Genomic DNA, 54,507 nt, shown 5'->3' with positions numbered 1-54,507 from the left:
CCATCCCGACGGTCTTGCGGATCACCTCGTCGTCCTCGACGAGCAGCACGGTCACCGGAGCCGACACCCTGCCTCCGACCTCCGAAACCGACATTTCTCCCCAAGAGCTTTGGCGCAACAGACGATACAAGCCGCGGACATCCGTGATGCCTCAGCCATGTATCAGCCACGAATCAACCCTCATACGGAGGAGGGGTATAGTCCCCCTTCTAGAACCCGTACATGGATGTACGAGATAGGAGGAATGCGGATGTCATCCATTCAGCTGCGGCTGTCGGTGAACGGCCGCGAACACGAGCTGGAGCTGGACTCCCGGGTCAGCCTGCTCGACTGCCTGCGCGAGCACCTCGGCCTGACCGGCACCAAGAAGGGCTGCGACCAGGGGGCCTGCGGCGCCTGCACGGTGCTGCTGGACGGTGAGCGGGTCAACTCCTGCCTCGTGCTCGCCGCGCAGTGCGCGGACGCGGAGGTCACCACCATCGAGGGGCTGGCGTCATCAGAGGCCGGCCGGGCGATGCAGAAGGCGTTCGTCCGCAACGACGGCCTGCAGTGCGGCTACTGCACCCCGGGCCAGGTCTGCTCGGCCGTGGCCATGCTCGCCGAGTACGAGGCCGAGGTACCGAGCGCTGTGGGCGAGGCCGGTCTGACGGACGCTGAGATCAGGGAACGGCTGGCGGGCAACCTGTGCCGGTGCGGCGCGTACAACGGGATCCTGGCGGCGGTGCGGGAGGTCGCACGGTGAACCCGTTCTCCTACGTACCGGCCACCGACACCTCCTCGGCCGTCGCCCTCGCCGCAGGAGGGGCGAAGTACCTGGCGGGCGGCACCAATCTCGTCGACCTGATGCGCCAGGGCATCGAGACGCCGCGCGAGCTCGTGGACATCACCCGGCTGCCGCTGGCCGACATCGAGGAGCAGCCGGGCGGCGGCCTGCGGATCGGGGCCTTGGTCCGCAACACGCGGGTGGCCACCGACGAGCGGATCCGCGATCGCTATCCGGTCCTGGCCCAGGCCATCCTGAACGGCGCCTCCCCCCAGCTGCGCAACCGCGCGACCGTGGGCGGCAACTTGATGCAGCGCACCCGCTGCGGCTACTTCTACGACCGGCACTCGGCCTGCGGCAAACGTGATCCGGGCGCCGGCTGCGCCGCTCTCGACGGGTTCAACCGCACGCACGCCATCCTCGGCACGAGCGAGAGCTGCGTCTCCGTACATCCGTCGGACATGTGCGTGGCCCTGGCCGCCCTGGACGCCGTGGTCAACATCGCGGGCCGCGACCCCGTACCGCTGGTGGACTTCCACCGCTTGCCCGGAGACACGCCGCACGTGGAGACGATGCTCGCGCCGGGGGAGCTGGTCACGTCCATCGACCTGCCGCCGGCTCAGCCGGGCCGCTCGGTGTACCTCAAGGTGCGCGATCGGGCCAGTTACGCCTTCGCGCTGGTCAGCGTGGCCGCCGTCGTCCGCATGGAAGCGGGCCGCGCGACCCGCGTACGCATCGCGCTGGGTGGGGTGGCCGCCAAGCCGTGGCGCGCGTACGAAGCCGAAGAACTGCTGACCGGCACCTCTCTCGACGACGAGCTCATCCACCAGGCGGCCGGACAGGCGCTGGCCGGCTCCCGCCAGCGCGCGCACAACGCGCACAACGCGTTCAAGGCCGAGCTGGCCCGGCGCCTGATCCGGCGAGCGTTGCAAGGAGTCAGGTCATGAATCTCGCCGCACGCGGCTTCACCCTCGCCGGCAAGGCGCTGACCAGGCTGGCCAGACTCCTGCCCGACGGCAGGCCCGATCCCCTGGCCCACCGCCGCGCCGAGCTCGGCAGGCCGACCGACCGGCTGGACGGCCGGGCCAAGGCCACCGGCGCCGTCCGCTACACGGCCGAGCGGCAACTCCCCGGCCTCGCCTACGCGGTCGTGGTGGGCAGCACCATCGCCAGGGGCCGGGTCACCGCCGTCCACGTTCCGCCGGCGCCCGGCGTGCTGCTCGTGATGACGCACGAGAACGCGCCCGCGATGAAGCGCACCCCTGCCTACGCCACCATGAAGGGCCCGCTCGGCGCCGCCGCGATGAGCCTGCCGGTGCTCAACACCGACGAGATCTTCTGGTACGGCCAGCCCATCGCGGTCGTCGTGGCCGAGTCCCTGGAACAGGCCCGGTACGCGGCGTCGCTGATTCATGCCGACTACGAGCCGTGGCCCGCCAGGCTGTCGATGGCCGACGGGAAACCGTACACTCCCGCGCACGCCGTGCTGGAGGAGCCCGTGACCAGGCGCGGCGATGTCCGTACGGCGCTCGGCGCGGCGACGGCCACGGTCGAGGCCGAGTACACCACGCCGCTCGAACACCACAACGCCATGGAACCGCACGCCACCGTGGCCCATTGGGAGGGCGACCGGCTCACGGTCCACGACACCGCGCAGTACCCCTACGGCGTCAAGGAGATGCTGGCCAAGAAGTTCTCGCTCGCCGAGGAGAACGTCCGCGTGCTGGCGCCGTTCATCGGTGGCGGCTTCGGCGGCAAGACGCCGGCCTGGCCGCACGTTTGGCTCACCGTGGCGGCGGCCAAGCTCTCCGGCCGTCCCGTCAAGCTCGTGCTGTCGCGGGCCGACGTGTTCGCCATGACCGGCGGCCGGGCCCCGACCAGCAGCCGCGTCGCGCTCGGCGCCGATGCCACGGGGCGGCTCACCGCGCTCGAACACCACGCCTTGGCCCCGTGCACGACCGACGAGTTCGCCGAGGCCGCCGTCGCCGCCTCCCGCCACCTGTACACCTGCCCCAACGTCCACGTCGCCCAGCAGGTCGTCCGCCTGGACCGCATCCAGAACGCCTTCTTCCGCGGCCCCGGCGTCGCCCCAGGATCCTTCGCGCTGGAATCCGCCATGGACGAGCTGGCCTGGCGGCTCGGCCTCGACCCGCTTGAGCTGCGCCTGCGCAACGAACCGGAGCGGGACCCGATGAGCGGCATCAGGTTCACCAGCCGCCACCTGCGCGAGGCGTACGCTCTGGGCGCCGAGGCGTTCGGCTGGTCCCGGCGCCCACCCGCACCCCGCGCGACGCGGGACGGCCGCTGGCTCATCGGGCATGGGATGGCCGCGGCGATCAACCCCGACGCCGTGCTCATCGCCGGAGTGCAGCTGCGCCTGGCCGCCGACGGCACCGTCACCATCCGCAGCAGCACCAACGAGCTGGGCGCCGGCACCTCGACCGCGCAGAGCCAGGCCACGGCCGACCGTCTTGGGCTGCCTCTTGACCGGATCCGCTTCGAGCAGGGCGACTCCGACGTGGCCAGGACCCGCATCCCCGGCGCCTCGGCCGCGACCACGACGCTGGCCTCGGCCATCTGGTCCGCCCGCGACAACCTCGTCCGCGAGCTGCTGAAGCTGGTGCGCGACACCGGCTCACCGCTGGCGGGACGGTCGTTCGAGGAGGTGGACACCCGCGCCGGTGGCCTGTTCGGGCCCAGCGGGGGTCAGAGCTACGAGCGCATTCTGGCCAGAGCCGGGGTGGAGGCCGTGGAGGTGACGGGGAAGTCGGCGCTGCCGTACCAGACCGTCAAGCGGGGCACCTACTCCTACGGCGCGCACTTCTGCGAGGTGCGGGTCGACGAGGAGACCGGCGAGGCGCGCGTCACGCGCTGGGTCGGGGCGTTCGACGGCGGCAGGATCGTCAATCCCAAGCAGGCCACCAGCCAGATGCGCGGCGGCATCATCATGGGCATCGGCATGGCACTGACCGAGGAGACGCTGCTCGACGAGCGCACCGGCCTCATCGTCAACCGCAGCCTGGCCGACTATCACCTGCCCACGCACGCCGACGTGCCCGCCATCGACATCCACTTCGTCGACCAGCCCGACCCGCAGACCCCGCTGGGCGCCAAGGGCATCGGCGAGCTCGGCATCGTGGGCGTGGCGGCCGCCATCGCGAACGCCGTCTATCACGCGACCGGCGAACGCGTCCGCTCCCTCCCCATCACTCCGGACAAACTCATGTAGCGGGTGGGAATACGGTGGGGGGGTATAGTATGTTGAAGGAGTCGAAAGCGTTCCTGACGACCGAGGAGGCGGTATGACATGAACACCGCGAGCAAACTAGGTGCCTACGCCGTGGGGCTGGCCGTCGTCTTCGGTGGCGCCCTGGGCGTCGGGAGCGCGGTCGGGGAGAGTACCCCCGCACCGGCGCGGCCGAGCCATGGGAGCGCCCACGCCGAGGTCGTCGCAGAACCGCAGGCCGATACCCCCGGAGGGCTGCAGGTGTCCGAGAACGGCTACACCCTCAATCCGTTGACCACCGTCAAGGCCGGCGAGCCCACCGATTTCCGGTTCACCGTGACAGGGCCCGATGGCAAGCCGGTGACCGACTACCAGGTGAAACACGATAAAAAGCTCCATTTCATTCTGGTCTCACGTGACCTGGCGGCGTTCCAGCACCTGCACCCCGAACAGGCCGGTGACGGGGTGTGGTCGGTGAAGCTGACGCTGGCCGATCCTGGCGCCTACCGGGCCTTCGCCGACTTCGCTCCCGCGGGTGGGAGCGGTCTGACACTTGGTACGGATGTGCCGGTCGCGGGCGACTACCAGCCGCGAGCCCTGCCCGCGGTCACTCGTACGGCGGAGGTGGACGGTTACACGGTTTCCCTGACGGGCGACCTGGTTCCCGGCCAGGCCAGCAAGCTCACGCTGAGCGTGAGCAAGGACGGCAAGCCGGTAACGGATCTGCAGCCATACCTGGGGGCGTACGGCCACCTGGTGGCGCTGCGGGCCGGGGATTTGGCCTATCTACACGTACATCCGGAAGAAAGCGACAAGGCCGGGCCCGAGATCACCTTCTATGCCGAAGTGCCCAGCGGCGGCGACTACCGGCTGTTCCTGGACTTCCAGCACGCCGGCAAGGTACGCACCGCCGACTTCACCGCCCGCGCGGCGGCCGGACAGCCCAAGCCCGCGGCGGAGCCGAGTGTCAGCCCGTCCCACGGCGACAACACGCACTGAGCAGAAAGGGGGAGTGATGTCTTCCCTCATTGAAGGCAGAGCTGTCGAACTCACCATCGGCGGCATGACGTGCGCCTCCTGCGCCAACCGCATCGAGCGCAAACTGAACAAGCTCGACGGCGTGACCGCGACCGTCAACTACGCGACGGAGAAGGCGAAGATCACCTTCCCCGAGGACATCGACCCGCAGCAGTTGATCAGCGAGGTGGAGAAGGTGGGTTACACCGCAGCTCTGCCCGCCCCGCCCAAGACGGAGGCGCAGCGACAGGAGGAGCCGGAGGACGAGCTGCGGCCGCTGCGCCAGCGCCTGCGCACCGCGTTGGTGCTGAGCGTGCCGGTGGTGGCGATGGCGATGATCCCGGCGCTGCAGTTCACCAACTGGCAATGGCTGTCGCTGGTGCTGGCCGCGCCGGTGGTGGTGTACGCGGGCTGGCCCTTCCACAAGGCCGCCTGGACCAACCTCCGGCACGGCGCGGCCACCATGGACACGCTGATCTCGCTGGGCACGCTGGCCGCGCTCGGATGGTCGCTGTGGGCCCTGTTCTTCGGCACGGCGGGTACGCCCGGCATGACGCATCCCTTCTCGTTCACCATCGAGCGCTCCGACGGGTCGGGCAACATCTACCTCGAGACGGCGGCGGCGGTGACCGCGTTCATCCTGGCCGGTCGCTATTTCGAGGCCCGCGCCAAACGCCGCGCCGGCGCGGCCCTGAAGGCGCTGCTGGAACTGGGCGCCAAAGAGGTCGAACTGGCCGACGGCCGCCGCATCCCCACCGAGCAACTGCAGGTCGGCGACACCTTCGTCGTCCGGCCGGGCGAGAAGATCGCCACGGACGGCGTGATCACCGAGGGCAGCTCCGCCGTGGACGCCTCGATGCTGACCGGCGAATCCGTACCCGTCGAGGTGAAGCCCGGCGACGCGGTCACCGGCGCCACGGTGAACGCGGGCGGCCGCCTGATCGTCAAGGCCACCCGAGTGGGCGCGGACACCCAGCTCGCGCAGATGGCCAGGCTGGTCGAGGAGGCGCAGACCGGCAAGGCGCAGGTGCAACGGCTGGCCGACCGCATCTCGGGGATCTTCGTACCGATCGTGATCGCGTTGGCGGTCGGGACGCTCGGATACTGGCTCGGCACGGGCAACGGCGCGGCGGCGGCTTTCACCGCGGCGGTCGCCGTGCTGATCATCGCCTGCCCCTGCGCGCTGGGCCTGGCCACGCCGACCGCGCTGCTGGTCGGCACCGGGCGGGGCGCCCAGCTGGGCATCCTGATCAAGGGCCCGGAAGTGCTGGAGTCGACCCGCAAGGTCGACACGATCGTGCTGGACAAGACCGGCACGGTCACCGAGGGCAAGATGACCCTGGTCGCCGTCCACCTCGCCGAGGGTGAGGACCGCGAAGAGGTCCTGAGGTTGGCGGGCGCGCTGGAGCACGCCTCCGAGCACCCGATCGCCCAGGCCATCGCCCGTGAGGCCCGCTCCGACGCCACGGTGGAGGACTTCGCCAACGTGGAAGGGCTCGGCGTACAGGGCATCGTCGACGGCCACGCGGTGCTGGTCGGCCGTCCCCGGCTGCTGGCGGAGTGGTCCCAGCGCCTGCCCGTCGATCTGGAACGCAAGCTGGCCGACGAGCAGGCCAAGGGCCGCACCGCGGTGGCGGTCGGCTGGGACGGCCAGGCCCGCGCGGTGCTGGTGGTGGCCGACGTGGTCAAGCCGACCAGCAAGCAGGCCATCACCGACCTGCGGGCGCTCGGCCTGACACCGGTTCTGCTGACCGGCGACAACGAGGCCGTGGCCCGTACGGTGGCGGCCGAGGTGGGCATCGACGACGTCATAGCCGAGGTGCTGCCCGCCGACAAGGTCGATGCCGTCAAGAAGCTGCAGGCCGAGGGCAAGGTCGTGGCCATGGTGGGTGACGGGGTCAACGACGCCGCCGCGCTCGCCCAGGCCGACCTGGGGCTGGCGATGGGCACCGGCACCGACGCCGCCATCGAGGCCTCCGACCTGACCCTGGTCAGGGGCGATCTGCGGGTGGCGGCCGACGCGCTGCGCCTGTCCCGCCGCACGCTGTCCACCATCAAGGGCAACCTGTTCTGGGCATTCGCCTACAACGTGGCCGCCCTGCCACTGGCCGCGCTCGGCCTGCTCAACCCGATGATCGCAGGGGCCGCGATGGCGTTCTCCAGCGTGTTCGTGGTGAGCAACAGCCTGCGCCTGCGCCGCTTCAAGTAATCCATTCGCGTGGCCGAAGGCGGCTCACCGCCTTCGGCCACTCAGTGGTGGTACTGGTGCACCACCGCATGGCCCTTGCCCCGGGAGATCAGCCACTTGTTCACCGGCGTCGTCACCACGAAGGCCACCACCAGCGACCCGGCCAGCGATGCCCAGAACAGCCAGCTGGTCAGCCCCGCGTCCATGGCACCGGGCACGACCACGACCACCGCGTTGTCCATGACCTCCATCACCGCGATGGAGACGGTGTCCGCGGCAAGCGCCACCTTCAACGCGTCGCGAAAACCGACTCCGGCCCGCAGTACGCCCCGCATGGTCAGCCCGTAGCCGAACACGAAGGCCAGCACCACCGACAGCACGACGGTGGTGAAGTTGGACAGGCCGGCGGCGGTGCCGATGACCATGCCCAGCACCTCGCCGATAGCGCATCCGGTCAGGCAGTGCAGGGTCGCCTGCGCGGCTGTCGCCCACGTGGCCGCGGGCGAGGCGGGGTGCTCATGTTCGCTGTGTTCTCCCATGCCGCATGAGCATACGCGTAGGGGGTATCTCTTCGGCAAGGCGGTGTGGAGCTGGGGAATGGGGACGGCTCTACGAGATCTGGCGCACAGCCGTCGAAGGGCGGGTCGTAGGGTGGCCGTATGGTGAAGACCGCGGCACGGCAGCCGGCACCCACCCGGCGGGCGGACGCCGAGCGCAACATCGCCGCGATCCTCGCGGCCGGGACCCGGCTGCTCAGCGCCGACCTCACGGCCAGCGTGGCCGACATCGCCAAGGCCGCCGGGGTGGGCAGGGTCACCCTTTACGGTCACTTCCCGTCGCGGGAAGCGCTGGTGGACGCGGTGCTCGACCACGCGGTCGGCGTGGCGGAGACGGTGCTGGCGGACGATTCGATCGACACGGCGCCCGCGCCCGAGGCCATGGCCAAGCTGCTGCGGTCGTCCTGGGAGATCCTCGACCGGCACCGCCGCCTGTTCCTGGCCGCCGACCGGACACTGGCCACGGAGCAGATCAGGAAGCACCACGACCGGCCGCTGCAGCGGGTGGAGCGGCTCATCGAGCGGGGTCAGCGCGCGGGCGACTTCCGTACCGACCTGCCGCTGGCCTGGCTGGTGACGACGTTCTTCTCGATCATCCACAGCGCGGCCCAGGAGCGCGAGGCCGGGCGGCTGGCGGCCGAAGAGGTCGAGCCGGTGCTGATCAAGACGATGCTGGCGCTGCTCGCCGAGCCCGCCTGACCGCGATCTCCACAGACCCTTCCCAGGAGCTCATCCCGAATGAACCCTACCCGCGTATGGTTCATGGGTGCTAACTTGAACATCAGTGTTCGAGTTAAGGAGACTTCGGATGAGTCTTGGCATGCCTTCCGCCCAGACACGCACGAGCGGGTGGGGCCTGCTCGTGCTGCTGTGCCTGGCCCAGTTCATGCTGATCGTCGACATCACCGTGGTGCAGGTGGCGCTGCCCACCATCGGCACGGACCTCGCGCTCGACCGCGAGTCGCTGACCTGGGTGGTCACCACGTACACGCTGTGCTTCGGCGGCCTCATGGTGCTCGGCGGGCGGCTCGCCGACGCGTGGGGCGCCCGCCGCACGCTCATGACGGGGCTGGCACTGTTCACGGCGGCCTCGCTGCTGTGCGGGCTGGCCGGGAGCGGCGTGATGCTCATCGCCGGACGGGCGCTCCAGGGCGTCGGAGCGGCGCTGCTCTCCCCCGCGGCCCTGGCCGTCATCACCACCACCTACCAGGGCGAACGGCGCGGCCGGGCGCTCGGCGTCTGGGCGGCCATCGGCGGTACGGGGGCGGCCCTGGGCGTGCTGCTCGGCGGCGTGCTGACCGCCGGGCCGGGTTGGACGTGGGTGTTCATCGTCAACGTCCCGATCGGGCTGGTGGTGCTCGCCACCGTGCCCGCCGTCGTGCCGTCCACGCCCGGGCGCAGCGAGCGGGTCGACGTACCTGGCGCCCTGGTCGTCACGCTGGCGACGGCCCTGCTGATCTACGGGCTGGTAACGGCGGGCGACGCCGGCTGGGGCGCGCTGGGCACGGTGCTGCCGCTGGTGGGGGCCGTGCTGCTGTACGCGCTGTTCGTGGTCGTCGAGCGGTCCGTACGCTCACCGCTCATGCGCGCCGAGACCCTGGCCAGACGGCCGGTGATCTCGGGGACGTTCGTCATGCTGATGGCCACCGGGCTGATGCTGGGGTTGTTCTTTCTCAGCTCCCTCTACCTCCAGAACGTGCTGCGGTTCAGCGCGCTGGAGACCGGGCTGCTGTTCCTGCCCGTGGCCATCGCGATCACGGTCGGCGCGCAGCTCGGCGGCCACCTCATCGGCCGGATCGGCGGACGGCCGGTGGCGGTGGCCTCCTTCGTGGTGACCGCGGCCGGAGCGGCGCTGATGACCCGCATCTCGCCCGACGCGAGCGCGTACACCACGCTGCTGCCCGGCTTCGTGCTGGCCGCCTTGGGAATCGGGCCGGCGTTCGTGACGGCCACCACCACGACCATGGCGAACATCCCGCCCGGCGAGAACGGCGTCGCCTCCGGCGTCATCAACACCTTCCATGAACTCGGCGGCTCGATCGGCGTGGCCGTCGTCTCCACGGTCGCCGCGTCGAGCCTCGTGCCCGGCTCGGCGGCGGGCATCGGCGGCTTCGTCTCGGGGCTCACGCTGTGCGCCGTCGCCGCGGGCGCCGCGGCAGCCATCGCGCTGTGGCTGGTGCCACCGGGCAGGCCCGCGGCGGCGTTCGTCGGCCACGGGCACGGGCACGGACATTGACGTGCACGACGCACACGAGCCGGGCGACCGGCGCCCCGCATGCGCGGCACCGGCCGACTACGTGATGACGCCGGTTCGGTAGAGGCGCTGCGGTCGCCCGACCGGGCTCATGCCTCGGTCTGGCCGAAGCCCGGCATGGCCTGGCTGCGCCGGCGCTGCATCTCAGCGACCTCCTCGTCGCTGAGTCCACGCATGCTCTCCTCGCGCTTGCGGGACAGCTGCGCGAGCTCTTCCGCGCTGAGCGCCCCCATCTCCTGCTCACGCTCCTCGGCCATGCGCTGACCGCCGATCCGCCGCTCCTGCTCCTCCCGCACCTGCGTCATGCCCCTCCTTCCACTTGTAGGCGTTGGTGCTGCCGTCGTCGTTGCTTGGCGGCTTGTACAGCGTGCATCCGGCTCCGCCGCCGTACGATGTCCCGGGCTTTAGGTGCCCGCCGGATATCCGAACTTGGCCGAGAGCTGGTCGGCGTACGCCGTGGCCTGTCCGGTGCCGCGCACCTGCTGCACGATCAGGAGATCGGGAACCTGCACGCCGGAGGTGCCCGTCTTGCCGTTGTCGTCGACCAGCATCGACGTGAGGTGGTCGGGGCCGGAGATCCGGGTGCAGGAGCCGTCGGCGTTGTTCCGCACCAGGTTCTCGATGTTGTTGTCGTAGACGCGCAGCACCCGGCCCGCCGCGGTCGTGGGCGCTGCTTGCGCCTGCGCGATCGAGGTCGTGCCGGTGGCCAGTGCGGTGGCGGCCGCGAGCGCGATCGCGCCGGACGATCGATAGATGAACGTCATGGTCGCAGGGTAACGATCAACGCTGAGAGCGCCCTGCGACCATGACGAAACGAACGGTCCCATCGGGCGAGCCCGATCTTGCCCGCCTGGTCACTCCATGCCGGGGAGATCGATAGGTGGGCCGAGTGGGGGATCGTTGGCCAGGTCGAACGCGGCGGCGAGGATGCTGAGGACCTGAGGCATGGCCTGAGGCGCCAGCTCGTACTCGCCGCGCCGCCGTTGCGTGATCAGCCTGGCACTCTGGAGCGCGCGTAGGTGGTGATAGAGCTGGCCGCTGGTGGTCTGCTCGCCGTCTCCGGCAAGGGACTCTTGGAGGTCGTTGCTGGTGCGCCGGCCCTGCCGGAGAAGTGCGGCGAGCAGCGCCAGCCGCGGCCTGCTGCCAAGGGTCTCGAGGATGTGGGCCACCGGCGTCCAATCAGCCGACAGCAACTCGGCAAGGGAGAGCTGCCTGTCCCAGAGGCTTTCGCCGGCGGCCAGCCGTGATGCTCCGATGTAGCCCACTGACCCGAGCTTGTCCTCTTTCTTCGCCTGGCGCAGCATGCCGGTGGCCGCTGCGCCGAGAGACGGCGACTCCGGTGGGCTGACGGTGTGCAGCCGACTCTCCAGGCGGGCGATCCGGCGTTCGAGTGCGGCGAGTCTGTCCTCGCTCATCGGGGCTCTCCTACGTTATTCCGTTATTACGAAATAGCGTAGGGGATGGGCGCGAGCCTGGCAACGGTGGTGGTCGCCGGTTGTCGGACGGCGGCTCTCGCACAAGGGCATGGTCTCCCGCGAGCGCATCGGACGAGCACACCTGTACAGGGCCACCGCGGACAAGGACGGGCTGCGCGCTGTCACACGGTCGTGGTGATGGCTTGGGGGCTCGCCATCGGCGGGCTCATTCTGCAAGTCCAGCCGTGCTCCGGGCACGTGATCTCCCTTTCCGGCCAGGCGGCGTTCGGCCTGGGACCGGCAACCCCCAACACTTACCCTTTTCTCGAACAGATCCCGCCGCATCGCCGGCTGCCGGTTTACTTCGCGCATGAGATCCATCCGGCAGGGGGCCGTACTGGCCGCGCTCACGGTCATGACGGCGGTGGTCACCCCAGCGGCGGCGACGGCCGCGCAGAGCTCGTGCGAGGCGCCGCCACGGAGCAGCTCGGCCTACAACGACTTCGTGCTCACGTACAAGTCCCCATGCGCCACGAAGAAGAACTACGACCGGACGTTCCAGGACGTCACAGCGTCCGTCCTGGTCGACAAGCGCAACAGGCTGGCAGTCACGACGTCGACGGCGCTGGCTGGCGCGATCGCGTCAGTCAAGGTCAACAACAAGGAGTTCATCTCCAGCGGCGGCCACGGCGCCGCCTTCCAGTACGCCTTCCACGCCTGGCAGGAGGGCGAGGCGGCGACCGAGTGCTACAACCCCACACAGGCCGGCACCCGCCTGGACGACGCGGGCCAGCCGCCTCCCTACCACGGTCCCAGCACGAGCGCCCTCTACACCATGGCCAGGTCCGGCAGCTCCATCCGTACGGCGGGCAGGCCCGCGATGTTCGTGACCCTCGCGGACACGAAACCGGGCTGGGGCAACTGCCGCAGCGCCGACCACCAGGACAAGCGCTCCCCCTTCACCATGGGCCTGTCGCCGTACTGGCTGCAGACCGAGATCGAGCTCGCCCCCGATCACGACGCGCCCGCGCTGGAGAACGTCTTCCGCGCTGCCGCCACGATCACCTCGGACGACGAACGACATGACCGCTTCAACGGCGTCTTCGTCGCCTACCTGCAGCCGGATTTCACGAAGGTCTTCTCCTACAGCCCCGCCACCGGCCGCCTGTCGCCCAAGCCCGTGGACTCCCACACGAGCAAGGACCCCATGGTCCGCTGCACGGACGACGGCGCCTACTGCCTCGGCATGTACGTCAAGCCCGAAGTCCTCGGCAGCAAGGCCTACTACTACACGATGACCCGCTCGCCCATGGACTACAACGGTTACTTCGGCGAGAACACCATCCAAGTCACCAGCCCCAGTGGAACCATGGACAGAAAAGACAAGGTCAACTACGAGACCTACGTGGTCGTCGGCGACAAGAGCCGCGTCGAGAACACCATGACCCAGCTCCACCGCGCGTTCGGGTAGCCGGCGCTCACCGTGACCCGTACAAGGTGCTGGAGGGCGGTTGGCCGTAGGTCTCCCTGTAGCTGCAGGCAAAGCGGCCCAGATGCATGAAACCCAACGCGTGGCCACTTCCGTGACAGTGGTCTGAGCGCCCGTCTGGGCTATGCGCACCAGGTCGGCATGGGCGTGCGCCAGCCGTACTTTGCGCAGGTAGGCGAGCGGTGTGGTGTGCAGGTGATGGCGAAAGTCGTATTGCAGGGTGCGGACGCTGACTCTGGCCGCGGCGGCGATGTCCCGCAGGGAGATACATTCACCCGCGTGTTCCTCGCAGTAGCGCTGCGCTCGGCGCAATGCCGCTGGACCGGACGAGGCGTCAGGCTCGCCGCGGGTGGCGGAGTAGTCGTGCGGCTGCGAGTCCAGAAGGGTGTGCAGCAGAAATTGCTCGAAATGGTGCCCGGCCAAGGGCGAGGCCATGAACGGTAGCCTGCCGTCGGCACTCGCCAGCGACAACATGGTCAGCGCTCCGGTGAGAGCGCTGTCTCTGGTGATGTCCGGCCTGAAACGCGGGGCTTGCTTCGGAGGATCGCCCAGATAGTCGGCAAGTGTCCGCTCGATCAGCGCCGAGGGAATGTGGATGATCAGCACCTCGTGGTCGATGCTCCACCACATGTCGGACCTCTCTTGCGGGCCGACGATGATCGAGGGCGCGTCGATATACTCGCCCTCGATTTTCACCTTTCCGGCGCCTCTCAGCGAAGGTAGATCTTGTAGGAGTCCGGGCACCGCGGGACGGTGACACGGACTTCGGCTCCGTACGACAGGATGCGCATGCCGATGTTGCCCTCGTACAGCTCTTTGCAGCGGCCGCCTGCCGGATGCCCCTTGATGACCTCGACGGTGTGCGGCCATGAGATGCGCGATACGCAGTCTCGAGCCTTTTGAAAATCTCCGGGGAAATTTCCTTCGGACGTCAATGACACCCATTCTCCTGACGTGTCTCCATGCCAAGTGTTCACGGAAGGTCAGCTCATCTCTTCGCATCAGAGGTGCGACTGATCGCTGTAGGTCCATGGGTGACTCACATTTCTGCACGCCGTTGTCGTCCTGGCGTCGTTTCGTCGTCGCCTGGTCGGCTCTGGACGCGGTGTCCAGATCGCGCCGCAGGCCGCTCACTTGCCGGATAGTCCGGCGTTCCAGCTCTGCGTACGATCCACCGCAGGAGACCGAGTACACGAGCATCAGGAGGAAGAAGTGCGCAAGACCGTTCTCGCCCTGGCCGCGACTTTGGCGTTCACCGGGGCCGGACTCGCGTTCGCCGCCGCCCCGGCGAGCGCGGAGAACCGCGACTTCTCAGCTGACAACCGCGACTTCTCAGCCGACAACCGCGAATTCTCGATGGAGAACCGCGATTATTCGATGCTCGACGACCCTGACTCGCGCTATTGGGTGGACGGCGGAGGTGTTTCCACGTCATCCATGAATGGGGGATGAGCCGCAGCAACCGCTGATGAGGGAGCTGACCTCGGCGGCTTCCGGGCTGCCGATCGCGGCGAACAGTGAGAGCGCTTCCCGCCAGTACGGCAGCGCGGTGTCGGCTCCCTCCTCTTCGTACAGAGCCTCACCGATCACGCGCAGAGCTCTTGCTTCGCCGAGGCGGTGTCCGGTGTCGCGGTGCAGTACGAGAGCCTGACGGGCCTGAGTGACGGCTTCAGCCGGCGCGTCCCTTGCGATGCTGATCTCTGCGAGCGCGGTCAGTGCGAGGCCCTCGAGCACGCGGAAGGACCGGTCGCGGGCGATCGCGCAGGCCTGTTCGGCGTGTGCGGCGGCGTCGGAATGGCGGCCAAGGCCTCTGGCGGCGTCGGCCAGGCCGATCAGGCTGACGACTTCGGGATGGCGGTTTCCGCCCTGTTTGGTGGCATCGAGCGCCTGCTGGTGGAGTTTCAGCGCCTCGCCGTGTCGGCCAAGGTCGCAATGGAGCATCGCCACGACATTCAGGGTGGCCGCCTGGATGAGATGGTCGTCCAGGTCGTGGCTCATTGCCAGAGCCGTGTCGCTTAGTTCGAGCGCCTCCGCGTGGTGTCCGAGGTCCCGGCGCAACGCTGCCAGCGCGACCAGGCACTCCAGCTCGACGGCGTGGTCACCTAGCCGGCGGCTGAGGGAGATGCCGTCGTTGAGATACTGGGCCGCCTCATCGAGCCGCCCCAGGCTGTGGCAGACCGCTCCCATCGTGCAGATCAAGGCTGCGGAACGGTCTGTGGCAAGCTCTAGGGCCTGACCGAGTTGATCGAGGGCCAGCTCCAGCCGTCCGAGCTGGTGGTGGGCGTTCGCCAGGTTATTGAGGTATGCCTGTTGTCCGCGCTTGCGATCGGTCTGCCGGGACAGTTCGAGAGCCCTGTCGAGATGTTCGACAGCCTCCAGCAGATGTCCCAGGCGCAGGTAGGCGTTGGACAGCCCGCCGAGGGCGGAAGCCTGGCAGTCCAGCCATCCGACCTCCTCGGTGAGCGACAGGGCGCGGGCGTACAACTCCATCGCCGCCGCGGGCCGGTCCTGATGCGTGTGGGCGTCGGCCAGGCTCAACTGGATCACGGCCTGGGCGGCACGGCTACCTTCGGCCTCGGCGACGGTGAGGGCGGCTTGGGCGCAGGTGAGCCAGTCGTCCAGATGCCTGCTCACCCAGAAATGGCCACGTAGCGCGTCCGTCAGCCGCCATACCAGCTCGCCGGGACCGTGCTGATGCGCGTGGCGAATCATGGCGACGAGGTTGGCGTGTTCGGCCTCCAGCCAGGCGGCGGCGGATTCCTGGCTGTCGAAGGCCTCCGGAAGTGCGGTGCTGGTGAGGGGTGGCTGCGGCAGCCGTACCCAATGGGGGTGAAGCAGTTGGGCGGCGGCGAGCACGCTGTGCAGGTGCCAATCGTGCAGGCGCCGACTGACCTCCAGCAGCTCTCCGGGGGTTTCGTCGGAGTGGGCGTGCTCGGCGGCGAACAGGCGTAGCAGGTCATGGAAGGCGTAGCGGCCGCGGCCGTGCGCGCGGATCAGATGGTAGGCGGCGAGCCTGTCCAGCCCTTGCCTCGCCTCGGCTGTCGAGCAGCCGGCCAGCGCGGCCGTGGCGGCCGCGGTGAAGTCCGCGCCGGGCAGCAGCCCGAGCAGACGGAACAACCTGCGCTGTGGCTCGGGCAGGGCGGTGTAGGACAGGTCGAAGGTGGCGTGCACCGCGGCTGCTTGATCATTCCCGGTTTCCAGAGCGGCCAGCCGGTTGCCTTCGCGCAGCTCGCTCACGTAGTCGGTCAGGCTCAGGTGTGGGTTGGCGTCGAGGTTGGCAGCCGCGATGCTCAGCGCCAAGGGGAGTCGGGAGCATAATTCGCCGAGTTCCGTCTCCGCCTGCGGAGCGGCACTCAGGCGGTCTTCGTCCAGGAGCGAGAGCAGGAGGGAATGGCTTTCTTGCGGTGAGAAGACGTCGAGGGTGACGCGGAACGCGCCTTCTCGGGCGGCCAGTCCGCGCAGCTGGTTGCGGCTGGTGATCAGCACCGTCGACTGCGCGCCGGGGAGCAGGGGGCGTACCTGCGCCTCGTCGCGGGCGTTGTCGAGGAGTATCAGCATGCGGCGCCCGGCCAGCATGCTGCGCAGCAGCGCCGAGCGCGCCTCCAGCTCGGCCGGGAGCCGCTCGGGCGCGACATCCAGCGCCCGCAGCAGCATCTCCAGAGCGGCGGCGGGCTCAACCGGCGCGCCGGGCCCGAAACCACGTAGATCGAGGTAGAGCTGGCCGTCAGGGAACCGGTCCTGGACCATGTGCGCCCAATGGACGGCCAGCGCGGTTTTTCCCACCCCGCCGGTGCCGCCGATGATGATCGGCCGCTGGGCCTGGCCCTCGGACGCGGGCAGCATTTCTTCCAGGGTCGCCAGCTGGGCGAGGCGGCCGGTGAAGTGCGCGGTGTCAGCGGGCAACTGCCGGGGAGGGGCGGCCGCGGCTGCTCGTGGCGGCTGCGCGGTCACGACTTCCAGCCGCTCCTGAGCACCGGCCACGCTGTTCGGGACGGCGGGAATCAGCAGGGCGGGATTGCCGGTGAGGATGTCGTGATGCAGCTTCCGCAGCTCGTCACCGGGATCGACGCCCAGCTCCTGGCGGAGCAGGTCGCCGACGGTGCGGTAGACCTGGAGCGCTTCGGCCTGATGACCGGATCGATACAGTGCGAGCATGAGCTGAGCCCACAACCGCTCACGCAGCGGGTGCGCCGTGGTGGCCGCTCTGAGCTCCACGACCAGCTCATCATGGCGGCCTGACCGCAGCCTGAGGCCGAACCAGCGCTCCAGCGCCTGCACCCGCTGCTCGGTCAGCACGAGCACGTGATCGCGATACAACGACTCCGACGGCACGTCGACCAGGGCAGGACCACGCCACAATGCCAGCGACCGCTGGAGGAGGTCGGTCTCGCGCCTCTCGTCACCGGCCTGACCGGCTCTCTTGGCACGGGCGACGAGATCAAGGAAGACAGCGACGTCGAGGTCCTCCACCGCGAGCTTGAGGACATACCCCTCCCCCCGGGTGCGGATCAGCTGCCGCTCGTCACTGCGGTCGCGCAAGGTACGCCGCAATCTGCCGATATGCGTTTGTACGGCCCCGCGCGTATCCTCCGGAGCCTCGCGACCGTCCCACATCCGTTCGGCGAGCTGATCGAGCGATACGTGCTGATTCGCCTGAAGGAGCAACGTGGCCAGCGCAATCCGCTACTTGAGCGCCGACACGGCTACCGGCACCCCATCGCGCACCACCTCAAGGGCCCCCAGAACACCGAACCGTGTCCCCATAGCGAAACGATTTCACGTTTTCACCGCAGGGCCGCAAAGTTCAAAATACTTGAAAGCCACACGGGCTCGGCGGCGCGGCGATCAGGATCGCGAAGAGCGACGGCCGACGTCTTGGCCCCGCCCCTTCACCCAGTCCGGATGCCGAGGAATCCGCGCAGCATCTCGGCCTCGGGCTCCACGGCGTCGCGCTCGGCCGGCGACAGCGGCGTGAACGGCTCGACGTGAATCTGGCCGGCACGCCGGCTCCAGACACCACGCCAGAATCCGTCCACCAGCAGGGTGCCGGCGCGAGTACGCGGCTTGTCATCCAGGATGGTTCGGGCATGCCCCAGTAATTCCGCCTGATCCACTCCATTGAGACGGCCACCGAAGTGGGCGGCGAAGTCCCTTGAGTGCACCGACTCGAACAGCTGCTACCAGTTCAGGCAGTCGCGGGCGCTGAACAGGTGCACGGTGTTGCGCATCAACTGCGCGCGTACGGCGGCCCGCTCCACGGTCAGCGTGGACAACTCGACCGTGCGAAAGCCGGCCAGTCGCGTCCACAGGCCGACGTACGGCGCGAGCGGCGCCTGCGACTGCATCCCCGCCAGGTGCTCGATCGCCTCCAGCGCCGGCAGCTCAACACGCTCCAGCAGGAACTGGCGCGCCGGCGTGGCCCGGTTCAGGCCCCGCCGGCTCAACGTCGAGCACGTCGCCTGGCTGCGAGAGTTCTTCGGTCAAGGTCCGCCCGGCCGCTTTCATCGCGGATTCCGGGGCGGCTCCCCCTCGCTGGCCCGCCTGCCGGACGCCGAGCAAGGGACGAGACCACCGCCCTGATCTCAGCCGTGGCGGTTCCTGATTCTGAAGGCCTGGACGTCGAGCGTCATAAGTCCATCGAGATGGGCCTGGCGGGGCCCGCACGGCGCTGTTACCGTCAAAGGCGGAGCGCCGGGAAGTCTGGTCGGCAACGTCATATCCGACCGGCTTCATGGAGGCGCACCGTGCCGGACATTCCTGCCATCCTGATCAGCGGCCTGACCAAGCGTTTCGGTGCCGTACGGGCGTTGGACGGCCTGGAACTGGTCGTCAGTGCGGGCGAGGTGCACGGATTCCTCGGCCCGAACGGCGCGGGAAAGACCACCACTCTGCGGGTCCTGCTGGGCCTGCTGCGGGCTGATGCCGGCCATGCCGAGCTGCTCGGCGGCGATCCCTGGCGGGACGCGGTCGAGCTGCACAGGCGGCTGGCGTACGTGCCGGGCGACGTGACGCTGTGGCCGACGCTGTCCGGCGGCGAGGCCATCGACCTGATCGGACGCCTGCGCGGCGGGCTGGACCCGCGGCGACGCGCGATGCTGCTGGAGCGCTTCGCCCTGGACCCGACCAAGAAGGGCCGAACCTACTCCAAGGGCAACCGCCAGAAGGTCGCCCTGATCGCGGCGCTCGCCTCCGACGTCGAGCTCCTGCTGCTCGACGAGCCGACCGCCGGGCTGGACCCGCTGATGGAGGCGGTCTTTCGCGACTGCGTCAATGAGGAACGCCGCAACGGCCGTACCGTGCTGCTGTCCAGCCACATCCTGTCCGAGGTCGAGGCGCTGTGCGACCGGGTGACCATCATCCGCGACGGACGCGCGGTGGAGAGCGGGACGCTGGCCGAGCTGCGCCACCTGACCCGCACCTCGATCAGCGCCGAACTCGAACACGTGCCCGCCGACCTGCCCGGTGCGCACAACCTGGTGGTCAACGGCTCCCAGATCCATTTCGAGGCGGACGCCGACCGGCTGCAGGACGTGTTGCGAACCCTGGTCGGGTGCGGGGTGCGCGGCCTGACCTGCCGGCCGCCCACGCTGGAGGAGCTGTTCCTGCGGCACTACCAGGTGATGGCGTCATGACCGCCTTCGCCGGCACCGGCCTGCTGGTTCGGCTTGTGCTGCGCCGTGATCGCCTGCTACTTCCGGTCTGGGTCGTGGCGATCGGCGGGGTGGTTTCCGCCATCGCTTCGGCGATCACGTCGGTGTACGCCGATCCAGCGCAGCGCCTCGCACTGGGAGCCATGATCAGCGGCAATCCGGCGATGCGCGCCCTGACCGGGCCGGTGTTCGACCCCACGTCTGTGGGCGGCCTGATTGCCTGGCGAGCGACCACCATCGCCGCCGTCCTGACCGCCTTGATGAGCATCCTGCTGGTCACCCGGCACACCCGGGCGGAGGAGGAGAGCGGGAGAGCGGAGCTCATCGGCGCGGGGGCGGTCGGCCGCCATGCGCTGCCCGCCGCCGCGGTGCTCGTCGCGAGCCTGGCGAACCTCGCCACCGGCCTGCTCATCGGCCTCGGCCTATCCGCGCAGGGGCTCCCCGCTGCTGGTTCGCTCGCTCTCGGTCTGGCGATCGCCGGGGTGGGCTGGGTGTTCACCGGCCTGTCCGTGCTGGCCGCGCAGTTGACGGAGGGCGCACGGACCGCCAACGCCATCGCGTGCTCCGCCCTGGCACTGTGCTTCCTGGTACGGGCGGCAGGTGACGCCGCCGACGTCGAGGCGGTGTCATGGCTGTCCCCGCTGGGGTGGGCGCAGCGCCTGCGCCCGTTCGCCGGGGAGCGCTGGTGGGTGCCGGCTTTGATCGCGGTCGCCGGCCTCCTCCTGCTGGGCGCGTCCGGCCTGCTGGCACGGCGGCGCGACCTCGGAGCCGGGATGATGGCGCCACGAAGCGGCCCCGCGAACGCCGCCCACTCCCTGCGCAGCCCCCTCGCCCTGGCCTGGCGGCTGCACCGCGGCGCGCTGCTCGCCTGGACGATCGGCTTCGCCGTGGCCGGTGCCGTGTTCGGGACACTGGCCGAAAGCATGCGCGACATCGTGAGCGACAACCCGCGGATCGCCGAACTGATCTCCATGGTGGGCGGCGGGGACACGCTGGTGGACACCTTCTTCGCCACCGAACTGGGCCTGTGTGGAGTGGTCGCCGGAGGCTACGCCGTGCAGGCCGCGCTGCGGTCGCGGACCGAGGAGGCCGCGGCGCGCGCCGAACCGGTGCTGTCCACCGCCGTGCCGCGATGGCGGTGGCTGGCCGGCCACCTGGCGTTCGCGCTGCTCGGCAGCGCCGTGATCCTCGCCGTCACCGGTTTCGCCGCGGGGCTCACGCATGGGCTGCGGACCGGGCAACCCCTCACCGAAGCGGTACGCATCCTGGGTGCGGCCCTGGTCCAGGTGCCGGCGGTGTGGGTGCTGGCGGGGCTGGCGGTGCTGCTGTTCGGCGCGCTGCCCAAGCTCACAGCGCTCACGTGGGCGGCGCTGGTGACCTTCGTGCTCCTCGGACAGCTGGGCCAGCTGCTGCAGATCGACGAACGCGTCCGCGCCATCTCGCCCTACTTCCACCTCCCGCAGGTCCCCGGTGGCCAGTTCAGCGCCGTGCCGCTCGTCTGGCTGGCCGGAGTCGCGGCGCTGCTCGCCCTGGCCGGGATCGCCGCGTTCGGCCGCCGCGACCTGAGCGGCGACTGACGGGGGCCTGCGGTGCTGACTCTGGCGATTCTCAGCGTGGCCGGCCTGGCGGTGCTCGCCCTGGCCGCCGACCGTCTGGTCGTGGGCTCCGGACGGCCGGCCGAGCGGCTCGGCATCCCACCCGTCATCGTCGTCGTCATCGTCATCGCCCTGCTGTACGGTCTCGGCCCGCCGACAGGTATCGCCCTGAGCGCGGCACTGCTCGGAGCGGCGATCCTGCTCGTACGGTTCGCCCGCACCGCTCCACGCGACGCACTGCCCTCGGAGACCGACGACTACCTGGAGGCGACGGTACGGCCTCGCCTCGCGCTGGAGACAGTCCGGACGTTCCTCGGCCTGGGCGGAACACTCCTGGGCGCGCAACTACTCGTGGCCAACGCCTCCGAGCGCAAGAGAACCGACGTCCAGATGGGGCTCTCCCGTCCGGGAAGGTCATCGCTACACAGTTCTCGCGCAGTCCTCGTTGGGGACGCTGGATCAAGAACGCGGCCGTAGAGCCGTAGATCGGTCCCTTCATGTGTAGATCACAAAGGTTACCGTTCGGTCTGAGGCTGCGGTGCGGGGGATGACGCTTCGTGCCCGGCGAACAAGATCGCCCAGCCCGGAGCTGCCTACAATTCGCCGGATCGTCGGGAGGACGACATGAGCTCCTCGGCCGTGATGCGTTCGAGTTGCTTGTGCCGGGTTTCCGGGCCGAAGGCGATGAGGGCGATCATGGCCAGGGCCATCGGGATGACGCCGACAGCGGCGGTCACTCGTACGGAAGGGATCGCGACGGCGGTGACCACCAGGGCCAGGATCAGCACGCCACCGGCCTTGGTCGCTCCAGCGGACAGACCGCTGGTGCGGGCGCGGATCACGGTCGGATAGATCTCCGCGGTGTAGGCGGCGAGCACGGCGTTCAGGATGCTGATTCCCCATACCGGCACAACGAGCAGGACGTACAGCAGAGTGCGGTTGGCGGCCACCTGATCGCCCAGCAACGCGAAGGTGGCGAGGGAGCCGCCCATCACCGCGGTCACGAGGATGATGGTCTTCTTGCTGCTCCAGAATCCGTACAGCAGCGCGATCGGCAGGCTGAACGGGAATCCGATGATCGCGGCGTTACGGAGGATCTCGCTGGCGTTCACCTCGGAGAAGCCGAGCCGCTGGAGGTTGGACGGCATCCACTGCTGGAAGCCGTACTGGGTGGTGCCGATGCTCAGGGCCAGCAGGACGACGACGACGGTCAGGCCGAGGAACGGCTTGCTGAACGCCAGCCGGGAGCCGCGTTCCAGGTTCTGCTCGACGGCGAGCTCGGACGGCGTCTCGACGATGGTGGCGCCGTATTTGCGCATGACGGACTGGGCCTCCTCATCGCGGCCCTGCTTGATCAGGAAGCGCGGCGACTCCGGGATCCAGCGGTTCAGCAGCAGCAGGATGAGACCGGTGGGAAGGCCGATCAGCCACAGCAGGCGCCAGCCGAGCTGGTCCGGCGCGGCCCAGGTGGAGGCCAGCCAGCTCACGATGATGTAGGCGCCGGCGATGTCGCTGCCGATGAGCACGATCATCCAGCCGCGATGTCTCCTCGGTACCGTCTCCGAGAGCAGCACGAAGGTGAGGGGCAGCATGCCGCCGACGCCGAGACCCATGACGAAGCATGTGATCAGGTTCATCCAGAACTCGGGCATGGTGCCGCACGTCGACGTCGCGATGAAGATGATCGCCGCCAGCAGGATGGACGCCCGTCGGCCGATGCGATCGCCCAGCCATCCCCAGATGAACGAGCCGATCATGGTTCCGGAGATGCCGGCCAGCGGGTAGAGGCCGATCGGCAGCGCGTCCGCCGTCGGGTTCAGCGGTCCGCGCAGCCCGTACTCCGCCGCGGCGCCGGGCGCGAGGAACGCGAAGGCGGTCGGTTTCATCACGTCGATCGTGATGGCGGCCGCCATGACCAGGAGCAGCCCGATGTGGGCGGGCCTGATCGGCGCGTCGTCGAGAGGGGTGATGCTCACCTTGCTCAGCTCGGGCCGGCTGCCTCGGGACTTCGGGAACAGGCTGTAGGTGGTGATGCCGACGCCGATGAACAGCAGGACCATGCCGACGGCCATCTCGGTCGTCACGGGCATGCCGGCAAGGTGATAGCGCATGTCATGGGCCATGAAGTAGCTCGGCAGCTGTAACAGCACGCCGACCGTGGTGATCGTTACGCCGGACCAGAACGCCAAAGGATGTTCGTACGAGGCAGATCTCACGTCAGTACCCGCTCCTCATCAGGAGGCGCTTGTCCGGTTTGCCGTTCGGCGCCGTCGGCGCCTCGTCGATGACGGTGATGGTCGCCGGTACGCATGCGTCACCGAGTCGCTCGCTGACCAGTGTCCGCAGCGAGGCGAGGTCGAGGGCCCGGCCCGCCACTGGTACCACGAATGCGTGCACCGCCTCGCCGGTGTCCTCGTCCGGGGCGCCGATCACGTACGCCTCCGCGATGTCAGGGGAAGCGGCCAGGACCCGCTCGATCGGACCGGCGTAGTAGAGGTTCGCGTTGACGATGATGACGTCCCGCGTCCGCCCGGCCAGGTACAGTCGCCCGTCCCGGTCGAAGTGGCCCAGGTCCCGGGTACGCACCCACCCGTCGATGAACACCTCCGCGGTCTGCGTCGGTTCGGCCCAGTACCCGATGGCCTGGGAGGGTGTGCGGACGTACAGCTCGCCGTCGACACCGGGCGGGACGGGCCTGCCGTCCGCGTCCCGGATCACGACGTCGATGACGTCGGGCGGGAACCCGACCGAAGGGGCGACATCTGACGGCCTGGCCATGGAGATCGTGCCGGTCTCGCTCTGCCCGTAGCCCTGGAACACGATCGGGCCGAGCACATCGAGTGCTTCGCGGAGCCGGGACGCCTCCAGCGGTGACCCGGACACCATGAGCGCCCGCAGGCTGCTCAGGTCGGCCGGAGCGCTACGCTGCGCGGCGACGAGTTTGTACAGGCGGGGCACGGTGATGACGCTGGCGGACGCCCGATGTCTGGTGATCGCGTCGGGAAACACGGGCGGGTCGGCGACGACCATGGTCCCGCCCGCGGCAAGGGTGAGGACACCGTACTCCATCATCACTTGGCTGCTCAGCGACCCGAATACGAGGTAGCGCCGCAGGCGGGACGCCAGTTCTCGGATCGCCGGCGGCCACGCCGCCGGGCGGGCCGTCCACGCCGCGTTCAGCGCGGCGTAGGTCTGTGCGCATGCCTTTGGTGTGCCGGTGCTGCCGCTGGTGTAGACGAGCCGGGCGACGTCGTGCGGGTGGCCGGACAGGTGCAGCGGACCGTCCTCGTCGGGTGCGGCCAGCAGCTCGGAGACGGTCAGGGTGCGCGGAGCGTGCTCCGGCCCGGTGGCCGCGTCGGTCACGACCGCGGCGACGTCCTGGTGGAGCACGTGGCGCAGTTGGCCGTCGGACAGCCCGGGCCGCACACCGACGACCCGAGCCCCCACGACGTAGCCGGCGATCATCGCGGCGAACGCTTCGGCAGTGACGCCCAGCAGCATGGCGAGGCCGTCCCCTGGCCCGATGGCCGCCGCGCGCAGTCCGGTGGCCATCCGCCGGACGAGGTCGAGCATCTGCGCGCCGGTGACGGTACGGGCACCATGCTCGAAGACGGATCGGTCCCCGGCCGCGCCAAGGAGGTCCAGGATGGAACGCGGGTAGGGTTCAGCCGGCGTCGGCAAGGCACTCCTTGACGAAGACGGCCAGGGGCTGCTGGTGCACCGCCGGCAGGTTCCACTGGTTGTCCAGGTTCTCGGCGAGGTGGTGGACGCCGGTCGGCGTCCCCTCTCGGTAGTGCCGCACCACCGGGTGCAGGTAGTTCGCGTCGTGAGCGTTGGCGACGTCGTTCTCGACGACCCTCCGGATCGAGATGTCGAACGGGTCGACGGCGTCGTGATCCTTTCCGTACTCCAGGGTGACGACGAACGTGTGCCGGGCACGGCCGAGGCCGCCGTCGGCGGCGTACGCCACCGGGACCTCCTCCTGGTACAGCGCGGTGTCGCCCTCAACGGTGACCACGTCTCCGAGCACGCCGAACTGCTGCCACAGCGCGGAAGAGCGGTTGACCCGGGCGATGATCGCGTCGCTGATCGCCTCCGGGGTCGGCTCGACCTTCCTGGCAGGCCAGGTCCCACCGTGGTAGCGGGTGGCCAGGATCCGGTGGAGCGCACGCACCCCATAGCGGAAGCCGTGGATGAACCCGCTCGTGGACTTCTTGAAATCGCGCTGCTGGGTGAGCGTGCCGGCGAAGTACAGACCGGGCACGGTGGTCGACTCATACGCTGACGTCTGCTCGGGGAAACGGTCGTTGATGACCAGCGCCGGCCGGCAACTGTCGTCGAACGCCGAGGCGTCGAACCGGAAACCGGTGCACACGATCACCCGGTCGTAGAACAGCTCGCGCAGCGCTTCCACGGTACGGGCGTAGCGGAACATCACCCGGAAGCGACCGTCATCACGGCGTTCGATGCTTTCCACCGTGCCGTCGAGGACCGAGTTCTGGGACTTCAGCTGGTAGCTGTCGAGAAAGTTGTTGTTGACCGCGCGTAGGTGCCCGACGAAGTGCGACTGCCAGGCCATCTTGATGGAGTGCGGCCCGGCGACGTGGATGACCGCGGCCTTGTCCATGAGTGCCTCGGCGGTCTCGAACCCCGAGTTGCCCTTGCCGATCACCAGGACCCGCTGGTCGACGAAGGACGCCGGGTCGGTCTCGAACGTGTCGTAGCGTTCTGCGGCCTCGATGCCGGGGATCGGCGGGATGTACGGCTGGGAGACGCCGGTGGCCACGACCAGCCGCCGGCCCCGCCATGAACGTCCACCGAGGTCGACGGCGGTGAACCCATCGTCGTCCCGGCTGATCCGGGAGACGTGGGTGTCGTAGTGCACCCGGACGCCGGTCGCCGACGCGAAGTCGGACAGGTAGCGCACGAGATCGTCGGCCTGCGGGAAGTACAGCTCGCTGTACCGGGTGAACAGCAGCTCCGGATCGTCGCTGAGCAACGAGTTCCAGTCCATCCGCAGCCGCAACTCCGGGTCCTCATACCCGGTGTGCACCTTGTTGATGGAGATCAGCTGGCGGTGCCGTGGGAACCGGGTGAAGAAGGTACCCGGCCCGGCTCCGCGTTCCAGGACGACATAGTCGTGACCGCCCAGTTCCAGCAGCGCGGCGAGCTGCAGCCCGGCCGGTCCGGCCCCGATGATCAAATAGTCATGAGCCATGATCCGGAAGCTACGGACGGATTCTCAGAGGATTCTGAGAATTCACCGCCTATGGTCCAGGCATGCCCGCCGTCGAAGGCTCCATCAACCTCAGCGCCCCGCTGCGCTCCGCCGACCTGCACCGCGCCGCGACACCGGTCTCCGTCGTGGTCGACGAGGCCGTCCGCGGCCGCGTCGAGCGCGGCCGTGACCATCTGCGCGGCGTGCTGAAGGAGGAGGAACGCCCGGTCTACGGCGCGACCACCGGCTTCGGCGCCCTGGTCGGGTTCGCCGGCCGGGACGAGGAGGCGGACCAGTGCGACAACACCCTGGCCCACCTCGGTGCCGGGCAGGGGCCGGATCTGGCCCATGACGTGAGCCGCGCCGCGATTCTCGTGCGCGTGTGGTCTCTCGCCCAGGGACTGTCCGGGGTGTCGGCTCACGTGGTCGACGGGCTGGCCGCGATGTTCGCCACGACGTTCGTTCCGGTGATCCCACGCTACGGTTCGGTCGGCGCGAGCGGAGACCTGATCCCGCTCGCCTATGCCGCCCAGGCATTGCGTGGCCGGGGACAGGCGTCTGTCGACGGCCGGCGGATGCCCGCCGCCGAGGCGCTGCGCCATGCTGGGTTGACCCCGTTGACGCTCGACGGCCGGGATGCCCTCGCGCTCGTCAACGGCACCTCCCTCACCACCGCCGCGACCGCCCTGGCCCTGGACAGCATCCGGTCCTCCCACCGCGCGATACAGGCGCTCACCTGTCTGCTGGTCGATCTGCTCGGCTGCGACCCGGGCTTCCTCAACCCGCGTCTGCTCGACGCCTATGGCCATCCCGGCGCGATCGACGTCGCCGACGGCATGCGCAAGACCCTTTCCGGGATCATCCCGACCCGCACACGTGCGCTGCAGGAGCCGTACAGCATCCGCTGCTCCCCGCAACTGCTGGGCGCCGCCGAGGACGCCCTGCGGTACGTCGACGGTGTCGTCGAGGCCGACCTGTCCAGCGTCAGCGACAACCCGCTGTTCTTCCCCGACGACGACCTGGTGGTGCACGGCGGTAACTTCTTCGGGCAGCCGGCCGCGTTCGCCGCCGATGTCCTGGCGATGGTCACCGCTCAGCTCGGCAACCTCACCGAGCGGCAGCTCGACCTCCTCGTCGACCCGGCCCGCAATGGCGGGCTCCCCCCGATGCTCGCCGCCGGGCCCGGCCGCCAACACGGGATGCAAGGCGTACAGCTCGCCACGACCGCGTTCGTCGCCGAGATCCGCCGCGCTGCCGTTCCGGCCGGCATGCAGAGCCTGCCGACCAACCTGCACAACCAGGATGTCGTGCCGTTCGGTACCCAGGCCGCCCTTCGCGCCTATGACATGGCCGCCCTGCTGCACCTGCTCTGCGGCTCGCTGGCGGTGGGACTGCGGCAGGCAGCGTACGTCGGCGCCCGCCGCCCCACGGCCCCAGGCTGCGCGGCACTCCTCGACGCCCTGGTCGAGGCGATCCCTCCCGTCGATCCCGACCGCCCGCTGGACGCCGATGTCCGCAAGGCCGGTGGGTTGCTCACCGCGATACTCCCCTGAAGTCCTGCCATCCTGTGCGGCAGAGCCCCGGGGATGACGGACGGCGCTTCGTCTCGCATTTGCAGGGCAACTCCCACGAGTCAGTTGCCGACCAGGTCGCGCCGCTGGAAGGCGGTGACACCGGCCAGAACGAGCGCCAACGCGACGGCGGTCAACCAGAGCAGCGGCGCGGCGCTCACCTCGCCCCCGGGCACCTGGGGGGCGAAGGGCGACAGAGGGCGTCCACGAGTACCACGGTTCCGTCGGGGCCACGGAAGGTGGTCTCCAGCACCAGGGTGTCGTCCAGATACCTGCGGGTGATCTCCGTGGGCCGGGTGGGCCGGATGGACCAGTGCCCGGCGTTCTCGTCGAGCAGCCGGGCGAAGATCGATGGGCTGTCGAAGCGCGGCATGCAGAGCCAGTCCACCGAGCCGTCGGAGGTGACCAGGGCCGCGGATCGGCAGTCCCCCAGCAGGGCGTGGTCGCTGATCGGCCTGGTGCTCAAGGGCGCCTCATCCACTCGGCGAGGATCGCGGGGCTTGCGGTGGGCGAAGGCGGGGCCGTCGCGGCTCAGCCGCGGCCTTGTGTCGGCGCAGCCGGATGGCGTACGCGAGTGCGGATCCGGCGAAGAGCACGCCGGTGACCAGCAGCCAGCGGCCGAGGTACGGGCTCGCGTCCAGCGCCGTTGACCGGTGGTAGTTGCCCTCGGCCAGTCGGAGGATGAGGGGGAACCAGATGAGGAACAGCAGACCGGACAGCGCGACCGGTATGCGCAGGTAATTGATCGGTGGCGGCCAGGTGGGGGTGCCGGACGGTCGCCGGCGGCGACGCCACGGCCGCCGTTGCGCGGCGACGTCGGCGAGGGCGTACAGCGGGTACAGCAGGAGGTCGTGGATGATCGCGGCGCCGACGAACCACACCAGGAAGCCGATCCAGATGCCCGCGGCGACGACACGACTCGCGGCGTATCCGGCCAGGGCGAAGCAGGCGAGCAGCGCCAGCAGGTGCAACGGGTCGGCCCCATAGCGGCTGGCCATCCTCCTGCGGATCCGGGAAGGCATGTCGTCACTCATTTCGCCGTCGGATGGAAGCTGAGTTCGCGGACCCATTTCGTGTTGTGGACGCCTGGGGCGTTCGGGACGATGATCCTGGCGGGATAGCCGTGGTCGAGGGACAGATCGGCGCCGTTGACCCGCAAGGCGACCAGGGAGCGGGGGTCGGCCACCTGACCCGCGCTCAGCGACGCCCGGCTGAAGGAGCCGCCGCGTTGCAGGGATTCGACGAGCACCTCCGCCGTGCCGGGCACCACCCCTGCCAGCCGGGCCAGATCGGCCAGCCGTACGCCCGTCCACGACTCTTCGGTGGACCATCCCTCCACGCACGCGATCGGCAGCGCGTAGGTGTGCAGCGGCATCGCCAGCAGTTCGGCGCGGCTCAGGCGCGCCGGATGCGGTCCGGCCAGCTCCAGCCTCCATGCCGGGCCGGTGTCCGCCAGATGGACACCCATGGCGGTGGCGGACTTGTTCACCTGGAAGTCGTTGGCGCCGGGGCCGTAGACCCGTCCGTGCGGGGCCAGTAGCGCGGTGCGGCGCAGCGGTCCGTCTATTGTCTGGCCGACGGACAGGCCGAGGGTGAGCAGCGAGGCGCTGCCCACGAAGGCGAGCACGCCTCGCCGGGACATGGTGGGCTCCGCCGGAGACGGGGGAACCAGGCCATCGGGATCGGGTGGCTCCGGCCGGGTCTCTTCCAGCCTGGTCCGCAGCTCATGGAGCAGGCTCCGCGAGCGCAGCGATCGGATCATCTTCGGCAGCTCGAAGGCGACGTGGACGACGAAGGCCGCGAGGAAGATCCACGCCCCGTACAGGTGGGCCGGGTAGAAGGAGAATGGGAAGACGTAGAAGAGCTGGATGTTCAGGATGCCGGTGACGAACTCGAACACCGCGCCGCCGACGAGGAGCAGCAGGCTGGCACGCTCCACGGCTTCGGCGGGGGAGCGGGCCGGTGGCCAGGTGAACAGCTTCGGTATCACCGACCACAGCTAGGACGGCCCAGCCGAGTTTGGCGCTGTCTTCGATCCAGCGGGTGTCTTCGATCGTTTCGTCTTGGGGCACGCCGTAGTGTTCGGCCAGGGTGATCAGGTCCCATCCCGCTTCGCGGAGCAATCTGGGGACTGCGACCCGGCCGAGGCTGCGGTCGACGAAGAACTTACGCGGCTGTTCGAGTGGCGACACGCAGGACGTCCTCGATCTCGTCGCGGGTGAGCCCGTATTCCTCTGCTACGACGTCGACGGGTTCACCGGCCCGAAACAGATCGATCACGTCTTCGAGCTTGGCGCCGCCGTGGGCGAACCGGGGCCGACCGAAGGCATGGTCGGCGTCGACCGTGACCTTGGCGACGCGGTATTGCGGGAGGGTGATCACCTGGGCGTAGCCATCGTGGGCGAAGTCCACCCGGCGCAGGTAGCTATCCACGACCTCGGTGAAGACGCGTTGGTTGTTGCGGACGACGACCAGTTCGCGCGCCGAGTCGTCGCCGACGTTCTCGGCGTAGTCGTAGAGGACTTCGGCGCCGTCGGTGAAGAGCCGGCGGCTGGCAAGGGCGTGTTCCAGGCCGAGTTCGCGCTGGAGTGCGTCGATCTCCGGGCGGATGCGCTGGAGTGGCACGCCTGCCTGCCGGAACGTGGCCAGGGCGTATCCCTCGGCCAGTCCGATGAAAGGCACCGAGGCCTCGTTCGGCCGCCCCGCTCGAACGGCAGTGATGACCGGCTTGGCGTGAACGGCTCGGCCGTCACGTTGGCGGCGCTGGTAGCCGAAGGCCCAGGTGGTGAAGGTGGAGGCGGGGATCGAGAGGTAGCCGGCCGCTTCGGCGATGCCGTACAACGGTGTGGCGAACCGATCGATGGCCATGCCCACCTCCTGGGTCCACGTCGTTGAGCCCCTCTATCATGCATCATCGCGGCGCCTTAGGCGCCCGGAATCTGCACCGATGAAGTGGACGGGGCGTTTATTGAAGCGGCTCGTATCCGCGCCGCGATCATGGCCCCGGGAAAGAGGTATCCGGCGTGATTCGGATTCCTGAGGGTCCGGGAGCGAGGTGGTGGCGGGTCCTGCTCCCTGCCAGCTCATAGCCAGCAACAGGGGGTTGACTGCATAAATGGTATTTCGTGTGATTTGGTCATTTATCGTCTTCTGTGCATATGGCTTCAAGGCTATATGAGTGGGATTTCTCGTGTGTGCTGATGTGGGTTCGTTCATTCTGAGCGAGTGCCTTCAAATCCGACGAGGTCGGGGAGAACCAGGACGCTGCCGGGTACACGTGGGGACGGGTTGCTGGCGTGGGTGGAGCGGTCGCGGAATCGGCCTACGGCGCGGCGCGGGGGGTGCGTTGCGGTTCGCCTCCTACGGCCGGGTGTCGACGGAGGATCATCAGGATCCGGTGACGTCGCGGGCACGGCAGCGGGCTCAGGCCGAGGCGCTGGTGGCGGGGTCCGGCCGGATCGTGGCGGAGTTCTTCGACGTGGGGAGAGCCGGGTACTGCCCTGGTCAAGGCGGACGCAGGCGGCTGCGCTGGTACTGGCGATGGCCGATCCGGATCGGGCCTTCGACGCGATCGTGGTGGGCGAGTACGAGCGTGCGTTCTACGGTAATCAGTTCAGCCTGATGGCTCCGTTGTTCGAACACTACGGTGTGCAGTTGTGGCTGCCGGAAGCTGGTGGCCGGGTCGATTTCCAGGCCGAAGGCCACGAGCGGTTGATGGTCGAGCTGGGAGTGCAGTCGAAACGGGAGATCACCCGGACACGGATCCGGGTACGGACGGCGATGGCCGCCCAGGTGAGCGTGCAGGGCCGGTATCTGGGCGGGCGGCCGCCGTACGGGTATCGGCTGGTGGACGCGGGACCGCATCCCAACCGGGCGCACGCGGCGTGGGGCCGCCGCGCGCATCGGCTGGAGCCGGATCCGGCGACCGCTGAGATCGTGAAGTGGATGTTCGGCCGGCGACTGGCTGGGCATAGCCTGGCGCGGATCACTAGTGCCCTGAACGACATGGACATCCCCTGCCCGTCGGTGGCGGACCCGCAGCGCAATGCGCATCGGAGTGCCGAGCGGTGGACACTGACTACGGTCCGCGCGATCCTGGCCAGTCCCCGCTACACCGGTCATGAGGTGTGGAACCGGCAGCCGTCGGCGTACGACCTGATGGACACGTCGAATACCGGCCTGGGTCATCGTCAGGTTCAGCGGTGGAGTCTGCCTGAGGACTGGGTCATCTCTGAGCGGCCCGCGCACGAGGCCCTGGTCAGCCAGAGTGACTTCGTCGCCGTCCACATGAGCGGCCAGACGGTCGGCGACGTCATCGCCAACCGCGCCGAACAAGCCGGGCTCGCCGAAGCCCCGGACGCGCATGACTTCCGCCGCACGTTTACCGGCGAACTCCTCGACGCCGGCGTGGACCTGGCCACCGCGCAAGCCCTACTCGGGCACGCCTCCCCGGCCACGCCTCCCCGGCCACGACGGCGCGCTATGACCGGCGGCCGGAGCGGGCCCGCCGCGCGGCCGTCGACAAGCTGGCCACCCCGGACGCCGTACCGCTGCCGGGCGCTACGTCCCGCCGCCGGAAGTCCGCGCCGGGCGGGTGACCATTAGCCAGCCGCCCGCACGGAATGTAAACGCTAAGCAATTACGACTGGCATTGGAGGATCACTACCGCTCGGTGACAGCTTGCTGCCCCGAGAACGTGAGCCAGCGGATGGGCGGTGGCAGACATGGAGTTGTTTCGTGCCCGCCGGCCTGGCCGGTGGCCTCGCCCCGGTGACGGCCTGCCAGTCTCCGTACGACTAGTGCGAACACGGATAGTGAAGTTATGATTGCTTTATGTAATTCTTAGCAGGTGAGCGGCACGGCCTTAGCTTTGCGCGCTCTCCATGTACAGACCCTGAAAGGTGGATCAAGCATGCGCATGATCACTGGACTGCGCGTCCTGATCGCGGGAGTCGCGGCAGCAGCCGCCCTGCAGGCCCCCCTCACCGTCGCCAGCGCCCAGACCCACTCAGCACCGGCAGCCGGGAACCACTGCGGTATGCACCCCCTGGGCAGCTATTGGCTCGACGGCCACTACGGCTACTACAACGGCGAGATGCACGTGTGCCGGGACGGCGTGCTCGTGAGGTTCTACTGACTTCCTCCCGATCGCATCAAGCACAGGAAGCCCGCATCGGTCTGCCGACCGGAACCTGTGACGTCGCCCGCCTAGCGCACCGGCTGCATCAGTAGCCGGCCAGTCCGGACGAGGACAACTCCAAGCACCCAACGCACTCCTTCTGTTGCAGTACGTGACGACGGGGCGTGGGCACGACCCCACCAGGCACAGGAGATGCCAATGCGACGTATCACCCCCCAGATCGCCGCCCTCGCAGCGGTCGCGATGATCGCCCTGGCCGCACCCGCCCAGGCCCAGCAGGCCGACGCGGCCCACCGCGCCACCGCCTCGGAGGCCTACTTCGAGTTCACCGACATCACCCAGGAAACGGCCGTCCTCAAGCTCACCGACCCCGCCAAGATCCAGCACGCCAGAGACCTGCTGAGCGGCGCGACCACCAGCGAGCCTCACATCATCGGCAGGATCATCAAGCGCCCCGCCCCCTACAACTGGCGCTGGAGCTACCACTACAACCCCGACACGGTCGACTTCTTCGACTTCGCCATCGAAGTGTGCGACGCCACGATCCCCTACGTCGAAGAGCACCTGGACGAAGCGGGCGGCCCCTTCCTTCCCGGCCTCATCTGGTGCCCCTGGACCTCACGCCTGGTACGAGAGATTCCCGAACCGTAAGCTCCCGCGCTTGCGGCCTGCCGGCGACGTACATCGCAACGGCCGCAGCGCCATGGTGAACGACGAAACCCAGGGCTGCTGATGTGCAGCCCTGGGTTCTTTCACACCATAGATTCAGCCGGTTGGCGCAGAAGCCAGGCAGGCGTACCAGGTCGACTCGCCATAGTGCGAGCGACGCCCGTTGTAATTGGCGTCGACTCCATGCCGCACTTCCGAGATTCCGCACCCCAGGGTCACGGAGACGCTCCGGTTCACTTCCTTACGAACATGATCGACTGATGGCCGGTTTCACCCGTATCTCGGAACCGCCAGTTAACCGGAATGGTCCCCTCCACCCCTACAGGCCGCCGACCTGGACGGGGATCTTTGGATGCTGGCGACGGTCGTTTCCGGGGTGTCCGGCAGGATCAGGTCGACGGGGTTTTGCAGTTGGTACAGGCCGCTCTTGGGCGAAACGTGGTGAGGGTGCCGATCAGTTTGGCGGGATCCTTCGTGGTCAGGACCAGGGATTCAGCCGCTCGCCGCATGGAGCTCTGCGCGGCGTTGGCGCCGCCGCCGCAGGCCGCGCGCTCGAAAGTGATGTTGAGCTTCAGCGGCAGGTCATGCCGGGCGGGGAAGGGCGTCGCCACGCCCTGCTTGACCAGTTCGCCGATCGGCGTGCCGTCCAGGCTCGCCATGACCTTGCCGAATGCGGAGCTGGTGCCGGACAGCTCGGCGCTGGTGACCGTCATGGGCAGGGAGAGCGGGTGAGCCGGGCTTGGCAGGCCCGCCTGGAGGGAGACGCTGCCTTTCAGGCTGATGGTGTGGGTCTTTTTGTCGCAGGTGAACGTCACTTGCTCGGCGCTGAGGCTGAGCCTGAAGCTGTCGCCGGGGGTGGGGAATCGGCTGCGGAGGCGGCGGGGCCGGCCAGGGTAAGCGTGAGGGCCGTGGCGGCGGCAAGGGCGCTGGCGGAAACGGGTGAACATGGCGTTTCCTCACGTCGGAGGGGGCGGTGAGGGAGGGCGGGGTTCCCTCCGTCCTGCGGGCGGACTCTGCGTGTTCGTTCTCCCCCACCCCACTGACACACGATGTAGCTGTTAAGTTACAATTTGCAGTCAGTGGCGGTGCATCCCTACCCCCCGTCCGCCTGCTGGCCGCGACGGCGATCAGCGTGGCAACTGCACACCGAACCGCTACTGATCGTTCCATTCCTCCCGAGGGCCGGACCCCCGAGGCTTGTGGCCTGGCGTAATGGTCAGGGCGGTGGCGGGGCGCTTTCTGGGTAGGGGGTGCGCATGATTTCGCTCATGGACAAGGTGCGCGCGTACCTGTGCCGCCCGCGCAAGCGGGACGTCGAGAAGGTCAAGCGGGTGGCCGGGGATCCGCACGCCCAGCAGAAGGCTCACCACTTCTTCGACAAGGTCCGCTCGCGGCGTCACCACCACTGAGTGTCGCGTTTTCTGCCCGCACCGGCTCCGGCGCGGCGCGGGGTGATCACCCTTGCGCCGAGCAGGTGTTCCAGCAGCGCGAGCCCCTCGACTTCGGTCGGCGGCGGGTTAGTCGTCCTGCTGCGCTGACCTGGTAATACCGCCCCGTTCCGGGAGGGTTGCTCGTTGTCGGTCTGGGGTCAAGGATGATGCCTCATGGATGAGGACGATGGTTCCTCCGACCGCTTCACCGTCTCGATCGGGCTGCACGAGACCTTCATCGTCGCGCGCGTGGCCGGCGAGCTCGACTACAACTCCGCGGGTCTGTTGCACCGCCAGGTGAAGGACGCCTGGCAGACGACGCAGTCGGCGGGGATGGTGCTGGATCTGAGCGGCGTGACGTTCTGCGATTCCATGGGCGTCGGCGTGCTGGTGCTGCTGCTCAAGCAGAGCCGCGAACAGCAGAGCAGCCTGGTCTTGTCGAGCATCCCGCGCCCGCTGGAGCGCATCTTGACGATCACCGGCCTGCGCACCGCGTTCCAGGTGGAGTCGTCGGTGGAGGAGGCGATTGAGACGGTGCAGCCGCCGCCCGGGCCTAAAGGCACCTGAACAGCAGGCCGACCGGTCATAGGCCGATCTGGCTGGAGACGCAAGGACCATGTCACGGGCGCCGTCACGGGCGCCTGGGAACCGCACGTGCTGAAGCCCAGATGTCCATTGGCGTGCGAAACGTCATCACACCTGGTAGGTGGCATGAATTGCGGAGATGCGTGGCCGGCGGCAACGAGCGCGATCAAGTCGCGCTCTCGCGCACCAAGACCCGGTCAGCCTCACGCTGCCGGGTCTTCTCACACCGCCGGGGGCTAGTGTCCGGCCGGGCGGTCGCGCGCGTTGTTGATGCGCAGCGCCTCGGCGAGTTGGTCTTCCAAGATGATGATCCGGCAGGCGGCTTCCACGGGGGTGCCCTGATCGACGAGTTCCCGGGCTCGCGCGGCCAGCCGCAGTTGGTAGCGGGAGTAGCGGCGGTGGCCGCCGCCGGAGCGTTTCGGCTCGATCAGTTTCGCCGCGCCCAGCGCCCGCAGGAACGTGGGGCTGACACCGAGCATCTCCGCGGCCGCCCCCATGCTGTAGGCGGGGTAGTCCTCATCGTCGAACCGATCCTCGAACCCCTCTTCGGCCCTGAATCCAGCCCTGGACCCGGCCGTGTTCGCAGTCCTGCCGTGAGTGAGCGTGTCACCGTCGGCAGCCGAGCGACGTTGATCCATACATTCCTTTCCGTTTACGCACAGGGGCCCCGGCGCCTGTCGCGCCGGGGCCCCGAAGAGTTCAAACACCATCTACCATCTACCGGCCATCTGGCCGGCTTACTGTTTTCCGCTCCGCCGTACTGTCCGGCGGTGATGCGGGGATCGCGGATGCGTGACCGGAGACCACCTGCCTATCTGTGGAACTGCGGTACCCGAGCGGCGAGACACAGCCGACAACGGGCGATCCCGATGGCGTTCAACACTCCCTTCATCTCTATCTTCGCGACCTATTGTCCAACTTCACCTACGGCAGCGCGTCCACGATCAGGGCCCCTAACCATTGCGCTGGCCCGTCACGTCCGACCTTCTGCCACCTACCAACTGCTACTGCAACTTCACTTGCGGCAGCGCGTCCACGGTCGGGGCCCTTAACTACTGCGCTGGCCCGTCACGTCCGACCCTCTGCCATCTACTTCCACTTCATCTTGCTCCGGGCAGTTCATCGTGGTGCCAATACTTCCGCTGCCCAGTCGATCCGTCCTTGCGATGTGAGAAACAATAGCCTCAGCGGCCACAAATGTCTACTGCGGCGAACACAGGTTTTCGGGGTCGGACGCGGCAGCCTTCCAGCGGCGCCGTTGACGAGCGGAACGCCGTTACACCGGTGGCCGTCCACCTGCTGAACTACCCGAACCACGATCGCGGCTCCCCTCAGGGATGAAGCGGTCCATCCCGCTGGTCGTCGCCGTGGTGGTGGCGGAGGATGGGCGATGTGGTGGGCAAGGCCCGTCGCATGCACGGTTCCGAGGGGGCGGCGGCGCAGCAATGCGCCGTCGCTACCTGACCCCGGTGCAGCAATGCACCGGGGCTACCCGGCGAGAAGGACGCCGTTGAGAGTCGTCGGGGGCAGAGTGTTTGCGCTGGAGAGGGGAAGGGTGTCGGGCGGAAGGGTGACAGGAGGCCGCCGTGACCGTGCTCGCGATCTTTCTCCTCCTCATCGGGACGATCCTCGTCCTCCTGGGGACGATCCTGATCGGCATCGGTGCGACCCTGGTCCTGCTGGGGATTGTGTTGATCGCCCTTGGGGCCTTCTTGCTGATCCGGAGAGAATGAGACGCCGCAGCCGGTAACTAATACCCTTGAGTTGCTTGAGGCTCTGTGAGCCTCAAGCAACTCAAGGGTTATTAATTAGTTATCAACGCCGCCAACCGGCTGGCAGCCGCAGGAATGATCGTGTTGACGCTGGCGCTGGCCTGGACCAGCGTCGAGATTCAAGGCGTCGCCGCAGATGAGTTCGCCCCTTGGACGCGCGAGTGGGTAACCGGGTGGCTGATCGGACCGGCAGTGTCACTGCTCGTACTGGCCGTGTTCGGCACCCGCATCTACCTGATTACGCGCGGTCAGCCGATCCGCTCGCCGAAGCTAATACGGATCGAGCGGCTCTTCCTCGCGGCGATGCTCGTCCTGTGCGGCTGGCCCCACCTGCCCTGGGTCGCCGACACGTTCAGCCTCTGGGGGCTGGCGCTGCACGTCCCGGCGCCGGTCGTCGCGATCGCCGTCGTAGCCGGCCTGCCGGTGATCCTCACCAACGGGTGGACGGATGACGGGCTCAACGAGCGCGGCGGCGCTGCCTGATCGCGACAGCGGCGCGCTCGAACTCATCGCGCCAGGCCGTGCAATCGGCCATCTCCGAGTCCACGATCAGCCCGTCGAAGTCCCACGGCGAGGTCGAGGAGGGCGCGGTGATCGGCGGGCGTGCGGTCAGCGATGCGGGTACTGTGCGTTCTCGCCGCGCCCAAGACGACATGCGCGAGCTTTCCCGGTTCGCGCACCCGCATGAGAGACGGACGCCGGTGGCCGAGCTGAGGCGCCGCATCCGTGAGGCGGTCCAGACATGACCGACACCACGAGCACCGAGGCGGCCGCGCGGGATGTGCTCGGAGCGGCCAGCCGCCGCGCCGGGCTCGACGCGGCCGGGGCCGAACTGATCCGGCTCGGCGAGAACGCACTGTTCCGGCTCCCCGGCGGCATCATCGCCCGCATCACCCGCTCAGGCCAGACCGCCGCCGCGGCGCGCGAAGTGGCCGTGGCCAGGTGGCTGGACGCCAACGACGTATCCGCCGTGAAGCCGTGGCCCGACGTCGACCAGCCCGCCGAAGTGGACGGCCGCGCGATCACCTGGTGGGGGGAACTGTCGGCGCACCGGCACGGGACCGCGCTGCAGGTGGCCACCGCGCTGCGGCGCCTGCACGACCTGCCGCCGCCGTCGTTTGACGTCGGCCGCCTGGACCCGTTCGTTCGCCTGGCCGACCGCATCGAGCGCGCCGCCACGCTCAACGACGCCGACCGGCGGTGGATGCGCCGCCACCTGAACGAGCTGGAAGCCCACTACGCCGAACTGCCCAAGGGGCTGCCCGAGTGCGTGGTGCATGGCGACGCCTGGATCGGCAACGTCGTCTCGACTGACGACGGCGATGTGGTGCTGCTCGACCTTGAGCGCTGCTCGGTTGGCCCCCCGGAGTGGGACCTGACTTCCACGGCCGTGAAGGCGTTCACGCTGGCTGGCATCACCGTCGAGGACTACGACGTGTTCGTGCGGGCGTACGGGCACGACGTCACCGCGTGGGCCGGGTTCGAGACGCTGCGGGACATCCGCGAGTTTCGAATGACGTGCATGGCTGCCCAGGTCGCGGCGGAGAACCCGACGCGGCACGACGAAGTGATGCTACGGCTGGCATGCCTGCGTGGCGAACGCGGGTCGCGTCCATGGCGTTGGATGCCAGTTCCCTAATCACGGCTGGCAGTGGCAGACCACCAATAGCACGCTGACGGGCAGACGGATCCCCGCGAGCGTCCCCTGCTAATCCTCGAAGGTGGAGTACGCCCACAAGGGCGGCGATCAAGGAGCAGCCGAGTGAGCGTCGAGCAGCAAGTAATCACCGACGAGCAGTGGCAGCACGCCCGCACCATCTGGGATTACCACCAGATGCACCACGACCTGCGTCGGTGCGATGTGGCCATCGGCCTGGGCAGCCACGATCTGGGAGTCGCGCGTGCGGCGGCCGAGCTGTACCGCGCCGGCTGGTTCCCGCTGCTGGTCTTCTCCGGCGCCACCAGCCCCACCACGGCGGCCCGCTTCCCTCGGGGCGAGGCCGTCCACTTCCGCGAGCACGCGCTGGAGCTCGGCGTGCCTGACGAGGCGATTCTGCTGGCATGTGCGTATCATCCAGATCTTCGATCCGGCCTGGCGCGGATCGAGGATGATCTCGACGTCGCCACGGAGCCGCTCTGGGTCGAGGCGACAGTTCAGCCTGTCGAGGGGCGTGAGCTGTGATCAGCTCCCGCGATGAGCTTTGCGTGAAACGCCCATATCCGTCTTCGGGTGAGCAGTGTTGACTGGCGGTGTCCGGTCACCTGTCTTCGGGCGGGATGCGCCGGCGATACCCGGGGCGGAGGCGGTCGTGTCCGCCGAGGCAGTGATGTGGGTGGCCGTCATCAGCGGGGTGATGGTGGTGGCGTCGGCCGTCGGCTTTTTCTGGCTGCGGAGGCGCCGTGACCGCCTTCGCGAGCGATTCGGCCCCGAGTACGAACGCACTGTTGCCGCTGCGGGCAACCGCAGGGCGGCCGAGCGTGAGCTGCGAGCCCGTCGAATGCGATCGGGTCCACTCGATATACAGCCGCTCGATCCCGACTCACGCCGCGGCTATGCCGAGAGGTGGGCCGCGGTTCAGGAGCGTTTCGTGAATGAGCCGGGTCCCGCGGTCAGCGAGGCCGATCTGCTGGTGCGGGCCGTCATGGCCAAGCGCGGCTATAGCACCGAGGACTTCGCGCAGCAGGTTTCCGACTTGTCGCTGCGACACAGCCGCACCCTGGAGCACTACCGCCAAGCCCATGAGATCAGCGGGCGCGCCGGGGACGGTTGGGTGTCAATACAGGAACTGCGACAGGCCATGACGCATTATCACGCCTTGTTCGATGACCTCATCGGCGGCGATCAGTGGACTCTCCGGGCTCGGGCTGCCGTTTGAGCACCCCTGACACGCCCGCACGGAGCTGCGAGTCCCCGCCAGTAAGGTCGCGGTGCTCAGGAGGCCGCGAGCCGGAAACACGATTGATGGATCCACTCCGTGGTCGTGCCACGGAGAACTCACGGAGGTGTCAGACCGATGGCGTTACCTCATCAGGAGAGCCAAAGCCGCCTTCTCGCCAATGGCGACTCCTCTGCCGGGACGGCCGAGAAGAGCGGCGCCGACGAAAGCCACAAGGAACGCATCGATCGTGAATTGTCCGAGCTCCTGCAGGGGCTGAGAGTCATGGTGACCGGGGTACAGGTGCTTTTCGCCTTCCTGCTGGCGATGCCGTTTCAGAGTGGCTTCGCCAAGGTGGACACCTCGGGCCATTGGTTGTTCTTCATCGCGTTGACAGGGTCGGCCACCGCCTCGGTCTGTTTCATCACGCCCGCTGTTCAGCACCGGTTGCTGTTTCGTACCGGGCTGAAGGAGAAGATCGTGCATCGCGCCAACGAGCTGGGCCTCGTCGGCGCCGTATCACTGGCGGTCGCGATTACCGCCGGAGTGGCTTTGGTGGCCGAGGTTGTGCTCGGCAATTGGCTCGCCATCGTGTTCGGTGCCGCTGCGGCGCTGGCGACCTGTTGGCTGTGGCTCCTGCAGCCGATCGTCGACCTGCGCCGCCAGGCAACGACCAACCCGCCGCAGACAACACACAACGAGGACTAGCCGGGCGGCGGTACGCAGGCCCCGAGGTGCTCGGCGAGATACGCCCTCCAACCCCTTCGTAGGAGAGTACATGGACATTGATGTCGCCGAACGTGAACACCTGGCGGTGGATGAACTGAAGGCACGGTTGGCCGGAGCCTTCGCCCGCAGCCATTCGGCTGAACGGGTACATTCTGCGGTGGTGGTGGCCCACCACCGTTTCGATGGGCGGCCGATCCGTGACTTCGTTCCGATCTTCGTCGAGCGGATCGCCAAAGAAGACCTGCGCCGGTCCGCTTCCTAGCACTGATGTCTCTGCGCGCCCGAGGAAGTCCAGGTTGCCGGGCACTTCCAGTCAGCGTCTGCCACCGGGATGTGGATACGGGCGTTGTCAGCCAACGCCGTGCGCGCCCAGACGAGCGCAGCGGTGAGGTCCATCCCGTGCGGGATGCGGTCGGTGGGGGTGTAGCTGAGCCATTGGTCGATGAGCCGGCCCAGGTGTTCGGGGACGTCCGGGGTGAGGTGATCGGCGCGTTCGGGCCGGGTTCCGGCTTGCATCAGGTGGCGGACCTGAAGCAGATCGGCGTCGGCGCCGATGGCGGTTTCGATCTCGCGTCGCAGCGGTGCCAGGCCGGTCAGCAGCCAGTAGGCCAGGGCGCCGACGCCGTACAGGTCGGACAGGCCGCTGGGGGCGGCGTCGGTGGCGCCGAGCTGCTCAGGGCTGGCGAACCATTTGGTGCCGCCGGGGGATACCGTCGAGACGCTCTTGCCGGCCTGGTGCAGCTGGGACATTCCCCAGTCGATGATCCTGATGTTGGTGGGGCCGTCCAGCACGATGTTCTGCGGCTTGATGTCCAGGTGGATGATGTTGCTCAGAGCGGCGGCCTGCAGCCCGGCCAGCACCTGATCCAGGACCTGCAAAGCCCACGTCAGCGAGACGCCGGCGCCTGCCCGCTTTTGGAGATGGAGGTTGAGGCTGCCCGGCTGGTAGAGGGGCGAGATGAGGTAGACCGCTTGGGATCTGCGGTCTTGGCCGGAGCCGATGATCTGCCCGATGTGCGGGTGGTTCAGGCGCATGCCGCGTACTTCCCGCAGGAAGGCGCGGAACCGTTGGGAGTCGTTGTTGGCTTGGTGGAACACCTTGGCCACGACGGTGGTGGCGGGGTCGGCGAGTTCGTAGGCCATGTACAGGGCGGCCATGGCGCTGGCGTCGGCGTTCAAGGGGGCGTAGATGCGCCAGCGGTCGTTGAGCACCATGATCGGCACAGGGACGTCGCCGTCGCCGGGTGCGGGCGCCGGCTGCGTGGCCTGGTCTGCCTGGCTCCTCCGCCGCGGCGGGTGCTGGCTGCGCGCACGCTGCAGCTTGGCCGAGGCGATGATCTGTGCTGAGGCGATGATCTGCTCGGCGTCGGAGCGGGCCTGGGCGATGATCGCGGCGGCCTCGATCTGGGCTTCGCGCACCACCTGATGGCGTAGCGGGTCCACCTCGGTTGTTGCCACGGCGGGTAGACCAGGACGAGGCCGAGCGGTCGTCCCGGTGCCGGCTGGGAGAACAGACATAGGCGCACGAAGTCTTAGCGCGCTGCCGCAGGGCCGGACCCGACCCTGCCCCAGACCCCGCCCGTACCCGTGCCGGGGGTGGTGCCGTACATCGGGAAGCTGCAGTCCAGGCCGGTGAGGCGCAGCACCTTGGCCACATGCGGGCGGGGCGCGGCCAAGCCGAGGGCGATGTCCAGGGATCTGGCCTGGCGTTGGACGCCGACAAGGACGCTCAGCCCGGCGGCGTCGCAGAACGACACCCCGGACAGGTCGAGGATGAGCATGCTGGTGCTGTGTTGCAGGGCGCGCAGCAGGCGTTCGCGCACCGCCTCGCGGGTGGCGAGGTCGAGCTCGCCGCGCAGGTGAACGATGGTGGCGGCAGCAGGGATGAGCCACAGACCTGCCCCAAGGCGGAGGTGGAGGGTGGTCATGGGGTTCTCCGATCGGGGGCATCACAGGATGCGGGCCTCGCGGCGATAGGGCTTCGCGAAGAGGTCGAACGAGGTCGGTGACCGTGCTGCGCAGGTGGCCGGCGGCACAACGCCGGGGGCATCCCTCGGGGATCGGTGGCACATGAGTGAGCGGAGCCGTTTAGCCGGGGTGCGTCGGTACCTGCAGGTGGAGGCCGGGCGTCTGGCGCCAGCCGGTGAGCTGGAGCAGGCGTCGCAGCTGTGGGGGCGCTGAGCGCAGCGTTAGAACATGGTCTCCGCCGTCGTGCAGAGCGGCGGCGACGCTGACCAGGGCGCGTAGCCCGCCGACGTCGATGAACGCCAGGCCGCTCAGATCGACACAGAAGCCGCGGCCGCTCGCCATCGACCCCAGCGCCTGCCTCAAGTCGGGCAGGGTGGAGTGGTCGAGTTCGCCCTCGATCCACAGGCCCGCACGATCGGCAAGTGGGGTGATGCGCAGGAGCTGGTCGGTGGCCGTGACGGGGACGGCCCTGATGGGTGCGGTCGTGATGGGGGTGAGCGCGGTCACGAATCGTTCGACCAGGGCGGCGATCACGGAAGCGGGGGCGCTGGCGGCGTCCTTGGTGCTCATGCCGGGCTCCTACAGGGGAGTACGGGAGACAAGAGGGCCGCAGGGTCGAAGCGGCGGCGTGAACACGTTGCGAGGATGCCAGCGTGAGCAGTGTCGTACGGTGCAGTGACCTGATCATCCAGCAGGCTCGACGGAGCGGAAACCACCGATGTCAGCCAGGCTTATCACCAGTGGCGATCACCGGCCAGGGGCTGGTCGGGTGAGAGTAGCGGGACCTTGCCCGAAGAAGTGCCGATCTCCCGGCCCCGGGCACCGACATCGGCCCGGGGGTACGCTCATCGGTTCCAGTGATAACCGGCCTGATCTTTGCTCATTTCCCCGCCATAGGCCGGGGAGGACACTGGGACTCCAAGCCGCCTGAGCGCGGTGAGTGTCCGTCTGCGCGAGGTCATGGCTGACGGGCAGACGGATCAATGGTCTGCCCGGGTGATGGCAGAGCGGGCGGTGAAGGGAAATCGCTATGAGTCTTGGTAGGAAGATCCGAGATAAGGCGCAGGTTGTCAAGGGCTGGGCTAGGCAGCGTTTGGGCCGCGCCACCGACAACCAGCGCCTCCAGACTGAGGGCAAGACCGATCGGGTCATGGGCAACCTGAAGCAGGCCGGCGGGAAGGCCAAGGACGCCTTCAAGCGCTGACTCCCTCTGGGCAGGCTGCCCGGCGGGGCCGGGCCGCGAACCGGTCCCGCCCGGATACTGCCACACCCCACGATGAGCCGTGCGACTCGCCGTTCCCCCTCATCGCCTCCGACACTTCCGCGCAACGAAAAGATGGAGACAGAAGCGATGCGCTTCGCGTCGATAGTGCTCATCCTGTGGCTGATCGCCGGCGCCGTCGCGGCGGGCCAACGTGGCTACTACACAGGACCGGTCGAGAACTGCAACCAGGTGGCCACCATCGCCGTAACGGTCCTGGCAGGCCCGCTCAACTATCTTGGTATGAACCCGAAGATCGCCTGCCAGACTCCCAAGCCCAGCAAGTAGTGGCAGGGCTGTCAAAGCCGCGCGAGGGTCGAAAGTGCAGGAAGACGGTCCATATCGGCGCTGCCCGGTTGAGGGAGGGGTGGCGGGCATGGAACTGCGCCAGTTGCGTTATTTCGTGACGCTGGCCGAGGAGCTGCATTTCGGCCGGGCGGCTGCCCGTGAGCACATCGTGCAGTCCGCGCTGAGCCAGCAGGTGCAGCGGCTGGAGCGCGAGCTGGGGGTGCGGTTGCTGGATCGCAGTACCCATCACGTCGATCTGACTCCCGCGGGCGCCGCCTTCCTCGTCGAGGCGCGCCAGATCCTCGACCACGTGGGACGGGCCAAGCAGGTCGCGCGCAACGCCGTCGCGGTAACACCGACGCTTCGGGTCGGCATCATCGACGCCGGCTACGATTCAATGCCGCAGATCCTGCGTGAGCTCCAGCGCAACCATCCCGGCATCACGATCCATCAGGTCGAGGCGGGCACCCCCGAGCAGTACCGGCAACTGGCCGACGGGCGCCTGGACATCGGCATCGGGCATGCCTCGCAGGTTCCGCACGAAGTGGCCTCCGAGCTGATCAGGCTCGATCCGCTCGGCGTGCTGGTGCCCGACGACCACCGCTTCGCCGGCCTGGACGCCGTGCCCGTCGCCGCCCTCGCCGACGAGCTCCTGCTGCTCGGCGAGGAGAGCCAGACACCGGAGCTCAACCAGTTCGTCATCGAGCTGTGCCGCTCGGCCGGATTCGCGCCCACGATCTACGAGGGGACCGTGGAGAGCACCCGGGCCGCCGCCGACCTCGTCCTCCAGCACCGCTGCGTGTACTGCATCCCTTCCTCCTCCCACACCTCCAACCGGCCGGGCACCACCTGGCGGCCGCTGACCGAGCCCGTCACGTACTATCCCTGGTCACTGTTGTGGCACGACGCCAACGCCTCGCCCCACGTCGCCGCCGTCATCGACAGCGCCCGACAACTCGCCCAACGGCTCGGCTGGCTGCAATCCGTCGCCCGGCCCACCGAACCGATACCCGGCGCTCCGATAGCCACCAGTCGCAGCGATGAGCCTGTGTGATGCGCCGGGGTTTCAATGCCGGTCGCGCCGCGGTGCTCCTTCTCCTGCTGATCGGTTCTGGAGATGGCTCCTTTGCGGATCGCCTGTTTCCGCCCCGTACGCGTGGGTGTTGGCTCAAGGCGAACGAGTACGACCGTCGGCCCCAGCAACCCCGCAGCGGCCGGCCCCTGCTTCGACCGGTCCGGAAGACCGATCCCGCGCAGACATCGATGCACCGCCACAGGGAGTTCGGTCATGGGCATCATCGCTTGGATCATCCTCGGACTGGTCGCCGGACTGCTGGCCAGAATGCTGGTCCCCGGTAAAGACTCGCAAGGCTTGATCATCACCTTCGCGCTCGGCATCGCCGGGGCGCTGCTGGGCGGTTTCGTGGCCACCAAGGTGTTCCACGTCTCGGGCATCCAGGGCTTCTTCAACCTGTCCACCTGGATCTGCGCCATCGTCGGCGCGGCAGTCCTGCTGCTCGGCTACAACCTGATCATCGGCCGGCGTTCGGGTCGCTGGGCCGGCCGCCGATGACCCCGCCCCACTCACCCCGCGGCTCAGGTGTCTGCCGCGGCAGGGGTAATGCGTGATGCCCATTGCCGCGGCCATCGCGGTCATCGTCTTCGGCGCCATTCTCACCTTCGCCGTGGCGGACGGCTCGGCGGGCGGCTTCAACCTACGCATCGTAGGTGCCGTCTTGATGCTCGGCGGCACCGCCGCCTTCTTGCTGCCTCTGCTGCTGCGCAGTCGGTCACGCTGGAGCCAGTCCACCGTCCGCAGCCGCCAGGACGTCATCGACGACCGGCCGCCACCCACCCTGATAGACCTGCCCGACCACGACGGCAGACGGGGTGGAACCCGCAGGGCGGCCCCGGACGATCGTCGCCTGTGAAAAGGGAAGCGCCAAGACCGTACCGGTGACCGCTTCCGATCTGAAGCCGTGCGGAACGCCCGTGCCGGCGGCGGCCGGTACGCCGCGGCAACTCCGATGGGCGGTCAGGACCAGGCGGCACACCGGTATCGGCGTGCCGCTGCTCAACCTATGTCCAACCGTTGTCTTTGCCCCGTCCTCGCCAACGTGCGCGAAGGCATCGACATCTCCAGGAGGCAGACATGCGCAACGACCACGTACGCCTTGACAAGCGCCTCGACGAATTCGCCGACACACCGCCGCTCCGGCCCGTACCTGTCCCCGTTCAGGAACGCGACAGCGCTGAGGAGGCCCCGCCGACGACACCGTCTGACAAGCTCGTCTTCGACCTGTCGGCCCAGCCACCACCCGCACCGCCGGCACCAGCGGTGTCTCTGCTCGACAGCGACCCGGCCGGTGTCCATGACCGCTGGCGCGACCTTCAGACGGCCTTCGTCGACGATCCCCGCGATGCGGTGCAACGCGCCGACTCGCTCCTGGACGAAGTGATGGCCTCAGTCCATCAAGCCCTGGAAAGCCGCATCCGTGAGCTGCAGGACCTGTGGAAGAACTCCGGCCACAACGACACCGAGCAGCTGAGAATAACCCTGCGCTCCTACCGCGACACCCTGCACCGGCTGCTGCCACTCACCGACGCCTCCGACCGTGATGACGCGTAACGGTAACCCCGTCCCGTTGGTGCGGTTGAACACTGACTCCGGCCGTCCTCCACGTCCCCCGATCTTGGCCGTCCTTGTCCACCGACGGATCGCCGGGCGTTTGCCAGGCAACCGGAAGAAAGGATAAAGGATGGCCGTCCTGGACACTGGCCTGGAACAGATGACCGCCGAAGAGCTCCTGATCGAAATGGTCCGGCCGCAGATCTCGGAAGCGCACAAAGCACGGCTGCGCGAGCGGCTGGTTGAGACGCACGCCTGGATGGCCAAGTCCCTCGCGCGCCGCTACCGCAACCGAGGGGAACCCGTCGATGACCTCCTCCAGGCCGCCTACGTCGGCATGGTCAAGGCCATCAACGGGTTCGACGCCGGCCTCGGGCACGACTTTCGCCGCTACGCGGCCGTCACCATGGCGGGTGAGGTCAAACGCCATTTCCGGGACCATGCGTGGGCCATCCGGGTTCCCCGCGTCTACCAGGAAGGCCGCTCGAAGCTGAACAAGCTGTCCGCCGACCTCAGCCAGAGCCTGGGCCGCTCGCCTACCGTCGCCGAGCTGGCGCTCGAGATGGGCCTGTCGGAGGAAGACGTCCTGCTGACGATGGACGCCTCGGCCGCCTACAGCACTCTGTCGCTGGATGCCCCCGTCAACAACGACGGCGACTCCTCCAGTCTGGGCGACTTCCTGTCCCAGGACGACGAAGCACTGGACACCGTCATCGGCCGGCAATCCGTCAAGGCGCTCATCGACGCCCTGCCCACGCGCGAGAAGCACATCCTACTGCTGCGCTTCCACGGCAACCAGACCCAAGCCGAGATCGCCGCTGAGTTCGGACTCTCCCAAATGCATATCTCCCGCATCCTGCGCAACGTCCTGGGCCAGCTACGCAAGGCGCTGACCGACTAACCGCACCTGGAGGTCTGTGATGACGGTGAAGAGCGGGGTCAAGTCCGCGGGCCGCCAGGCGGCCTCAAGCCGCTGGCTTGAAGGGCTCGCCCGAGGAGGGTTCGTGGCATGCGGTGTCAACTACCTGCTCATCGGCGTGCTGGCCGTACAGATCGGCGTAGGCGCCGGCGGTGAGGCGGCCGACACCTCAGGAGCGATGCGTGCCGTCATCGCCTACCCCGGCGGGTTGGTGCTCTTGTGGCTGGTAGCGGTCGGTTTCGCGGGGCTGGCATTGTGGCGGCTGGCCGAGGTGGTCTACGGGCAGGCCAGCCCGAACGGCCAGACAGTCACCAAACGGCTGGCGTCGCTGGGCCGTGCCGTCATGTACATAGCCCTGTGCATCGGCATTGTCACCTTCCTGCTCGGCGTCGGAAGTCAGCGGTCGGGCAACAAGCAATCCAAGGATTTCACCGCGATCCTCATGAGCTTTACGGGCGGCCGATGGCTGGTCCTGCTGGTCGGTCTAGGCGTCGTCGGGGTGGGCCTCAGCATGATGGTGGAAGCCGTCCGCAGAAAGTTCGTCGACAACCTGCACATGACACAGATGAGCGCGCGCACCCGCAAGACCGTCCAGGCGCTGGGGATCGTGGGCATCTTCGCGCGTGGGAGCGTGTTCGCCGTCCTCGGCGTGTTCCTCGTCGTCACCGCCGCCACGTTCGATGCGAAAGAGGCCCAGGGGCTGGACGGGGCGCTGCGCAAGTTCACGTTGACGCCCCTTGGCCCCTGGCTGCTGGTCGCCGTCGCGCTCGGCTTGGTCACCTTCGGGTGTTACTCCTGGTTCGAGGCGCGCTGGCGCAAGACAGAGCCCGGCTAGACGACCTCACCGACCTAACCATCAGACCTGCGCCCCGCCGTCGAGCCGGGGTGCTGGATCCAGTGGCGCCGCTGAGCGGATTTGGTGATCGGCGGCGGCGATGAGCCTTGCTGGCTTCGCCCGTATCCGGGCGGCGGCGATGGGCGTTAACTGAGGGGGTCCGGCCGCCGGCCTGAGGCGGTGTGCCGCGATGGGTGCTCGGGAGCCTGGCTGCTCGCAGCACGCTCGCCAAGGCGTCTTCGGGTCTTTGGAGGACATCGTGGCCACCGTTCAGGCCAGTACCGCAAGCAATGCCGCTCCGGTGGTAGCGGGCCCAGCGCTGGTGGTCTTTCCCGGCCTGACGTCCTTGGCCAGGCAGGCCGCCCCCCGCCTGCTGGAGGCGGTGATCGTCCCTCTCACGCTGTTCTACACTGCATTGGCCGTCTTCGGCCTGTACGGCGCGCTGGCCGCGGTGCTCGCCTGGGCCTATGGCAGCGTGGCCTGGCGGCTGCTCAGGGGCAGCACGGTCTCCGCGAGCATGATCCTGGCCACGATCGCGATCACCGTACGCGTCGCGCTGGCGGCCTGGAGCGGAAACGCGATCATCTACTTCCTGCAGCCCGAGCTGGGCACACTCTGCTTCAGCATGGTGTTCCTGGTCTCCGTCCGGCTGCGCCGTCCGTTGGTGGGCAAGCTGATCGGCGAATACGTCCGGCTGCCCCGGGCGGTCATCACGCACGAGCGGGTCCGCCGCTGCTTCGTCCAGCTCACCCTGCTGTGGGCACTGATCCTGTTGCTGAATTCGACCTTGAGCATCTGGCTGCTGCTGCACGCGACGCTCGGCACCTACCTGCTCGTCCGCCCCATCGCCGTCGCGGTCATCAGCGTGCTCGCCTTCACCTGCTCGGTGACGCTCTTCCTGCGGGTGCTGCGCCGACTCGGCATCTCTGCCAGAGCCGACCAAACCCGTCACCTGCCGACGAACTCCAGCACGATCCGCGCTCGGCCAGGATCGTCCGTTCGGGGCCTGAGGGTAGCGCCACCTCCCTGATCGCGACGTCGCGCGGCAGCAGCTTGATGCGTCCGCGCCAGACGGTCCCCAGTCCGCCCCTGCCGAGGGGTTCGAACAGGCGGTGACGGCCGGCGATTAATCGCTCGTCCGGCCTGCCTGTCCGCTGCTGTGGGGTGCAGTGGCAGCCCCGGTCGGAAGGGAAGCTCACGCCTGTGGCGCGCCCTGCACGGCCCCGCATCAGCTCCTTCTCCTCCGCCAGCCGGTGCAGAGGCCAGCGGTACCGATGCCCGACCGGTGCAGGGCGAGCAGGCATAGCCCAAGGAGCACGAAGAAAACTCCGTCGAGCCCGGCGAGCGAGACGTTGAGCAGGTCGAAGAGCAGGCCGAGTCCGAAGATGATGGCCGCGATGGTTTCGATCATGGTCACCGCGTCCCGTGGCCATCGGCGTCGTCGCGCAGCAGCAGTCTCCAGAGCCGTCGCCCTGAAGCGACGGCTCGCCGTGGGCTGGTGTCGTTTGTCGTTGACCCTCGTCGGCCCCGATGAGGAGGTCGTCGAACAGGGCGCGGTAGTGCTGCATGGCCTGCCGTAGATCCTCGGTGGTTGCCTCGTCCCGGGCGGCGCGTCCACTGATCGCGTGCGCCTGCCTATATCGGTCCAGGGTGGGGCCGTGAGTGACCGACAGATCGGATACCGTCGTCCCCGCTATCGCTGCTGGTGATGGGGCTTGCTGCGATTGCCTGTTTCCGCTGATTCGCCGATCACGTTGACTGAGGTATGAGATCAGTCGGCGCACCTTGCGTCGCTGTCGCCGTGAGGGGGTCGTGATGACCCTGGACGCAGAAGGTATGCAGGTAACCGGGCGGGCCGCTCTGAACGGTAGCGCGCCGCGCTGCAATCACCTCGACACGCTGATGGTTGTGGAACGCGGATCACCCGAATGCAAGGAATGCCTGGTCCTCGGCTGGGCCTGGACACGCCTCCTGGCCTGCCTGACCTGCGGATGGGTGGCCTGCTCCGACGATTCTCCCGGCAGCCACGCCCAGGCGCACTACCAGGAGACCGATCATCCGGTGGTCGCCGCGATCGAGGCGGGCTCGAGCTGGCGATGGTGCTATGTGCACGGGCGAACCGTGTGAGCGGGACGAGAAAAGCCCTCGGGCAGAGGCCTTCGGCTACCGGCAACCCAAGTGGGCTGACCTGGGCGTTTCGAGCGGCGTCTCCAGGGCAGCCGTGATCTCAACAGCAGATGAGGAGGCGTCACATGACCGCCGGGACTCTGATCTGGGTGGCCGTCGTCGTGGTAGTGGTGGTGGCCATCGCCGCAGTCGCGTATCTCGCACTACGGCATCAGCGCCGTAGCCGCCTCCGTGAACGGTTCGGCCCGGAATACGAACGCACGCTGGCTGGGCAAGAGAACAGGGGCGCGGCCGAACAGGAGTTGCTCGCCCGTGAGGAGCGCGTCGCCGAGCTCGACATCCGACCGCTGGCGCCCGAGAGCCGGCAGACCTATGCCGTGCGCTGGACCGAGGTGCAGGAGCGTTTCGTCGATGCTCCAGGTTTCGCGGTGACAGAAGCCGACCAGCTGGTGACTGCGGTCATGGCCGAGCGCGGCTACCCGATCGAGGACTTCGAGCAGCGGGTGTCCGACCTTTCGGTGGGACACGGCGACACCCTTGACCACTACCGGCAAGCCCATGAGATCAGCGGCCGTGTGGCCACGAAGAAGGCCTCGACGGAGGAGTTGCGCCAGGCGATGGTCCACTACCGCTCTCTGTTCGAGGAACTCCTCGGCGAATCGCCGGTGAACGACCGCGCCTCCCGCCGCGATGCGGCGACGGGCCGCGATGACCAAGACGAACGCACCCTCCGTCGCGATCCCGGAGGACGGTGACGACATGGACCCGCGCAAGCACGAAGACGAAGATCTGCAATCGCCGCGGCAGCGCGACACCACGGTGTACGAGGGCGACACCCCGATGAAGGGCCCTGGCCCTGCGCACAACCTGCAACAGGAACAGACCCACGGGAATGCCCCCGGCTCGGTGGAGGAGCCGACGGGCCACCAGGCCCAGGGTCCAACCGACCCCGACGTCGGAATCCAGGACAGGCGGTCCACGGGCCCCAACGCCGCCGACGTGCCGGTCGAGCCCGAACCCGCCCCCGCCCGGGCGCATGCCGTACCCCCACAGAGCCCTGCCCTGTTCGACCAGGATCTTGACCAGGCGCACACGCGCTGGCGAGACCTGCAGGCCACGTTCGTGGACGACCCGCGTGAGGCGATGGAGCGGGCGGATGGGCTGGTCGAGGAGATCGTCATCACGCTCACCGGCTCGCTGACCACGCGCACGAGCGAGTTGCGCGACCGGTGGAAGAACGCCGACCAGAGCGACACCGAGCAGCTCAGGCTGGCTCTTCGCGACTACAGGGCCATGCTCGAACAACTGCTCGCGATGTCCGGCCCCGGATGAGGCCCGGCGCGCATACTCGGCGACCTGCAGAACTACCTACGTTTCTGCTGTTAGCCGGCGGCCAGTTCACCCGCTGGCCGCCCTTGAGGGTTGTTCTGCGCCTGGCGGCGCTGCTTCACCTCGGCGATGCCCTCGACGACGGCCGCGTTATGGCCGGCCTCGAGGTCGGGGGGTGAGCTTGGCAGGACCACCCATTACCTGTACTCCTTACGGCGAGCGGCCAGAAGCCGATGAGCATGAGCGGCGCTCCGATAGGCGACGCCTGGGTCAGCCACGCCTCGCGTACGAGGGCGCGAGGCGCTGCCGCATCCGCGTCCACGACCTCCGCCACACCCACGCCACGATCCTCATCGCGGGCGGCAAGCCATTGAAGATGGTCGCCGAGCGCCTCGGTCACGCCGACCCAGCCATCACTCTCCGGGTCTACGCTCATGTTATGCCCGGCAATCAGCGAGAGGCCGCCGACTGGTTCGCGGCCCTGGTTTAGAGCGCGTGACCCGCGTGCCTCGGACCCACAAGTATCAGCGGAGTATCACGGCTCGTTCTGGAGGCAGAAATGAAGATGCCCCGAGCCTGTGACCTGCACATTCTCGGGGCTTCTTTGGTGTCCGAGGGGGGAGTCGAACCAATTGCACACCACTTCACTCTCACCACCAAGTTCCTGTTGGGACAGGGGTGAATGGTGGAGCCGAGCCTTCTTGCGGTGCGTCACATTCAGCGTACGACCATCGGCGGGGTTGTGTTGCTGGCCGGGATCGCGGCCGTCGTCTCTTTCCGTCACATGCATGAACTGTGCCTGCGTCATGGTGAGGACCATTTCGCGGCGGTGCTCATCCCGCTCGCGGTGGATGGCGCCATCGTTGTCGCGTCGATGTCCATCCTGCTGGCCAACCGGTACGGCTCTCGCGGCGGCGCACTGGCTTGGGGCCTTCTCGTGGTCGCCAGCCTGGCCAGTCTCGGCGCGAACATCGCGGTTGCCGAGCCCAGCATGATCGGCCGCATCATCGCTGCCTGGCCGAGTGCCGCTCTTATCGGCAGCTATGAGCTGTTGATGTCCCAGGTCCGTCGGTTGTCAGCGACCTCTAGCCGTGTGCAGGAGCGCGAGGAGACGCTTGCGGCCGGAGGGTCGGACGTCCCTGAGGCCGGAGACGAGACCTGTGGCGCTCTGGCTCTGCCTGTGGACCGAGCCGGGCGCCCTGACAACGAGATCACGAGTCTTCATCGCTCTGCCTGGCGTTGGGCGCAGGAGAACCGACGCCCGGATGGAGCTCTCCCGTCCGGGAAGGTCATCGCTACGCAGTTCTCACGTAGTCCTCGTTGGGGACGCTGGATCAAGAACGCTGGTTTGGCGGGGGATCTGGGATGATGCTGTCGGCTTCGATTGGCGCTGAACTAGGCCGGATGCGGATGCGGCTCGCTTGTCGGTGACGGTGGTGCGGCAGCTCACGGATGCGAAGTGATGTGAGCTATCGATACTCGGCGCCCAGGCTGTGCCCCCCCAATTGGGAGCGGCTGACCGCCGCTCCCGGGTTCATGTTGTTGTATCCCGTTTGGCTGGTTAACGCTGAGTGATCCACCAGATAGCCAGAGTGATGGGAGCGGACACAACGGCGGTTACGGTTCCATGGACGGCTGCGGTGATCACAGTGCGGACCAGGCGGTGCAGGAACGGATGATCAAACACTGTGGAATCTCCTGACGGTTCGAGCTCTGGCCTGTAGGCCGGAGACGTTGCCGTCATTACGGATCTCCGGATGGTTTCCGGCTTCCCCCTCCGGCCTGACACGCGTGCCTGCAAACTGGTGGCCTGGGGAGGTTCGCGTGGCATGGATTGTCCGGATGGTTATGTCATCCGGAGCGATCTGGCCAACACAGCGGATGGCGTCCCATCGAGTGGTGTAGTTCGTGACGATCAGTCACCGAGGTCTGGCAGAAGGTGAGCCATCGTGTGACGGTCGAAGGGAAGCGCTCATTCTTCCCGGAAGGACACGCTCACGATGGCTC

The 54,507-nt window shown here is 68.2% G+C and carries 63 protein-coding genes and 3 pseudogenes (1 of these 66 only partly in view); 40 read left to right on the top strand and 26 right to left on the bottom strand.

Translation table 11 applies throughout. From position 1 onward, the window contains the following. Positions 1-94, bottom strand: the 5' portion of a protein-coding gene (gene cseB / locus LDL49_RS47645; protein ID WP_225301571.1) for a two-component system response regulator CseB. The gene continues 620 nt to the left of window position 1, outside the view; the window shows 94 of its 714 coding nt (coding positions 1-94); it begins with the start codon at positions 92-94; its stop codon lies off the left edge, out of view. 150 nt (positions 95-244) lie between these two features. Between cseB and LDL49_RS47640 the strand changes: the two genes are divergently transcribed. The 5 genes from LDL49_RS47640 (at position 245) to LDL49_RS47620 (ending at position 7,215) form a co-directional block, all read left to right on the top strand. Beyond that, positions 245-742 carry a (2Fe-2S)-binding protein gene (locus tag LDL49_RS47640; RefSeq protein WP_372470683.1) on the top strand — a complete coding sequence of 166 codons (498 nt, stop codon included), beginning with the start codon at positions 245-247 and terminating at the stop codon, positions 740-742. Then, positions 739-1,710 (top strand): FAD binding domain-containing protein, encoded by a 972-nt coding sequence (locus LDL49_RS47635; RefSeq protein WP_225301569.1) that lies wholly within the window; start codon positions 739-741, stop codon positions 1,708-1,710. The genes LDL49_RS47640 and LDL49_RS47635 overlap by 4 nt, the downstream gene beginning before the upstream one ends. Continuing rightward, a complete protein-coding gene (locus tag LDL49_RS47630) occupies positions 1,707-3,992 on the top strand; it encodes a xanthine dehydrogenase family protein molybdopterin-binding subunit (protein WP_225301568.1) in 2,286 nt (761 codons plus the stop codon). The genes LDL49_RS47635 and LDL49_RS47630 overlap by 4 nt, the downstream gene beginning before the upstream one ends. A gap of 78 nt (positions 3,993-4,070) precedes the next feature. Next, positions 4,071-4,988, top strand: coding sequence for a DUF8832 domain-containing protein (locus LDL49_RS47625; protein WP_225301567.1), 918 nt, complete (start codon positions 4,071-4,073; stop codon positions 4,986-4,988). 16 nt (positions 4,989-5,004) lie between these two features. Beyond that, complete coding sequence (locus LDL49_RS47620) at positions 5,005-7,215, top strand: heavy metal translocating P-type ATPase (protein ID WP_225301566.1); 2,211 nt, start codon at positions 5,005-5,007, stop codon at positions 7,213-7,215. 41 nt (positions 7,216-7,256) lie between these two features. On the opposite strand, the gene LDL49_RS47615 is transcribed toward LDL49_RS47620, so the two are convergent. After that, positions 7,257-7,733, bottom strand: a complete 477-nt coding sequence (locus LDL49_RS47615) for a DUF4396 domain-containing protein (protein ID WP_225301565.1) — start codon at positions 7,731-7,733, stop codon at positions 7,257-7,259. Positions 7,734-7,853: 120 nt separating this feature from the next. Between LDL49_RS47615 and LDL49_RS47610 the strand changes: the two genes are divergently transcribed. Both LDL49_RS47610 and LDL49_RS47605 read left to right on the top strand, forming a co-directional pair. Next, the gene (locus LDL49_RS47610; protein WP_225301564.1) at positions 7,854-8,450 is read left to right on the top strand and encodes a TetR/AcrR family transcriptional regulator; all 597 of its coding nucleotides are present in this window, start codon (positions 7,854-7,856) and stop codon (positions 8,448-8,450) included. A 109-nt stretch (positions 8,451-8,559) separates the two neighbouring features. Beyond that, positions 8,560-9,987, top strand: coding sequence for a DHA2 family efflux MFS transporter permease subunit (locus tag LDL49_RS47605; protein ID WP_225301563.1), 1,428 nt, complete (start codon positions 8,560-8,562; stop codon positions 9,985-9,987). A 107-nt stretch (positions 9,988-10,094) separates the two neighbouring features. On the opposite strand, the gene LDL49_RS47600 is transcribed toward LDL49_RS47605, so the two are convergent. The 3 genes from LDL49_RS47600 to LDL49_RS47590 all read right to left on the bottom strand — a co-directional run bounded on the left by LDL49_RS47600 (position 10,095) and on the right by LDL49_RS47590 (position 11,420). Next, positions 10,095-10,310: a hypothetical protein gene (locus LDL49_RS47600; RefSeq protein ID WP_225301562.1), complete on the bottom strand. Its 216-nt coding sequence runs from the start codon at positions 10,308-10,310 to the stop codon at positions 10,095-10,097. A gap of 99 nt (positions 10,311-10,409) precedes the next feature. Next, a complete protein-coding gene (locus LDL49_RS47595; RefSeq protein WP_225301561.1) occupies positions 10,410-10,769 on the bottom strand; it encodes a hypothetical protein in 360 nt (119 codons plus the stop codon). 90 nt (positions 10,770-10,859) lie between these two features. Next, entirely contained in the window at positions 10,860-11,420 is a 561-nt protein-coding gene (locus LDL49_RS47590; RefSeq protein WP_225301560.1) for a helix-turn-helix domain-containing protein, read from the bottom strand. Positions 11,421-11,520: 100 nt separating this feature from the next. Between LDL49_RS47590 and LDL49_RS47585 the strand changes: the two are divergent. After that, positions 11,521-11,619, top strand: a pseudogene (locus tag LDL49_RS47585) (transcriptional regulator); the annotation flags it as partial. Between the two features lie 171 nt (positions 11,620-11,790). Then, entirely contained in the window at positions 11,791-12,891 is a 1,101-nt protein-coding gene (locus LDL49_RS47580) for a hypothetical protein (RefSeq protein WP_225301558.1), read from the top strand. Positions 12,892-12,996: 105 nt separating this feature from the next. Here LDL49_RS47580 and LDL49_RS47575 read toward each other — a convergent pair. Beyond that, positions 12,997-13,344 (bottom strand): annotated as a pseudogene (locus LDL49_RS47575) (helix-turn-helix domain-containing protein); the annotation flags it as partial. Positions 13,345-13,619: 275 nt separating this feature from the next. Then, on the bottom strand, positions 13,620-13,850 hold the full coding sequence (locus LDL49_RS47570) for a cupin domain-containing protein (RefSeq protein ID WP_225301557.1): 231 nt from the start codon (positions 13,848-13,850) through the stop codon (positions 13,620-13,622). Between the two features lie 271 nt (positions 13,851-14,121). On the opposite strand from LDL49_RS47570, the gene LDL49_RS47565 reads away from it, so the two are divergent. Next, entirely contained in the window at positions 14,122-14,361 is a 240-nt protein-coding gene (locus LDL49_RS47565; RefSeq protein WP_225301556.1) for a hypothetical protein, read from the top strand. Here the strand turns inward: LDL49_RS47565 and LDL49_RS47560 are convergent. The 3 genes from LDL49_RS47560 to LDL49_RS47550 form a co-directional block, all read right to left on the bottom strand. After that, positions 14,341-17,574 carry an AfsR/SARP family transcriptional regulator gene (locus tag LDL49_RS47560; RefSeq protein ID WP_225301555.1) on the bottom strand — a complete coding sequence of 1,078 codons (3,234 nt, stop codon included), beginning with the start codon at positions 17,572-17,574 and terminating at the stop codon, positions 14,341-14,343. The two genes, LDL49_RS47565 and LDL49_RS47560, sit on opposite strands and share 21 nt — an antisense overlap. A gap of 224 nt (positions 17,575-17,798) precedes the next feature. After that, positions 17,799-18,023 carry a DNA glycosylase AlkZ-like family protein gene (locus LDL49_RS47555; RefSeq protein ID WP_225301554.1) on the bottom strand — a complete coding sequence of 75 codons (225 nt, stop codon included), beginning with the start codon at positions 18,021-18,023 and terminating at the stop codon, positions 17,799-17,801. Between the two features lie 63 nt (positions 18,024-18,086). Further along, positions 18,087-18,353, bottom strand: a complete 267-nt coding sequence (locus tag LDL49_RS47550) for a DNA glycosylase AlkZ-like family protein (RefSeq protein WP_225301553.1) — start codon at positions 18,351-18,353, stop codon at positions 18,087-18,089. Positions 18,354-18,653: 300 nt separating this feature from the next. On the opposite strand from LDL49_RS47550, the gene LDL49_RS47545 reads away from it, so the two are divergent. From LDL49_RS47545 to LDL49_RS47535, 3 genes are read left to right on the top strand one after another with little or no spacing between them, the layout of a single operon-like run. Continuing rightward, positions 18,654-19,541, top strand: coding sequence for an ABC transporter ATP-binding protein (locus LDL49_RS47545; protein ID WP_225301552.1), 888 nt, complete (start codon positions 18,654-18,656; stop codon positions 19,539-19,541). Further along, on the top strand, positions 19,538-21,136 hold the full coding sequence (locus LDL49_RS47540) for an ABC transporter permease (protein ID WP_225301551.1): 1,599 nt from the start codon (positions 19,538-19,540) through the stop codon (positions 21,134-21,136). Before LDL49_RS47545 ends, LDL49_RS47540 begins: the two co-directional genes overlap by 4 nt. A 12-nt stretch (positions 21,137-21,148) precedes the next feature. After that, a complete protein-coding gene (locus LDL49_RS47535; protein WP_225301550.1) occupies positions 21,149-21,631 on the top strand; it encodes a hypothetical protein in 483 nt (160 codons plus the stop codon). 116 nt (positions 21,632-21,747) lie between these two features. On the opposite strand, the gene LDL49_RS47530 is transcribed toward LDL49_RS47535, so the two are convergent. The 3 genes from LDL49_RS47530 to LDL49_RS47520 are packed head-to-tail and all read right to left on the bottom strand — an operon-like array spanning position 21,748 to position 26,372. Further along, the gene (locus tag LDL49_RS47530; protein ID WP_225301549.1) at positions 21,748-23,370 is read right to left on the bottom strand and encodes an MFS transporter; all 1,623 of its coding nucleotides are present in this window, start codon (positions 23,368-23,370) and stop codon (positions 21,748-21,750) included. Position 23,371: 1 nt separating this feature from the next. After that, positions 23,372-24,835, bottom strand: a complete 1,464-nt coding sequence (locus LDL49_RS47525; RefSeq protein ID WP_225301548.1) for a class I adenylate-forming enzyme family protein — start codon at positions 24,833-24,835, stop codon at positions 23,372-23,374. Then, positions 24,819-26,372 carry an NAD(P)-binding domain-containing protein gene (locus LDL49_RS47520; protein ID WP_225301547.1) on the bottom strand — a complete coding sequence of 518 codons (1,554 nt, stop codon included), beginning with the start codon at positions 26,370-26,372 and terminating at the stop codon, positions 24,819-24,821. Before LDL49_RS47520 ends, LDL49_RS47525 begins: the two co-directional genes overlap by 17 nt. A gap of 62 nt (positions 26,373-26,434) precedes the next feature. Between LDL49_RS47520 and LDL49_RS47515 the strand changes: the two genes are divergently transcribed. Further along, a complete protein-coding gene (locus LDL49_RS47515) occupies positions 26,435-27,925 on the top strand; it encodes an aromatic amino acid ammonia-lyase (protein WP_225301546.1) in 1,491 nt (496 codons plus the stop codon). Positions 27,926-28,005: 80 nt separating this feature from the next. On the opposite strand, the gene LDL49_RS59890 is transcribed toward LDL49_RS47515, so the two are convergent. The 6 genes and pseudogenes from LDL49_RS59890 to LDL49_RS47490 all read right to left on the bottom strand — a co-directional run bounded on the left by LDL49_RS59890 (position 28,006) and on the right by LDL49_RS47490 (position 30,811). Next, entirely contained in the window at positions 28,006-28,119 is a 114-nt protein-coding gene (locus LDL49_RS59890) for a hypothetical protein (RefSeq protein ID WP_504854024.1), read from the bottom strand. Further along, the gene (locus LDL49_RS47510) at positions 28,101-28,409 is read right to left on the bottom strand and encodes a trehalase-like domain-containing protein (RefSeq protein WP_225301545.1); all 309 of its coding nucleotides are present in this window, start codon (positions 28,407-28,409) and stop codon (positions 28,101-28,103) included. Before LDL49_RS47510 ends, LDL49_RS59890 begins: the two co-directional genes overlap by 19 nt. 7 nt (positions 28,410-28,416) lie before the next feature. Beyond that, positions 28,417-28,965 (bottom strand): hypothetical protein, encoded by a 549-nt coding sequence (locus tag LDL49_RS47505; RefSeq protein WP_225301544.1) that lies wholly within the window; start codon positions 28,963-28,965, stop codon positions 28,417-28,419. Positions 28,966-28,973: 8 nt separating this feature from the next. Beyond that, positions 28,974-29,933 (bottom strand): molybdopterin-dependent oxidoreductase, encoded by a 960-nt coding sequence (locus LDL49_RS58815; RefSeq protein ID WP_225301543.1) that lies wholly within the window; start codon positions 29,931-29,933, stop codon positions 28,974-28,976. A gap of 19 nt (positions 29,934-29,952) precedes the next feature. Next, a pseudogene (locus LDL49_RS59495) lies at positions 29,953-30,135 on the bottom strand (PIN-like domain-containing protein); the annotation flags it as partial. After that, the gene (locus LDL49_RS47490; RefSeq protein ID WP_225301542.1) at positions 30,110-30,811 is read right to left on the bottom strand and encodes a DUF433 domain-containing protein; all 702 of its coding nucleotides are present in this window, start codon (positions 30,809-30,811) and stop codon (positions 30,110-30,112) included. The pseudogene LDL49_RS59495 and the gene LDL49_RS47490, both read right to left, overlap by 26 nt. Before the next feature lie 672 nt (positions 30,812-31,483). On the opposite strand from LDL49_RS47490, the gene LDL49_RS47485 reads away from it, so the two are divergent. The 3 genes from LDL49_RS47485 (at position 31,484) to LDL49_RS47475 (ending at position 33,734) form a co-directional block, all read left to right on the top strand. Further along, complete coding sequence (locus tag LDL49_RS47485) at positions 31,484-32,548, top strand: recombinase family protein (protein ID WP_225301541.1); 1,065 nt, start codon at positions 31,484-31,486, stop codon at positions 32,546-32,548. A 307-nt stretch (positions 32,549-32,855) separates the two neighbouring features. Beyond that, positions 32,856-33,080, top strand: coding sequence for a hypothetical protein (locus LDL49_RS47480; protein ID WP_225301540.1), 225 nt, complete (start codon positions 32,856-32,858; stop codon positions 33,078-33,080). A 201-nt stretch (positions 33,081-33,281) separates the two neighbouring features. Beyond that, positions 33,282-33,734, top strand: a complete 453-nt coding sequence (locus tag LDL49_RS47475; RefSeq protein ID WP_225301539.1) for a BP74-related protein — start codon at positions 33,282-33,284, stop codon at positions 33,732-33,734. 407 nt (positions 33,735-34,141) lie between these two features. Here the strand turns inward: LDL49_RS47475 and LDL49_RS47470 are convergent, their stop codons facing one another. Beyond that, positions 34,142-34,567: a hypothetical protein gene (locus LDL49_RS47470; protein WP_225301538.1), complete on the bottom strand. Its 426-nt coding sequence runs from the start codon at positions 34,565-34,567 to the stop codon at positions 34,142-34,144. A 453-nt stretch (positions 34,568-35,020) separates the two neighbouring features. Here LDL49_RS47470 and LDL49_RS47465 point away from each other — a divergent pair, with 453 nt between their 5' ends. Then, positions 35,021-35,161, top strand: coding sequence for a hypothetical protein (locus LDL49_RS47465; RefSeq protein ID WP_225301537.1), 141 nt, complete (start codon positions 35,021-35,023; stop codon positions 35,159-35,161). A 195-nt stretch (positions 35,162-35,356) separates the two neighbouring features. Then, positions 35,357-35,749: an STAS domain-containing protein gene (locus tag LDL49_RS47460; RefSeq protein WP_225301536.1), complete on the top strand. Its 393-nt coding sequence runs from the start codon at positions 35,357-35,359 to the stop codon at positions 35,747-35,749. A gap of 254 nt (positions 35,750-36,003) precedes the next feature. Here LDL49_RS47460 and LDL49_RS47455 read toward each other — a convergent pair whose 3' ends face one another. Continuing rightward, positions 36,004-36,405 carry a helix-turn-helix domain-containing protein gene (locus LDL49_RS47455; RefSeq protein ID WP_225301535.1) on the bottom strand — a complete coding sequence of 134 codons (402 nt, stop codon included), beginning with the start codon at positions 36,403-36,405 and terminating at the stop codon, positions 36,004-36,006. Between the two features lie 948 nt (positions 36,406-37,353). On the opposite strand from LDL49_RS47455, the gene LDL49_RS47450 reads away from it, so the two are divergent. The 7 genes from LDL49_RS47450 (at position 37,354) to LDL49_RS47420 (ending at position 41,406) form a co-directional block, all read left to right on the top strand. After that, positions 37,354-37,500, top strand: coding sequence for a hypothetical protein (locus LDL49_RS47450; RefSeq protein WP_225301534.1), 147 nt, complete (start codon positions 37,354-37,356; stop codon positions 37,498-37,500). Positions 37,501-37,620: 120 nt separating this feature from the next. Next, the gene (locus LDL49_RS47445; RefSeq protein WP_225301533.1) at positions 37,621-38,022 is read left to right on the top strand and encodes a hypothetical protein; all 402 of its coding nucleotides are present in this window, start codon (positions 37,621-37,623) and stop codon (positions 38,020-38,022) included. A gap of 259 nt (positions 38,023-38,281) precedes the next feature. Next, positions 38,282-39,178, top strand: coding sequence for a phosphotransferase family protein (locus LDL49_RS47440; protein WP_225301532.1), 897 nt, complete (start codon positions 38,282-38,284; stop codon positions 39,176-39,178). A gap of 123 nt (positions 39,179-39,301) precedes the next feature. After that, a complete protein-coding gene (locus LDL49_RS58810; protein ID WP_308016283.1) occupies positions 39,302-39,721 on the top strand; it encodes a YdcF family protein in 420 nt (139 codons plus the stop codon). A gap of 127 nt (positions 39,722-39,848) precedes the next feature. Then, positions 39,849-40,415 (top strand): EF-hand domain-containing protein, encoded by a 567-nt coding sequence (locus LDL49_RS47430; protein WP_225301531.1) that lies wholly within the window; start codon positions 39,849-39,851, stop codon positions 40,413-40,415. A gap of 138 nt (positions 40,416-40,553) precedes the next feature. Further along, positions 40,554-41,123, top strand: a complete 570-nt coding sequence (locus LDL49_RS47425; protein WP_225301530.1) for a DUF6328 family protein — start codon at positions 40,554-40,556, stop codon at positions 41,121-41,123. 70 nt (positions 41,124-41,193) lie between these two features. Next, positions 41,194-41,406: a three-helix bundle dimerization domain-containing protein gene (locus tag LDL49_RS47420; RefSeq protein ID WP_225301529.1), complete on the top strand. Its 213-nt coding sequence runs from the start codon at positions 41,194-41,196 to the stop codon at positions 41,404-41,406. Here LDL49_RS47420 and LDL49_RS47415 read toward each other — a convergent pair. From LDL49_RS47415 to LDL49_RS47405, 3 genes are all read right to left on the bottom strand, one after another. After that, positions 41,403-42,602 (bottom strand): protein kinase domain-containing protein, encoded by a 1,200-nt coding sequence (locus tag LDL49_RS47415; RefSeq protein ID WP_225301528.1) that lies wholly within the window; start codon positions 42,600-42,602, stop codon positions 41,403-41,405. The two genes, LDL49_RS47420 and LDL49_RS47415, sit on opposite strands and share 4 nt — an antisense overlap. 74 nt (positions 42,603-42,676) lie before the next feature. Further along, a complete protein-coding gene (locus tag LDL49_RS47410) occupies positions 42,677-43,072 on the bottom strand; it encodes an STAS domain-containing protein (protein WP_225301527.1) in 396 nt (131 codons plus the stop codon). Between the two features lie 160 nt (positions 43,073-43,232). Then, on the bottom strand, positions 43,233-43,682 hold the full coding sequence (locus tag LDL49_RS47405; RefSeq protein WP_225301526.1) for an STAS domain-containing protein: 450 nt from the start codon (positions 43,680-43,682) through the stop codon (positions 43,233-43,235). A gap of 460 nt (positions 43,683-44,142) precedes the next feature. On the opposite strand from LDL49_RS47405, the gene LDL49_RS47400 reads away from it, so the two are divergent. The 9 genes from LDL49_RS47400 to LDL49_RS47360 all read left to right on the top strand — a co-directional run bounded on the left by LDL49_RS47400 (position 44,143) and on the right by LDL49_RS47360 (position 50,074). Continuing rightward, on the top strand, positions 44,143-44,316 hold the full coding sequence (locus tag LDL49_RS47400; RefSeq protein ID WP_225301525.1) for a CsbD family protein: 174 nt from the start codon (positions 44,143-44,145) through the stop codon (positions 44,314-44,316). Positions 44,317-44,463: 147 nt separating this feature from the next. Further along, positions 44,464-44,661: a hypothetical protein gene (locus LDL49_RS47395; RefSeq protein ID WP_225301524.1), complete on the top strand. Its 198-nt coding sequence runs from the start codon at positions 44,464-44,466 to the stop codon at positions 44,659-44,661. 88 nt (positions 44,662-44,749) lie between these two features. Next, entirely contained in the window at positions 44,750-45,715 is a 966-nt protein-coding gene (locus LDL49_RS47390) for a LysR family transcriptional regulator (RefSeq protein WP_225301523.1), read from the top strand. 234 nt (positions 45,716-45,949) lie between these two features. Then, positions 45,950-46,234 carry a GlsB/YeaQ/YmgE family stress response membrane protein gene (locus LDL49_RS47385; RefSeq protein ID WP_225301522.1) on the top strand — a complete coding sequence of 95 codons (285 nt, stop codon included), beginning with the start codon at positions 45,950-45,952 and terminating at the stop codon, positions 46,232-46,234. A 52-nt stretch (positions 46,235-46,286) separates the two neighbouring features. After that, complete coding sequence (locus tag LDL49_RS47380; RefSeq protein WP_225301521.1) at positions 46,287-46,592, top strand: hypothetical protein; 306 nt, start codon at positions 46,287-46,289, stop codon at positions 46,590-46,592. Between the two features lie 221 nt (positions 46,593-46,813). After that, entirely contained in the window at positions 46,814-47,290 is a 477-nt protein-coding gene (locus LDL49_RS47375) for a hypothetical protein (protein WP_225301520.1), read from the top strand. Between the two features lie 130 nt (positions 47,291-47,420). Next, complete coding sequence (locus tag LDL49_RS47370) at positions 47,421-48,191, top strand: SigB/SigF/SigG family RNA polymerase sigma factor (protein ID WP_225301519.1); 771 nt, start codon at positions 47,421-47,423, stop codon at positions 48,189-48,191. 103 nt (positions 48,192-48,294) lie between these two features. After that, positions 48,295-49,044, top strand: coding sequence for a DUF1206 domain-containing protein (locus LDL49_RS47365; RefSeq protein WP_308016282.1), 750 nt, complete (start codon positions 48,295-48,297; stop codon positions 49,042-49,044). A 259-nt stretch (positions 49,045-49,303) separates the two neighbouring features. Then, the gene (locus tag LDL49_RS47360) at positions 49,304-50,074 is read left to right on the top strand and encodes a VC0807 family protein (RefSeq protein ID WP_225301517.1); all 771 of its coding nucleotides are present in this window, start codon (positions 49,304-49,306) and stop codon (positions 50,072-50,074) included. Positions 50,075-50,272: 198 nt separating this feature from the next. Here the strand turns inward: LDL49_RS47360 and LDL49_RS47355 are convergent, their stop codons facing one another. Next, positions 50,273-50,455: a hypothetical protein gene (locus LDL49_RS47355; protein ID WP_225301516.1), complete on the bottom strand. Its 183-nt coding sequence runs from the start codon at positions 50,453-50,455 to the stop codon at positions 50,273-50,275. 404 nt (positions 50,456-50,859) lie between these two features. On the opposite strand from LDL49_RS47355, the gene LDL49_RS47350 reads away from it, so the two are divergent. The 3 genes from LDL49_RS47350 to LDL49_RS47340 all read left to right on the top strand — a co-directional run bounded on the left by LDL49_RS47350 (position 50,860) and on the right by LDL49_RS47340 (position 52,503). Further along, entirely contained in the window at positions 50,860-51,171 is a 312-nt protein-coding gene (locus LDL49_RS47350; protein WP_225301620.1) for a UBP-type zinc finger domain-containing protein, read from the top strand. Between the two features lie 125 nt (positions 51,172-51,296). Next, the gene (locus LDL49_RS47345; RefSeq protein ID WP_225301515.1) at positions 51,297-51,926 is read left to right on the top strand and encodes a hypothetical protein; all 630 of its coding nucleotides are present in this window, start codon (positions 51,297-51,299) and stop codon (positions 51,924-51,926) included. Beyond that, a complete protein-coding gene (locus LDL49_RS47340) occupies positions 51,880-52,503 on the top strand; it encodes a hypothetical protein (RefSeq protein WP_225301514.1) in 624 nt (207 codons plus the stop codon). The genes LDL49_RS47345 and LDL49_RS47340 overlap by 47 nt, the downstream gene beginning before the upstream one ends. Positions 52,504-52,553: 50 nt before the next feature. On the opposite strand, the gene LDL49_RS47335 is transcribed toward LDL49_RS47340, so the two are convergent. Continuing rightward, entirely contained in the window at positions 52,554-52,694 is a 141-nt protein-coding gene (locus LDL49_RS47335) for a hypothetical protein (RefSeq protein ID WP_225301621.1), read from the bottom strand. Between LDL49_RS47335 and LDL49_RS47330 the strand changes: the two genes are divergently transcribed. Beyond that, on the top strand, positions 52,676-52,990 hold the full coding sequence (locus LDL49_RS47330; RefSeq protein WP_225301513.1) for a tyrosine-type recombinase/integrase: 315 nt from the start codon (positions 52,676-52,678) through the stop codon (positions 52,988-52,990). The genes LDL49_RS47335 and LDL49_RS47330 overlap by 19 nt on opposite strands. 192 nt (positions 52,991-53,182) lie before the next feature. Beyond that, positions 53,183-53,869: a DUF2637 domain-containing protein gene (locus LDL49_RS47325; protein WP_225301512.1), complete on the top strand. Its 687-nt coding sequence runs from the start codon at positions 53,183-53,185 to the stop codon at positions 53,867-53,869. Positions 53,870-54,507: the final 638 nt, after the last annotated feature.

The sequence above is a fragment of the Nonomuraea aurantiaca genome (assembly GCF_020215705.1).
Taxonomy (GTDB): domain Bacteria; phylum Actinomycetota; class Actinomycetes; order Streptosporangiales; family Streptosporangiaceae; genus Nonomuraea; species Nonomuraea aurantiaca.
Note: the sequence above shows the minus strand (reverse complement) of the source record. Positions and strands in the feature narration are given on the sequence as shown.

Excerpts from the sequence above, each read along its gene's own strand:
- LDL49_RS47640 (WP_372470683.1), top strand. The coding sequence starts at position 245 with ATGCGGATGTCATCCATTCAGCTGCGGCTGTCGGTGAACGGCCGCGAA.
- LDL49_RS47630 (WP_225301568.1), top strand. The coding sequence starts at position 1,707 with ATGAATCTCGCCGCACGCGGCTTCACCCTCGCCGGCAAGGCGCTGACC.
- LDL49_RS47625 (WP_225301567.1), top strand. The coding sequence starts at position 4,071 with ATGAACACCGCGAGCAAACTAGGTGCCTACGCCGTGGGGCTGGCCGTC.
- LDL49_RS47620 (WP_225301566.1), top strand. The coding sequence starts at position 5,005 with ATGTCTTCCCTCATTGAAGGCAGAGCTGTCGAACTCACCATCGGCGGC.
- LDL49_RS47615 (WP_225301565.1), bottom strand. The coding sequence starts at position 7,733 with ATGGGAGAACACAGCGAACATGAGCACCCCGCCTCGCCCGCGGCCACG.
- LDL49_RS47610 (WP_225301564.1), top strand. The coding sequence starts at position 7,854 with ATGGTGAAGACCGCGGCACGGCAGCCGGCACCCACCCGGCGGGCGGAC.
- LDL49_RS47605 (WP_225301563.1), top strand. The coding sequence starts at position 8,560 with ATGAGTCTTGGCATGCCTTCCGCCCAGACACGCACGAGCGGGTGGGGC.
- LDL49_RS47600 (WP_225301562.1), bottom strand. The coding sequence starts at position 10,310 with ATGACGCAGGTGCGGGAGGAGCAGGAGCGGCGGATCGGCGGTCAGCGC.
- LDL49_RS47595 (WP_225301561.1), bottom strand. The coding sequence starts at position 10,769 with ATGACGTTCATCTATCGATCGTCCGGCGCGATCGCGCTCGCGGCCGCC.
- LDL49_RS47590 (WP_225301560.1), bottom strand. The coding sequence starts at position 11,420 with ATGAGCGAGGACAGACTCGCCGCACTCGAACGCCGGATCGCCCGCCTG.
- LDL49_RS47580 (WP_225301558.1), top strand. The coding sequence starts at position 11,791 with ATGAGATCCATCCGGCAGGGGGCCGTACTGGCCGCGCTCACGGTCATG.
- LDL49_RS47540 (WP_225301551.1), top strand. The coding sequence starts at position 19,538 with ATGACCGCCTTCGCCGGCACCGGCCTGCTGGTTCGGCTTGTGCTGCGC.
- LDL49_RS47520 (WP_225301547.1), bottom strand. The coding sequence starts at position 26,372 with ATGGCTCATGACTATTTGATCATCGGGGCCGGACCGGCCGGGCTGCAG.
- LDL49_RS47515 (WP_225301546.1), top strand. The coding sequence starts at position 26,435 with ATGCCCGCCGTCGAAGGCTCCATCAACCTCAGCGCCCCGCTGCGCTCC.
- LDL49_RS47505 (WP_225301544.1), bottom strand. The coding sequence starts at position 28,965 with ATGCCTTCCCGGATCCGCAGGAGGATGGCCAGCCGCTATGGGGCCGAC.
- LDL49_RS47490 (WP_225301542.1), bottom strand. The coding sequence starts at position 30,811 with ATGGCCATCGATCGGTTCGCCACACCGTTGTACGGCATCGCCGAAGCG.
- LDL49_RS47485 (WP_225301541.1), top strand. The coding sequence starts at position 31,484 with ATGGCCGATCCGGATCGGGCCTTCGACGCGATCGTGGTGGGCGAGTAC.
- LDL49_RS47480 (WP_225301540.1), top strand. The coding sequence starts at position 32,856 with ATGCGCATGATCACTGGACTGCGCGTCCTGATCGCGGGAGTCGCGGCA.
- LDL49_RS47475 (WP_225301539.1), top strand. The coding sequence starts at position 33,282 with ATGCGACGTATCACCCCCCAGATCGCCGCCCTCGCAGCGGTCGCGATG.
- LDL49_RS47465 (WP_225301537.1), top strand. The coding sequence starts at position 35,021 with ATGGACAAGGTGCGCGCGTACCTGTGCCGCCCGCGCAAGCGGGACGTC.
- LDL49_RS47460 (WP_225301536.1), top strand. The coding sequence starts at position 35,357 with ATGGATGAGGACGATGGTTCCTCCGACCGCTTCACCGTCTCGATCGGG.
- LDL49_RS47455 (WP_225301535.1), bottom strand. The coding sequence starts at position 36,405 with ATGGATCAACGTCGCTCGGCTGCCGACGGTGACACGCTCACTCACGGC.
- LDL49_RS47440 (WP_225301532.1), top strand. The coding sequence starts at position 38,282 with ATGACCGACACCACGAGCACCGAGGCGGCCGCGCGGGATGTGCTCGGA.
- LDL49_RS47425 (WP_225301530.1), top strand. The coding sequence starts at position 40,554 with ATGGCGTTACCTCATCAGGAGAGCCAAAGCCGCCTTCTCGCCAATGGC.
- LDL49_RS47420 (WP_225301529.1), top strand. The coding sequence starts at position 41,194 with ATGGACATTGATGTCGCCGAACGTGAACACCTGGCGGTGGATGAACTG.
- LDL49_RS47410 (WP_225301527.1), bottom strand. The coding sequence starts at position 43,072 with ATGACCACCCTCCACCTCCGCCTTGGGGCAGGTCTGTGGCTCATCCCT.
- LDL49_RS47405 (WP_225301526.1), bottom strand. The coding sequence starts at position 43,682 with ATGAGCACCAAGGACGCCGCCAGCGCCCCCGCTTCCGTGATCGCCGCC.
- LDL49_RS47400 (WP_225301525.1), top strand. The coding sequence starts at position 44,143 with ATGAGTCTTGGTAGGAAGATCCGAGATAAGGCGCAGGTTGTCAAGGGC.
- LDL49_RS47395 (WP_225301524.1), top strand. The coding sequence starts at position 44,464 with ATGCGCTTCGCGTCGATAGTGCTCATCCTGTGGCTGATCGCCGGCGCC.
- LDL49_RS47390 (WP_225301523.1), top strand. The coding sequence starts at position 44,750 with ATGGAACTGCGCCAGTTGCGTTATTTCGTGACGCTGGCCGAGGAGCTG.
- LDL49_RS47385 (WP_225301522.1), top strand. The coding sequence starts at position 45,950 with ATGGGCATCATCGCTTGGATCATCCTCGGACTGGTCGCCGGACTGCTG.
- LDL49_RS47375 (WP_225301520.1), top strand. The coding sequence starts at position 46,814 with ATGCGCAACGACCACGTACGCCTTGACAAGCGCCTCGACGAATTCGCC.
- LDL49_RS47370 (WP_225301519.1), top strand. The coding sequence starts at position 47,421 with ATGGCCGTCCTGGACACTGGCCTGGAACAGATGACCGCCGAAGAGCTC.
- LDL49_RS47355 (WP_225301516.1), bottom strand. The coding sequence starts at position 50,455 with ATGATCGAAACCATCGCGGCCATCATCTTCGGACTCGGCCTGCTCTTC.
- LDL49_RS47350 (WP_225301620.1), top strand. The coding sequence starts at position 50,860 with ATGACCCTGGACGCAGAAGGTATGCAGGTAACCGGGCGGGCCGCTCTG.
- LDL49_RS47345 (WP_225301515.1), top strand. The coding sequence starts at position 51,297 with ATGACCGCCGGGACTCTGATCTGGGTGGCCGTCGTCGTGGTAGTGGTG.
- LDL49_RS47340 (WP_225301514.1), top strand. The coding sequence starts at position 51,880 with ATGACCAAGACGAACGCACCCTCCGTCGCGATCCCGGAGGACGGTGAC.
- LDL49_RS47325 (WP_225301512.1), top strand. The coding sequence starts at position 53,183 with ATGGTGGAGCCGAGCCTTCTTGCGGTGCGTCACATTCAGCGTACGACC.